35 protein-coding genes and 1 pseudogene (1 of these 36 only partly in view) are annotated in these 50,149 nt (G+C 58.3%); 13 read left to right on the top strand and 23 right to left on the bottom strand.

Features of this window, described 5'->3' with window-relative positions; genetic code table 11:
* Window positions 1-182: 182 nt before the first annotated feature.
* The gene (locus tag OWK27_RS20665) at window positions 183-1,103 is read right to left on the bottom strand and encodes a LysR substrate-binding domain-containing protein (RefSeq protein ID WP_252004320.1); all 921 of its coding nucleotides are present in this window, start codon (window positions 1,101-1,103) and stop codon (window positions 183-185) included.
* Window positions 1,104-1,318: 215 nt separating this feature from the next.
* On the opposite strand from OWK27_RS20665, the gene OWK27_RS20660 reads away from it, so the two are divergent.
* The 5 genes from OWK27_RS20660 (at window position 1,319) to OWK27_RS20640 (ending at window position 6,101) form a co-directional block, all read left to right on the top strand.
* Window positions 1,319-2,650 (top strand): MFS transporter, encoded by a 1,332-nt coding sequence (locus OWK27_RS20660; protein ID WP_252004322.1) that lies wholly within the window; start codon window positions 1,319-1,321, stop codon window positions 2,648-2,650.
* Between the two features lie 36 nt (window positions 2,651-2,686).
* A complete protein-coding gene (locus OWK27_RS20655) occupies window positions 2,687-3,436 on the top strand; it encodes an SDR family NAD(P)-dependent oxidoreductase (protein WP_267591118.1) in 750 nt (249 codons plus the stop codon).
* A 12-nt stretch (window positions 3,437-3,448) separates the two neighbouring features.
* Window positions 3,449-4,294: a transketolase gene (locus OWK27_RS20650; RefSeq protein WP_176611180.1), complete on the top strand. Its 846-nt coding sequence runs from the start codon at window positions 3,449-3,451 to the stop codon at window positions 4,292-4,294.
* Window positions 4,294-5,292 carry a transketolase family protein gene (locus tag OWK27_RS20645; RefSeq protein ID WP_148421407.1) on the top strand — a complete coding sequence of 333 codons (999 nt, stop codon included), beginning with the start codon at window positions 4,294-4,296 and terminating at the stop codon, window positions 5,290-5,292. Before OWK27_RS20650 ends, OWK27_RS20645 begins: the two co-directional genes overlap by 1 nt.
* Window positions 5,293-5,366: 74 nt before the next feature.
* Window positions 5,367-6,101, top strand: coding sequence for a class I SAM-dependent methyltransferase (locus OWK27_RS20640; protein WP_176609668.1), 735 nt, complete (start codon window positions 5,367-5,369; stop codon window positions 6,099-6,101).
* On the opposite strand, the gene OWK27_RS20635 is transcribed toward OWK27_RS20640, so the two are convergent.
* Window positions 6,095-6,697 (bottom strand): short chain dehydrogenase, encoded by a 603-nt coding sequence (locus tag OWK27_RS20635; RefSeq protein ID WP_193356673.1) that lies wholly within the window; start codon window positions 6,695-6,697, stop codon window positions 6,095-6,097. The genes OWK27_RS20640 and OWK27_RS20635 overlap by 7 nt on opposite strands.
* 98 nt (window positions 6,698-6,795) lie before the next feature.
* Between OWK27_RS20635 and OWK27_RS20630 the strand changes: the two genes are divergently transcribed.
* The 3 genes and pseudogenes from OWK27_RS20630 to OWK27_RS20620 form a co-directional block, all read left to right on the top strand.
* Window positions 6,796-7,683: a LysR family transcriptional regulator gene (locus OWK27_RS20630; protein ID WP_176609670.1), complete on the top strand. Its 888-nt coding sequence runs from the start codon at window positions 6,796-6,798 to the stop codon at window positions 7,681-7,683.
* 20 nt (window positions 7,684-7,703) lie between these two features.
* Complete coding sequence (locus OWK27_RS20625; protein ID WP_267591117.1) at window positions 7,704-8,885, top strand: PLP-dependent aminotransferase family protein; 1,182 nt, start codon at window positions 7,704-7,706, stop codon at window positions 8,883-8,885.
* A 193-nt stretch (window positions 8,886-9,078) separates the two neighbouring features.
* A pseudogene (locus tag OWK27_RS20620) lies at window positions 9,079-9,365 on the top strand (serine hydrolase); the annotation flags it as partial.
* A 42-nt stretch (window positions 9,366-9,407) separates the two neighbouring features.
* Here the strand turns inward: OWK27_RS20620 and OWK27_RS20615 are convergent.
* The 11 genes from OWK27_RS20615 to OWK27_RS20565 form a co-directional block, all read right to left on the bottom strand.
* Window positions 9,408-9,821 (bottom strand): hypothetical protein, encoded by a 414-nt coding sequence (locus tag OWK27_RS20615; protein WP_193356672.1) that lies wholly within the window; start codon window positions 9,819-9,821, stop codon window positions 9,408-9,410.
* Window positions 9,802-11,256 (bottom strand): PAAR domain-containing protein, encoded by a 1,455-nt coding sequence (locus OWK27_RS20610; protein WP_267591116.1) that lies wholly within the window; start codon window positions 11,254-11,256, stop codon window positions 9,802-9,804. The genes OWK27_RS20615 and OWK27_RS20610 overlap by 20 nt, the downstream gene beginning before the upstream one ends.
* 21 nt (window positions 11,257-11,277) lie before the next feature.
* Window positions 11,278-11,955, bottom strand: coding sequence for a hypothetical protein (locus OWK27_RS20605; RefSeq protein ID WP_267591115.1), 678 nt, complete (start codon window positions 11,953-11,955; stop codon window positions 11,278-11,280).
* Window positions 11,956-12,465: 510 nt separating this feature from the next.
* The gene (locus tag OWK27_RS20600; RefSeq protein WP_242171329.1) at window positions 12,466-12,900 is read right to left on the bottom strand and encodes a tyrosine-type recombinase/integrase; all 435 of its coding nucleotides are present in this window, start codon (window positions 12,898-12,900) and stop codon (window positions 12,466-12,468) included.
* A gap of 24 nt (window positions 12,901-12,924) precedes the next feature.
* Entirely contained in the window at window positions 12,925-13,179 is a 255-nt protein-coding gene (locus OWK27_RS20595) for a hypothetical protein (RefSeq protein ID WP_242171337.1), read from the bottom strand.
* Window positions 13,180-13,476, bottom strand: a complete 297-nt coding sequence (locus OWK27_RS20590) for an Arm DNA-binding domain-containing protein (RefSeq protein ID WP_242171341.1) — start codon at window positions 13,474-13,476, stop codon at window positions 13,180-13,182.
* A 206-nt stretch (window positions 13,477-13,682) separates the two neighbouring features.
* Window positions 13,683-14,882 (bottom strand): HlyD family efflux transporter periplasmic adaptor subunit, encoded by a 1,200-nt coding sequence (locus OWK27_RS20585; protein ID WP_267591114.1) that lies wholly within the window; start codon window positions 14,880-14,882, stop codon window positions 13,683-13,685.
* Window positions 14,863-17,055 carry a type I secretion system permease/ATPase gene (locus tag OWK27_RS20580; protein WP_148421425.1) on the bottom strand — a complete coding sequence of 731 codons (2,193 nt, stop codon included), beginning with the start codon at window positions 17,053-17,055 and terminating at the stop codon, window positions 14,863-14,865. The genes OWK27_RS20585 and OWK27_RS20580 overlap by 20 nt, the downstream gene beginning before the upstream one ends.
* Window positions 17,052-18,455 carry a TolC family outer membrane protein gene (locus OWK27_RS20575; RefSeq protein ID WP_148421427.1) on the bottom strand — a complete coding sequence of 468 codons (1,404 nt, stop codon included), beginning with the start codon at window positions 18,453-18,455 and terminating at the stop codon, window positions 17,052-17,054. Before OWK27_RS20575 ends, OWK27_RS20580 begins: the two co-directional genes overlap by 4 nt.
* 80 nt (window positions 18,456-18,535) lie before the next feature.
* Window positions 18,536-29,716 (bottom strand): BapA/Bap/LapF family large adhesin, encoded by an 11,181-nt coding sequence (locus OWK27_RS20570; protein WP_267591113.1) that lies wholly within the window; start codon window positions 29,714-29,716, stop codon window positions 18,536-18,538.
* 894 nt (window positions 29,717-30,610) lie between these two features.
* Window positions 30,611-31,528 carry a LysR family transcriptional regulator gene (locus OWK27_RS20565; protein ID WP_267591112.1) on the bottom strand — a complete coding sequence of 306 codons (918 nt, stop codon included), beginning with the start codon at window positions 31,526-31,528 and terminating at the stop codon, window positions 30,611-30,613.
* Between the two features lie 98 nt (window positions 31,529-31,626).
* Here OWK27_RS20565 and OWK27_RS20560 point away from each other — a divergent pair, with 98 nt between their 5' ends.
* The gene (locus OWK27_RS20560; protein ID WP_267591111.1) at window positions 31,627-32,349 is read left to right on the top strand and encodes an SDR family oxidoreductase; all 723 of its coding nucleotides are present in this window, start codon (window positions 31,627-31,629) and stop codon (window positions 32,347-32,349) included.
* Between the two features lie 39 nt (window positions 32,350-32,388).
* Here OWK27_RS20560 and OWK27_RS20555 read toward each other — a convergent pair whose 3' ends face one another.
* From OWK27_RS20555 to OWK27_RS20545, 3 genes are all read right to left on the bottom strand, one after another.
* Window positions 32,389-33,135, bottom strand: coding sequence for an SDR family oxidoreductase (locus tag OWK27_RS20555; protein WP_176678690.1), 747 nt, complete (start codon window positions 33,133-33,135; stop codon window positions 32,389-32,391).
* A 101-nt stretch (window positions 33,136-33,236) separates the two neighbouring features.
* Window positions 33,237-34,118: a helix-turn-helix domain-containing protein gene (locus OWK27_RS20550; RefSeq protein WP_267591110.1), complete on the bottom strand. Its 882-nt coding sequence runs from the start codon at window positions 34,116-34,118 to the stop codon at window positions 33,237-33,239.
* An 18-nt stretch (window positions 34,119-34,136) separates the two neighbouring features.
* Window positions 34,137-34,742, bottom strand: a complete 606-nt coding sequence (locus OWK27_RS20545; RefSeq protein ID WP_267591109.1) for an NADPH-dependent F420 reductase — start codon at window positions 34,740-34,742, stop codon at window positions 34,137-34,139.
* A 108-nt stretch (window positions 34,743-34,850) separates the two neighbouring features.
* Here OWK27_RS20545 and OWK27_RS20540 point away from each other — a divergent pair, with 108 nt between their 5' ends.
* Window positions 34,851-35,774: a LysR family transcriptional regulator gene (locus OWK27_RS20540; protein WP_267591108.1), complete on the top strand. Its 924-nt coding sequence runs from the start codon at window positions 34,851-34,853 to the stop codon at window positions 35,772-35,774.
* A 45-nt stretch (window positions 35,775-35,819) separates the two neighbouring features.
* Here OWK27_RS20540 and OWK27_RS20535 read toward each other — a convergent pair whose 3' ends face one another.
* Genes OWK27_RS20535 through OWK27_RS20505 form a run of 7 tightly spaced genes read right to left on the bottom strand, consistent with a single transcriptional unit; the run spans window position 35,820 to window position 47,185 of the window.
* Window positions 35,820-38,021, bottom strand: coding sequence for a glycoside hydrolase family 2 protein (locus OWK27_RS20535; protein ID WP_267591107.1), 2,202 nt, complete (start codon window positions 38,019-38,021; stop codon window positions 35,820-35,822).
* Window positions 38,011-40,686, bottom strand: a complete 2,676-nt coding sequence (locus tag OWK27_RS20530) for a hybrid sensor histidine kinase/response regulator (RefSeq protein WP_267591106.1) — start codon at window positions 40,684-40,686, stop codon at window positions 38,011-38,013. Before OWK27_RS20530 ends, OWK27_RS20535 begins: the two co-directional genes overlap by 11 nt.
* 2 nt (window positions 40,687-40,688) lie before the next feature.
* Window positions 40,689-41,123: a globin gene (locus OWK27_RS20525; protein WP_176609685.1), complete on the bottom strand. Its 435-nt coding sequence runs from the start codon at window positions 41,121-41,123 to the stop codon at window positions 40,689-40,691.
* Window positions 41,120-42,514: a DUF3131 domain-containing protein gene (locus OWK27_RS20520; protein WP_267591105.1), complete on the bottom strand. Its 1,395-nt coding sequence runs from the start codon at window positions 42,512-42,514 to the stop codon at window positions 41,120-41,122. The genes OWK27_RS20525 and OWK27_RS20520 overlap by 4 nt, the downstream gene beginning before the upstream one ends.
* On the bottom strand, window positions 42,499-44,046 hold the full coding sequence (locus tag OWK27_RS20515; RefSeq protein WP_267591104.1) for a DUF3131 domain-containing protein: 1,548 nt from the start codon (window positions 44,044-44,046) through the stop codon (window positions 42,499-42,501). The genes OWK27_RS20520 and OWK27_RS20515 overlap by 16 nt, the downstream gene beginning before the upstream one ends.
* On the bottom strand, window positions 44,043-45,374 hold the full coding sequence (locus OWK27_RS20510) for a DUF3131 domain-containing protein (protein WP_148421447.1): 1,332 nt from the start codon (window positions 45,372-45,374) through the stop codon (window positions 44,043-44,045). The genes OWK27_RS20515 and OWK27_RS20510 overlap by 4 nt, the downstream gene beginning before the upstream one ends.
* Complete coding sequence (locus OWK27_RS20505) at window positions 45,371-47,185, bottom strand: glycosyltransferase (RefSeq protein WP_148421449.1); 1,815 nt, start codon at window positions 47,183-47,185, stop codon at window positions 45,371-45,373. The genes OWK27_RS20510 and OWK27_RS20505 overlap by 4 nt, the downstream gene beginning before the upstream one ends.
* A 285-nt stretch (window positions 47,186-47,470) precedes the next feature.
* Here OWK27_RS20505 and opgC point away from each other — a divergent pair, with 285 nt between their 5' ends.
* The 3 genes in view from opgC to OWK27_RS20490 are tightly spaced (at most 10 nt apart) and all read left to right on the top strand, a layout consistent with a single transcriptional unit that may run on beyond the window.
* Complete coding sequence (opgC, locus tag OWK27_RS20500; protein ID WP_267591103.1) at window positions 47,471-48,688, top strand: OpgC domain-containing protein; 1,218 nt, start codon at window positions 47,471-47,473, stop codon at window positions 48,686-48,688.
* 10 nt (window positions 48,689-48,698) lie between these two features.
* Window positions 48,699-49,598 carry a hypothetical protein gene (locus OWK27_RS20495; protein ID WP_267591102.1) on the top strand — a complete coding sequence of 300 codons (900 nt, stop codon included), beginning with the start codon at window positions 48,699-48,701 and terminating at the stop codon, window positions 49,596-49,598.
* Window positions 49,599-49,606: 8 nt separating this feature from the next.
* A protein-coding gene (locus OWK27_RS20490) for a PP2C family protein-serine/threonine phosphatase (protein ID WP_267591101.1) crosses the window boundary here: on the top strand, window positions 49,607-50,149 show its start. It continues 672 nt past the right edge of the window; 543 of the gene's 1,215 nt are visible here — the first part of the coding sequence; the start codon lies at window positions 49,607-49,609; the stop codon falls past the right edge of the window.

Genomic DNA, 50,149 nt, shown 5'->3' with positions numbered 1-50,149 from the left:
CCGGGAAAGTAAGACGCCTGAATATAGTTAACGAGATGAAAAAGCTGGGAAAAGAGTACAGTAATATGGTCATGGTGGTATGACCATATTACTGGGGATCCCTCAGCCCTGTGGGAGAGGGGTGGGGTGAGGGCATCAGGCCGCACTTTTGCAGGTCGGGTAAGGCGTAGCCGCCACCCGACCTACAGGTGATACCCCGACAGCCGCAGCTCCCGGTCAATCCACTCGACAAACTGCTGGATCTTCCACGCGCGTTCATGCATGTGCGGCATCACCAGATGGTGCGCGTTAATGGCGATCCCCATCTCGTCCGGCAGCACCTGCACCAGCGAACCATCCTTCAGGTGATCGGTTGCCATCATTTTGCTCTCCAGAATAAACCCCAGCCCCATGCGCGCCGCTTCAAAGCTCATATAGGAGCGGTCGAAGCTCAGGCTGAAGCTGAGCCAGGGACTGTCGATATTGTGCCAGGCAAACCATTTTTCCCAGTTTACCAGGGTACTGGTGGACGAGATGAGCGACTGCTGCAGCAGATCGGCGGGCGTACTGAGGGGATGTTTCTCCGCGTAGTCCGGCGAGGCCAGCACCACCAGCGAGTCGTTTTTAATGGTCATCACCCGGTAAGCATCCCAGTCAGGAATGCCGTGGCGGATATCAATGTCGATATTGTCTCTGGCGAACTGCAGGTTTTCATAGGAGCAGGTGAGATTGATGGTGATATCGGGATATTCGGCGCGGAACTTGCCCAGGCGGCGCAACAGCCATGACAGCCCGAAGGTGGGGGAGGAGTGCACGCGAAGCACGGCGTTATCTTTCTCTTTGACGATCCGATCGGTGGCGCGCCCGATGGCGCTCATCGCCGCCGAGACCTCCCGCAGATATTTTTCTCCCGTCGGGGTGAGCTGAACCCCTTTGCCGCTGCGGATGAACAATTTCTTGCCCATCCACGACTCCAGCGACGCGATCTGATGGCTGACCGCAGACGGGGTGACGTTGAGCTGCTCCGCCGCCTGATGAATGCTCAATGCGTTTGCAACGGCAATGAACGCCTGCAAATTTCTGAGCGAGGGCAACGATAACGTCTGGCGATCCTGCGCGGGCATAGCCTGCTCCTGTCATGTTTAATGATAAAAAACATAACATTGAGAAGACGTGCGGGCAATTTTATGCCGATGTTATTTTTTTGAGCTGTATCGCGAATCAAATTTATCTCAGCAATAAATGAGGTTTATTGAATGGTGTTTCATTTATGAGCCGATATATTGACGTTGAACGCAAAACTAAAACGACTCACGTTGTTCGAATAATGAGGTAAGTTATGTCTCGTATAGAACAAGCTGTCCCCTACATAAATGCTAAAAAAACCAATTACCGCTTCGTTGTGCTGGCATTAATTTTTATTGTTTATGCCATTAACTATGCCGACCGAACAAATATTGGTGCGGTCCTGCCGTTTATCATTGATGAATTTCATATTAATAATTTCGAAGCCGGTGCCATCGCCAGCATGTTCTTTTTGGGATACGCCCTGAGCCAAATTCCGGCGGGCTTTTTTATCGCCAAAAAGGGTATTCGCGGCATGGTGGCGTTGTCGATATTCGGCTTCTCGGCGTTTACCTGGCTGATGGGCACGGCAACCTCGGTGCTTGGGCTGAAGTTTATTCGTCTGGGGCTGGGGTTAACGGAGGGGCCTTGCCCCGTCGGGCTGGCCTCCACCATCAATAACTGGTTTCCACCAAAGGAGAAGGCCACCGCCACCGGCGTCTACATCGCGGCCACCATGTTCGCGCCCATCCTCGTGCCGCCGCTGGCGGTGTGGATCGCCATGACCTGGGGCTGGCGCTGGGTCTTTTTCTCCTTCGCGATCCCCGGCCTGGTCATTGCCGTGGTCTGGTATCTGCTGGTGCGCACCAGGCCGTCCGAGAGCGCATTCGTGTCTAAAGCGGAGCTGGAGACCATTACCGCCGGGCAGCAGACGCCGGACGCCAGACGGGAAAATATCGTGATTTCACCGAGGTTTGCGCGTCTCGATCGCCTGATTCGCGTGCGGGAATTAGACCCGGTGAGCACGGTAAAAGGCCTGTTTACCTCGAAGAATATACTCGGCGACTGTCTGGCCTATTTCATGATGGTGAGCGTGCTGTACGGCCTGCTGACGTGGATCCCGCTCTATCTGGTAAAAGAGAAAGGCTTTACGTTTATGAGCATGGGGCTGGTCGCCAGCATGCCGTGCATCGGCGGCTTTATCGGGGCGATTTTTGGCGGTTACGTATCCGACAAACTGCTCGGCCGCCGGCGTAAGCCGACCATGATGTTTACCGCCATCAGCACCGTTTTAATGATGGTCATCATGCTGAATATTCCGCAAAGCACCGTTGCGGTTTGCGTCGGGCTATTTTTTGTAGGCCTCTGTCTGAATATCGGCTGGCCTGCTTTTACGGCCTACGGCATGGCCGTCGCGGACGGTAAAACCTATCCGATTGCCGCGTCTATTATCAATAGCGGCGGTAATCTCGGCGGATTTGTTTCCCCGATGCTGGCAGGTTATCTGCTGGATAAAACAGGCAGCTTTAATTCTGTGTTTATTTATTTCGGTATTTGCGCGGCCATTGGCTTAATTATGATTATGCTGCTGGAAGAGCCGAAATAAGCCATTAAATCCCTCTTGTCAGAATGGAGTAAATATATGCTACTGAAAGATAAAGTCGCCGTCATTACCGGCGCGGCTTCCGTACGCGGTTTGGGTTTCGCCACGGCTAAATTATATGCTGAGCAGGGCGCGAAGGTGGTGATTATTGATTTAGATGCCGAAGCCAGCCGGGCAGCGGCGGCGAATCTGGGCGACGAACATCTGGGTCTCGCGGCGAACGTCAGCAATGAATTACAGGTTAACGCCGCCATTGAGCAGGTGCTGGGCAAATACGGGCGCATCGATATTCTGGTGAATAACGCCGGCATTACCCAGCCCATCAGGCTGATGGATATTAAGCGCGAAAATTACGATGCGGTGCTGGACGTGAGCCTGCGCGGCACGCTGCTGATGTCCCAGGCGGTAATCCCGACGATGCGCGCGCAGAAGTCGGGCAGCATCGTCTGCATTTCTTCGGTATCGGCCCAGCGCGGCGGCGGCATCTTTGGCGGCCCCCACTACAGCGCCGCGAAAGCGGGTGTGCTGGGCCTGGCGAAAGCGATGGCCCGCGAGCTGGGGCCGGATAACGTGCGCGTAAACTGCATCACGCCCGGGCTTATCCAGACGGACATCACCGCAGGCAAGCTGAGCGATGAGATGAAAGCGTCCATCCTGGCGGGCATTCCGCTTAACCGCCTCGGCGACGCGCAGGATATTGCCCGCGCCGCGCTCTTCCTCGGCAGCGAACTCTCGTCTTACTCCACCGGCATCACGCTCGACGTGAACGGCGGCATGCTGATCCATTAAGGAGACACGATGATGACGGATACCACAGTTCAGCAGGTTGCCGCGGCGGCCTGGCGCATTCGCCGCTACGCGCTGCGCATGGGCGAAGTGCAGGGCCAGGGCTACATCGGGCAGGCGCTGGGCTATGCCGACGTGCTGGCCACCGCGTTTGCCCACGGTATGAACCTCAGGCCGGGCGAGCCGGAGTGGGAGGGTCGTGACCGCTTTCTGCTCTCCCATGGCCACTACGCCATTGCCTGTTATGCCGCGCTGATCGAAGCGGGAATTATTTCGGAAGAGGAACTCGAAACCTACGGTTCGGACGACAGCCGCCTGCCGATGTCCGGCATGGCAACCTACACGCCGGGCATGGAGATCTCCGGCGGTTCGCTGGGGCAGGGGCTAAGCATCGGCGTCGGCATGGCGCTGGGGCTGAAGCACAGGCAGAGCGCGGCATGGGTCGTTAACTCCATGTCGGACGGTGAGCTTGATGAAGGATCAACCTGGGAAGCGGCGATGTCGGCGGCGCACCATGGCCTGTCGAACCTGATCGTGCTGGTGGACATTAACCGCCAGCAGGCCGACGGCAATTCGCACGCGATCCTCGGCTTTGAGCCGCTGGAGGACAAGTGGACCTCGTTCGGCTGGTACGTGCAGCGGGTAAACGGCAACGACGTTCCTGCGCTGGTTGCGGCCTTCGATAACGCTAAGCGCTACCCGGAAAACCAGCCGCGCGTCATTTTGTGCGACACCCTGATGGGCAAGGGCGTGCCGTTCCTCGAACAGCGTGACAAGAACCATTTTATTCGCGTGGATGCTGACGAGTGGCAAAAGGCACTCGCCGTGCTGGATGCCAACAAACCTGAAGGAGTGCTGTAATGAGCCAGACTACGGAGAAAAAACCGCGTTTAACCACGTCGGCCATGATTGCCTCTATCGCGGAAGAAGGCCAGGAGACGCGCGCCGCGCCGTTTGGCCACGCGCTGGTAAAGCTGGCGGAACAGCGCCCGGAGGTGGTCGGCATGACGGCGGATCTGTCCAAATACACCGATCTGCATATCTTTGCCCAGGCCTACCCAAATCGATTCTTCCAGATGGGTATGGCAGAGCAGCTGCTGATGGGGGCGGCGGGCGGCATGGCGAAAGAGGGCTTTATTCCTTTTGCCACCACCTACGCCGTCTTCGCCACCCGCCGCGCCTACGACTTTATCCATCAGGTGATTGCCGAAGAGCACCTCAACGTGAAGATCTGCGCGGCGCTGCCGGGGCTGACCACCGGCTACGGCCCGAGCCATCAGGCAACGGAAGATATTGCGATTATGCGCGGTATTCCGGGGATGACGATTCTCGATCCCTGTGACGCGATAGACACCGAGCAGGCGGTGCCGGCGATGGCGGCGCACGATGGCCCGGTCTATATGCGCCTGCTGCGCGGTAAGGTGCCGGTGGTGCTGGATCGGTACGACTACCAGTTTAAAATAGGTAAAGCCGCGCTGCTGGAAGAGGGGAGCGATGTCCTGATCATCGCCTCAGGGCTGATGACCATGCGCGCGCTGGAGGCGGCGAAGCAGCTGCGTAAGGATAACGTCAGCGTGGCGGTACTGCACTCGCCCACGATTAAGCCGCTGGATGAGGAGACCATTCTGGCACAGGCCGCGAAGCCGGGACGGCTGGTGATAGTGGCGGAAAACCACAGCAGCGTTGGCGGGCTGTGTGAGGCCGTCGCGTCGCTGTTAATGCGCAACCGCGTGAACGTGGATTTCGATACCGTCGCACTGCCGGACGCGTTCCTTGATGCGGGGGCGCTGCCAACCCTGCACGACCGCTACGGGATCTCAACCACCGCTATGGTGGAGAAAATCCGACGCAGGCTTTGATTTATCAGACGGATACGTTGTCAACGGGCGAGGGGTGTTTTACCCTCGCCCCAGTTGCGATAAAGGAGTCCGTCATGGCACAGAACATTTACGACAATCCGGCATTTTTCGAAGGCTACGCTCAGCTGCCGCGCTCGGTGCAGGGTCTGGACGGCGCGCCGGAGTGGCCCGCGCTGAAAAACATGCTGCCGGATTTACACGGCAAATCGGTCATCGATCTCGGCTGTGGCTACGGCTGGTTCTGCCGCGCGGCGCGTGAGCTGGGTGCTTCTGCGGTAACCGGCGTTGATATCTCCGAAAAGATGCTCGCCCGCGCTGCCGGGCTGACCCACGATGGCGGGATTGTTTATCAGCGTAGCGATCTGGAATCGCTGACGCTCAACGAAAACAGCTTCGATCTGGTCTATAGCTCTCTGGCGCTGCACTATCTGCCGGAGCTGGACACCCTCTTTGCTAAGGTTCAGGGCGCGCTCAAGCCCGGCGGCAGTCTGGTCTTCTCCATGGAGCACCCGATTTATACCTGCGCCACCCGTCAGGGCTGGCTGACCGACGACAGCGGCGAGCGCTTCTGGGGCGTGAACCACTATCAGGACGAGGGACGGCGCGTCAGCAACTGGCTTGCAGACGGGGTTATCAAGTATCACCGCACGCTGGGCACCACGCTTAACGCGCTGATTAAGGCGGGATTAACGATAGGCGAAGTCAACGAGTGGGGGCCAACGCAGGCGCAAATTGAGGCCTGGCCCGCGCTGGCTGAAGAGGCTGAACGTCCGATGCTGGTGCTGATCTCCGCCCGTAAGGCTCAGTAACCCACCTTATACACCCGCCCGGTCTGCACCCCTTCCACGCTGCGGCGGTAGGCCTGCGCCACGCTCGCGGCGGGGACGCTTTCAAAGCCCGGGAAGAATCCGTCATACGCTTCGGCGGATTCGGTCAGCACCGTCGGGCTTATCAGGTTGATGCGGATCCCGCGCGGCAGTTCGCAGGCGGCGGCGCGCACAAACCCTTCCAGGGCAGCGTTTACCGTGGCGGCATTAACCCCCTGGGCAATCGGCTCGTCCGCCACAATCCCGCTAATCAGCGTGATCGAGCCGCCCTCGTTCAGATAATGCTGGCCGGTCAGCGCCAGGCGAACCTGCCCCAGCAGCTTATCCTGCAATCCCTGACTGAAATCGCTGTCCTTCATGGTCGCGAGCGGGCCGAAGTGCACCCCTCCGCTGGCGGAGACGATGGCGTCCACCGGGCCGATACTGTCGAACAGCGCCTGCACGCTCTCCTGAGAGGTGATATCCACCTGATGCTCGCCCTGCGTGCGCCCCACGCGGATCGTCTCGTGGCGAAGGCTTAACGCTTCCGTTACGGCACGACCGACGGTACCGCTGGCTCCAATAATGACGATTTTCATAGCAGACTCCTTTTAGGTGTGAGCCTTCATTCTTTACTAAAGAAAAAGTCAGATAAACTGGGCTAAAGTTAGATGATTGCTAACCAGAGGTTTGGAATATGGATAAGCTTCGCGGCATGGAGACGTTTATCGCAGTGGTGGAAAGCGGGAGCTTCACCGGCGCGGCGGCACGGCTGGAGGTGTCGGCGGTGATGGTCGGGAAGTACATTGCGCAGCTGGAAGCGCAGCTCGGCACGCGGCTGCTGGAGCGAAATACCCGCCGCCAGAGCCTGACGGATGCCGGGCGCGTCTATTTTGAAGAGGCAAGGCGGGTGCTGGAGCAGGTCTCGGCTGCCGAAAGCGCCGTGGAGCGGCTGCGCGCCACGCCTGCCGGAACCCTGCGCGTTACGGCACCCACGTCGTTTGGCGGCTGCGTTATCGCGCCCCTGACCGCCTCGTTTCTGCAGCGTTACCCGGCGGTGCGCATCGAGCTGGATCTCACCAACCGGATGGTGGATCTGGTGGAGGAGGGGGTCGATCTGGCCATTCGCATTGGGGACATTCGCAATGACGATCTGGTGGCGAAATACCTGTGCCCCTACAGCATGGTGATTTGCGCGTCGCCGGACTATCTGGCGCGTCACGGTACGCCGCAAACGCCCGCCGATCTGGTGGATCATCTCTGCCTTTCCCACACGGTATGGACCGCGCGCAATGAATGGCGGCTGCCGGGCGTGGAAGGGGAGGTGCGCTGGAAGCGCGATGCCGTCTTAAGGTGCAACGACGGCTACGGCTTACGCATGGCGGCGCGCGCCGGGGCGGGGCTGCTGCTGCAACCGGAGGTGCTGGTGGCGGAGGAGCTGGCAAGCGGCAGGCTGGTTCGGGTGATGGAGCCGTTTACGCCCGCGCCGAGGCCGGTGCATTTACTGTGGCGTCAGGATTTGCGTCCCCTTCCGAAGCTAACGGAATTTATTGCTCATATTCTGCTAAGATTGGGCACAATATAAAAAAAGAAGGTAATCAAAGCATGTCTGCAAACAAACTCGCCAGCAGCGCGCAGGGCCTGCAATCCTCTGCCATCCGTGAATTATTAAAGCATAGCAAAATGGCGGGCGTGATTTCGCTCGGTGGCGGTATTCCCAATCCCGATCTGTTCGATCGCGAAGGGCTGAAAATCGCCGCGGATGCTGTGTTATCCCAGCATTTTGGCGAGGCGTTCCAGTATGGCCTGACGGAAGGCGTACCGGGGCTGCGCGAAGAAATTCAGCGCATCTGCGAGGGGCGCGGCATTGCCTGTAAAGCCGATGACGTGGTCATTACGTCCGGCTCACAGCAATCTCTTGACGTGCTGGCGCGTGCGTTAATTAACCCAGGCGATACCGTTGTCGTCGAGCGTCCAACCTATCTCGCCGCGCTGCAGGTCTTTGGCCTGGCGCAGGCGAATTTTGAATCCGTTGGTACCGACGGCGACGGCATGAAGGTGGACGAGCTCGAAGCGCTGGTGGCGGCCAAAACCATCAAAGCGGTTTATATCGTACCCACCTTCGGTAACCCTGGCGGGGTGACGCTCTCCGAAGCGCGGCGCAAGCAGCTGGTTGGATTATCGAAGCGCTATGATTTTGTGATTATCGAAGACGATCCCTACAGCGAAATTAATTACACCGACGACGTGTTCCGCCCGCTGATTGCCCATGCGAAAGATATCGGCAATGAAGATAACGTGGTGTACACCTCGACCTTCTCGAAAATCCTTGCCCCGGGTACCCGCGTGGGCTGGGTGCTGGTGCCGGAGTGGCTGAAGCGCGCGGTGGTGAACCTCAAGCAAACCACCGATCTGCACACCAGCACGCTGTCGCAGCTGATGACGTACGAGTACCTGAAAACCGGTCGTCTGGCGGGACAGATTCAGACGATCCGCGAGGCCTATCGCCAGAAGTACCAGACCTTTGCCGGCGAACTGGAGGCGGAGCTGGGCGATGTGATGACGTTCCACAAGCCGAAAGGCGGCATGTTCCTGTGGGCAAAAATGAACAACGGTATGAATACGACGAAATGGCTGGAAACAACCCTGAGCAACGGGGTGGTGTTCGTGCCGGGTGAGTTCTTCTACTGCAACGAGCCGGATCGCGCGACGCTGCGTATGTCGTTTGTCACGCCAACGGATGAACAGCTGAAGGAAGCGGTTCGACGTTTGAAAAAATCGCTGTAACAGAATGCGCATAGCGGCATCTGCCGCTATGCGCGGTTCGCCTGCTGGATGAACTTATTGCGTTGCGTGGGCAAGCGCGCGGTCAGAGGGATCGCCGCCAGTCGTCCGCGTGACTTCATGAATGCTACAAATTTTCCCCTCGCGCAGTGCGGCAAACATATACACCTCTAACTCCGCCTGGCGACCTTCTGGCTCGTCAGAAGACGTTACGTTTGGCCTGGCTGGCGCGTCAATGCTACTGCCTCGATGACGCCAACGTTCGGTATGCTGGCAAGCCCTCTGACATACGGCCATACAGGATGGACAGGTACACTGACAGCTATAGATCCGGTTAACAATATGGCTATCGTTATACTCGGTAACAGGCCACATTCACCAGTAGCGAATCCTGCTGTGTATCTTAATGTATTTGTCAGTGGTTTATTGCCAGCGGCAACATATGGATGGATTGTTGATCAGGTATATGGGGCGCTGAAATAATCCCGAAAAACAATTAAAAGGGACTCTATTGAGTCCCTTTTTTTAATTATAAATTGCATGTAAAGTAAAACCTACTATCATTGCTGGTATGGAAATAATCCATAATACTGCTTCTATTTTAAAACCAATAGTCAATTTTTTTGGCAAACTATTAATGTAATCATATTGCTCTTTTGTCATATCATGATTAGAAATTTTATTATATGGTAACATTAATGTTTCCATAATAAATCCGATCTTTGCAAAATATGCACCTGGCGTTGCTATTAAACTTGCCTCTTTTGCTAATGCTGCTGTTATTGGCAATCGTGAATATTTGTCAGTATAAAGCGAAACGATTTTCCTGTAGGCTATCTTATTAATAAATGAAATTATCATGATTAATAACATGCCAAACATAGAAAATGCCACTAGAAAAACAATAAAATGTGGATTGTTATTTAAAAAGTTTTTCATAAAGAATTTCCCCTCCAAAAGATTTACCTAAATCTTCAGCTCCTCCTTCAACTAGTTTAGCTGCTCCCATCGAAGCTCCAACCCCTGTAATTAAACATAGGCCAGCGCCTACTGCACCTACCTCAGAAGTTGCTATCCCCAAGATCCACATACAAGCTCCGCGGGCAGCCCATCCACTTGCACCACCAACAGCAGCACTTCCAATTTGCTTAAACCCAAATTTACTATATTCAGTAATAGCTGCTTTACGACATTCACTCTCACGCCCCTTAGAACATGCATCATAGACATTTGAAGTGTAACTTGCAAAATCTAAACCTATTCCTACATAGCCAACAGTTTTCATTATCTTCATAAGTTTGGCTGATTTTTCAATATATGACGCATATCCTTCTATGTTATCAACGCCTGTTCTATCCCAGCGGTGCATTATAGAGCTAGTTGATAAGCCTAATGCTCTTTTAATACTCTGATATTCACCTAAATTTAACTGTGATTTGGAAAATTTAGTTAAAACCAGATCTAGTTGTTTGAACAATCTTGCTCGTTGACCAAAAAACTCTTGACCTGAAATAACACCGTTATTGCGGTTGTAAGTATTTTTATATAAATCCTCAATTTCTACTAAAATTCTTTTGATTTCTTCGTAATAACTTTTTCCTATTTCACTGATATAGCCTAATCCATCGCCAGCTTTACCTAAATTATCGGCAAAAAGCTGATATGAAAATGCATCTACAGCCCCTCTATTATCATGCAATAACTTTGCTTCCTGAACAGTCAAAGGTTCTAATGCAGCATCAATTCTGTCTCTTGCTCGCTGTAGCGTCTCAACCTGTTCTGGTTCCTGCTTTTCAGGATCGACCACGATTAATATTGAGCCAGGCTTTTTCTTCATTTCTGGATTCAGTTGAGAATAGAGTTCTCGTGCTCCCGCTGGCGGCGTAGTGAAAAGATACGGTTCATAAGATGAGGGAGTCGCGCCATAGGGCAGTACGCAAAACCCTGCGTCTGCGGGTTCACGCTCCTCCTGCCGTACTGTAGGCGCTTCAGCAGGTTCTGTAACTGGGGCAACAGGTTTTGGTGCTGGTGATGATTTTGAGTGTACCGGGGAAGTGAGCCGGGTAGCACTCACAGAACTTTTAATAGCTTCAGATTCAAATCCGTAAATGCAATCACTAAAAGAGTTTATAAAATAGCATTTGCAGGGACACGTTCCCTTGCTATGTGCAGTTCCGGCTGCCTGAACACCATATATAAAATAATTGGGGATACCTCCTGCGATATGATAAACTTTTTTATCCGCACCACAAATATACTTATCACCCTTCCGTGCTGTAGCCTGGCCATGTATAGAATGAGTATCACATCCTTCTATAATACTACCACCACAAGTGGTTTTATCACCACGCACTAAAAAATATCCAGTACCCATAATGCTCTCACTTAATTAAAGTTAAATTTGCTGGATTATTGAAAATCCATTTTTTTTCCAAGTGGTAATATATTGACAATCGTCTATGCTGTTAGATTCCGATAAATTTAAATTATTATATGCAATTAAGGCTTGCTCCATAATGATTTTACTATTCGAGCTTGAGTGCAATTCAGTATAATCTTTGAAATTTGCAAATCTTGCTTTCCAGTATTTTTCAAAGTAGTCAACGACGCTTGAAGGTATTCTTAATATCGCATGGCCTTCTCCATTTGCTACAGCATTGGTATTATAGGTTATCGGAATTGTAACCTGTGCGAGGTGATAACCCGAATAAAGTAATTGATTATCTTTATTTGCCCAAAAACCTGCACTAAGTAATATATTATAATCATCAGTGTTTTTAACTCTCTGATTATGAATCATCATTTCTTTAATATTCAACTCATTCAAAGAATAAACCAACCATTTTTCTCTGAATGTTTTATCCAGATGAATGCTGTATATTGCCGCTTCTATTCTGGAACAAAACACCATGATCCCTTCCAATCCTTCATGGTATTTCCTCCAGAGAGGCTCTAACATTTGTTCTTGTTTATTTGTATTTCTGTTATATAAATCAACAACACGTCCAAGGACCCATAATTTATGTTGGCATATATATTGATGGATGGTTTTATCTTCCTGAAAAAAATACATGCGTGATTCATCTCCTTTCATTAAAAGCTGAGCGTCACACATTTCCATTATTTAATAATGTGGTAACGATCACACTAACAATAAAAAAAGCTTGGATTTTTTCATTAAAATTCAGGCCATAAATTGGTGTTCCATTAATAATCATCACGCAAATGATTCAGAGAGATTTTTGGTTCTCGACTATCTTTTCAATTTCTCTAAGCCCGTCAACTGATAATAATAAACTTATAGCCATTACCCATTTTTCAGTTGTTTCGCGTTTCTCAATGAGATAATCATATTAATAATAATGTTCTTTACTGATTTTTTTTGTTTACATACTGGTTTACAATGTCACGTTCCTTTTCAGTAAAATGCAGCATGCCAGACAGAGTTTTAAATGTACGGCGTAAATCTCGCATCGTGAATGGTTTGTCAAAATGCCTTCTGGTAAAATCATTAATATGCTTATTCCATGCATTACTATTAAGGCCAACTGTTGGCTTTTCAATACTGATAACGGAACTTCCCTTAATTTTTGTTGTATATCTTCAGTTGTTCTTCATAGTTAACATTAGGAAACAAGTAATCACTTTCTGGATATCGCGACGCTTGTTCGTCCAGAATTTGTTTTGCTTTGTCACATACAAATATAATTGTTCCGAACCCTGTTTTTGAGAGTTCTTTAGCCAGAACAATTTTATTTTGTTCCAGGTTAAACCTGCTTTTTTGTAAGTGACATAACTCAAATGGACGCTGCCCACATGTATAGATACCCAGCTCAATTAAAGCATGCACATCCGTTGGCAGTACGTATTTTTCATTTGCAAGTAGGGTTAACAAATTTTGCAATTCTTTAAAATCGAGATAACGCTCTCCGGGTGTTCCCGCTTTGAAATTATGAACATTCCGGACAGGATTTTGAGAAATCTGAAACTGCATCCCGTTAGAAACTGAATCGCTCATGGGATCGTTATCAGCTACAACACCCTACTCATACAGCGCATGAAGTTTATTTCTTACTTCCTTTGCTCTGAACATAAAATCTTGCTTTGTCCAGTGCTGTATGCAGCGTGTGATCTGCACAGATGTAATTTCATTTGCTATTTCGTCGCCAGTAAACAGCTTTAGTTTGATTAACTGTTCTAAGGGTGCGCCATACTGACCGATTGTACTGCGATGGCCTGAGCGCGATTTAAACGCAATGAAAGCGCTGAACAGTTCGCGCAGTGCTCCGGTGCGCATTTATTTACCCATTGCGTCAGAACGCGCCTGGTGCGCCATACCTGCCAGTTCAGCATAACGTTGTGTCGCCTGTTCGAGCGTGAAATGAGGCCAGTCTCCCAGGGTTTTAAACTTACGTTTGCCGCCAGCCTGAAAACGATAAACGAAAGATTTACGTCCTGAAGGGAAAATTTTGATACCTAACCGTCCGGCTCCCCTTGTACCGTCGTCACGGAAAACATAGTAAGCTGAATTTTTTGCGCGTAGTCCGCCGATCGCACTATCATTTAACCGTATCGTTGCTTTCTCCTTTTGCATAAGTGGTGCATACAATTTGCATAACAGCGGGTGTTGTTGTGGGTACTGTTACGTTGAAATCGTATGCATTCACTTGGAATTGCACAACTGTTAAATTTACTTGTTAATCATTAACTTATAATGATTTTGCGATTAAATTATGGTCGGTGATTTTGAATATTCCTCTCCCACAGGGAGAGGGAGCGTAGCCGCCACCCGGTGTTTGACTACCGCTCTCTCAGCGCCTCCTTCGCCCTGTTAAACGGCTTAATCAGATAGTCCAGCACCGTTTTCTCCCCGGTCTTAATATCTACCGTCGCGATCATCCCCGGGACAATCGAGAAGTGCCTGCCGGCCTTGTTCACCAGATAATCCTGGCTGGTACGAATAAACACCCGATAATAGAACACCTCGGGCTTGGCTTCGTCCTGAATGGTGTCCGGCGAAATGGTCTCCACCACCCCGTGCAGCCCGCCGTAAATGGCGTAATCGTAGGCGGTGATCTTCACCAGCGCCTCCTGATTAGGATGGATAAAGGCGATATCGCGCGGCGAAAGGCGGGTTTCAATCAGCAGGTGATCGTCCACCGGCACAATCTCCATCAGCTCGCCGTTAGGCGGGATTACGCCGCCGATGGTGGTGACTTTGATGTTTTTCACGATCCCGCGCACCGGGGATTTCACCGTCAGGCGGGTGACGGAATCCTCGCGGCCTTTCAGGATCGCCGACACCATATCCACCTCGGCGTTGGCCTTCGACAGCGCTTCCCGGGCCTGCACGTAATACTGGGAACGCACGTCGGTGAGCTTCAGCTCCAGGTCGCTTTTCTGGCGCTGCAGGCGCAGCACTTCCACGTGGCTGGCAGCCCCGGTTTTCACCAGCCGCTGGGTGATCGCCAGCTCCTTATTGGCGAGCGCCAGGGCGGAGCGCAGCTCACGCTGCGTGTCCTCCAGCTGCGCGCGCCGCGAGTTGTAGAGCCGCGTTTCGGCGGCGGTCAGGTCGGTCCATTTCTCCAGCGAAGGCGGGAACTTCAGCGGCAGATCGTTCACCTCAGCGTACAGACGGGCGCTGGAGGCCAGCGACGCGCGGTAGCGCGCCGCGCTTTCGCCAACGTTGGATTCCGAGCGGGTTGGATCAAGCCGCGCCAGCACCTGTCCGGCCTGCACCTGATCGCCTTCGTGCACGTTCAGCTCGGTGAGGATCCCCCCGTCCAGGGACTGCAGCACCTGCTCGCGCGAGCTGGGGATCACTTTACCGGTCCCGGTTGAGACTTCGTCCAGCACCCCGAACCACGCCCAGACGCCCAGCGCCACAAACATCAGCAGGGAGAAAAAAACAATGCGCCGGGCGCCCGTATACCCGCTTTCGGAGTCGAGCGCGTTATCCAGATCGTCCACTGCGGCAACGTCACGCTGACTGATTTTCATTTTTCCACTCCCGTCCGGTTGCCTGCTGCTGTTGCTGCATTCGGCTGTTGTTCAGCGCCTGCGCTTTTGGCGCATCCATCACCAGCATCCCGTCTTTGAGCACGACCACGCGCTCTACCAGATCCAGCACCGGCACGCGGTGGGTTGCAACCACCAGCGTGCGGTTGCCGAGCCAGGCTCCGAGACGCTGAATAAACTCCCGCTCGGTGTGTTCATCCAGGGAGGCGGTCGGTTCATCCATCAGCACGATATTCGGATCGCGCAGCAGCATTCGCGCCAGCAGAATGGACTGCCGCTGTCCGCCGGACAGCCCCACGCCGTTCTCCATAATCGGGTAATCCAGCCCCTTCGGCAGCTTCTGTACAAAGCTGGCCGCGCCGCACATCTCCAGCACCTCGAAGATCTCTTCATCGGTGGCGCGCGGCATCCCGAGCGTGATGTTCTCGCGCAGGGTGCCGTAAAACAGCCGCGCGTTCTGGGTCATAAAGCCGACGTTTCGCCGCACGTCCGCCACGTCCAGATGCGGCAGGCTGAGGTTATCCAGCCGCAGCTCGCCGCCGGCCAGATCCATGCCGCCCGCCATCGCCTGGAGCAGGGTGGATTTGCCCGCGCCGTTACGCCCGAGGATCGCCACTTTCTCGCCCGGCCTGATCTCCAGGCGGTTAATGCGCAGCGCCATACGCGGATCTTCAGGGTGATAGCGGAACTGCGCCTGCTCGAAAAGATAGTGGCCGCGCAGCACGTCCTGACGGATCGGCGTCTCTTCGCGCTGGTTCTCCGTCGGCAGCTGCATAATGCTATCCAGCCCCTCTTTGGCAGCCTTGACCTGCTGCCAGCGGGCCAGCACGCCGCACAGCGTCGCCATCGGGGCGATCATTCGCGAGGCCAGCATCGAGGCGGCCACCACCGAACCGGTGGTTAAGGTCCCGTCGATGACCATCGGGGCACCTACCACGATCACCCCGGCGTAGACCAGGCTCTGAATCGTCATCCCCCAGCTGATCAGGTTCTGCGTCAGCTCGCGGGTGCGCAGGCCGGATTCCGCGGTGATCTGGATATAGCTGTTCCACTGCTGCAAAAAGCGGTTTTCCGCCTGCATCAGCTTGATGTCCTCCAGCCCCTGCACGCTCTCCACCAGCACCGCGTTGCGCAGGGTCGATTCATGCGCCGACTGCTTCGCCAGCTCCGCCAGCTTCTTCTGCAGCAGCAGGCCGGGCAGGACCATGATCACCGCCGCCACCGGGGCGATCCACGCCAGCTGCGGCGCGATGATCGCAAGCACTATCACAAACAGGATAAAGAACGGCAGATCGACGATGGTGGAGATGGTGGAGGAGGTGACCATCTCGCGGATCTGCTCCAGCTCGCGCAGCTGGGAGATAAAGCTGCCGGTGGATCGCGGAATGGCGCTGTGGCGCAGCCGTAGCGCATGGCCGAACACGCGATCCGACACGCGCAGATCCGAGCGTTTGCCCAGCAGATCCATAATGTGCCCGCGCGCGACGCGCAGCACAAAGCCAAACAGCGTGGCGATCAGCACCCCGATGGTCAGCACGTAGAGCGTCGGGTAGGACTGGGCGGGGATCACCCGGTCATATACCTGCATGGAAAACACAATTCCCGAAAGGGAAAGCACGTTGATAAACAGCGCCGCCAGCATTACCCAGCTGTAGGGGCGCAGGTCGCGCATCACCAGCCGGTAGAGCCAGTCCGGGCGGTATTTTGAGATGTAGGCATCCACGCGGCTGTCCTTCAGCGCCGCCAGCGGCCGCAGGGCAATAACGTGGCGGATGGCGGGCAACATCGCGCTCATCGACAGGCGGTTGGTGTGCATTTTGTCGTCGAAGAAGCTGACCTCAAGCGTGTCTTCGCCGTCGAAATTATCGATCACGCCGATCTTTCCGTCGCTCAGCTCCACCACCACCGGCAGCCGCCAGCTGTTAATAGACTGCTGATCGGCCGTCAGCAGCTGAAACGTCAGCCCGGCTTCGCGGGCGAGCTGGGTCAGCGCGGGGACCATCGGTTTGCCCTTCAGCCACGGCGCGCCCGCGATCAGCGAGCCCGGCGAGCAGGCAACGCGATAGCGTGTCGCCACGTAGCCAAACGCCTGCGCCCACTGCTCCAGCGCCTCATCCGTCATGTTTTCACCCTGCGGGATATCGCGTTGCTTCATGGCTGGATCTCCACGGTCTGGATGGTGCGGTTTTCAAGATCGAACGCGTGACGCAGACGCCCGGTCTGGTAGAGGCAGTTCAGCTGAAGCTGATGCAGCTGTCCGGCGGTTTGCTGCTGGGTGAAGCGCGCCTGATAAACCTCCTGCTCGGCGTTGAGCACGTCGAGCAGCGGACGGGAGCCGAGATCGAGATACTGCTGCTGATACAGCTCGCGGGTGCGGGCGCTGAGCGCTTCCTGACGTCCCTGGATCTGTAGCGTGCTCATCAGGCTCATCACCTGGCTGCGCGCCTCAAGCAGCTTTTGCCGCACGTCGAGACGCGTGCGCTGGATGGCGGACTGGGCCGATTCAACCGCGTGTCCGGCAGCGTTGCGCCGGGCGGTGAGGCCGCCGCCCTGATAGAGCGGCATCTGCACTTTTACCCACGCGGAGTACTGGGTGCGGTCCCGCGTTTCGTTGCCGGAGTAGCGGTCGTTAAGATAGTGGCGGACTTCCGGCTCCAGCGAGACGGTAGGGGTCATCTGCGCGTTGGCATAGTCGAGATTGGCCTGCGCGACGTTGGCCTGCGCCCAGGCCGCTAAAACCGAGGGCACCAGGCGATCGTCCGGCTCGGCGATATCGCAGCTGCGGGCCAGGCTTTGCGGAAATTCATTGCTGACCGCGTTCAGGCTGTCCCAGCCCAGCATGCTCATCAGCGTGGCGCGAGAGCTGTCGAGGCTGGCCTGATACTGCATCAGCTGCGCGCGCGCGCCTTCGATACGGGCATCGGTCTGCACGACGTCCGAGAGCGACGTGGCCCCTTCGTCATTGCGCAGCTTCGTCAGCGAGCCGATGGAGGTCAGGGCATCCAGCTGCTCTTTGGCGGTACCCACCATCTGCTGCCAGGTCTGAACCTGCACCATGGCGATGGCGGTATCGTGGGCGATGGTGTCGATGCTCACCAGCACGTTGGCCTGCTGCTGGGCGACGCCCGCGTTTTCGGCGCGCACCTGGCTTGCGACTTTGCCGAAGTCGTAGAGCATTTGCGAAAGGGAAAGCACCAGCGACGGGGTAAAGCCGTTGTCGTCACCGTCGTGGGTATAGCCGTTATCCATGCCGGCGTTAATCTGCGGATAGTATTTCGATTTAGCGACGTCCACGTTTTCGCTCTGTTGATAGAGTTTGCCGACGGCTTCACTGATGGCAGGATGCCAGCTCACGGCGCGGTTAACGGCGTCGTCCAGCCGTAGCGTGCCGGGGGCGGCTTTGCTGGCAACGGGCGCCACGCGGCCATTTAACGAGGGGAGTTCCTGCGTTTCGCTTAATTGTCCGGTATTAATCATCGCCGCAGGATTTGCCGCGATAGCGGGCACAGATATCAGGCAGCACGAGAGCCACCAGTAAGGCATCTTCTTTCCCATGTCTTGTCCCTAATAAAAGAGTACTGCTTTATTGTTTATGCCCGGGCGCTGCGCGCCCGGGTCATTTACTGCACGTGCTATCAGGTAATGATGTGTTGTTGGTTAACAAGCTCGTCGTAGGTGGTCTGAACGTTATCAAGCGTAACGAGCGTAGATTTAGTGTAGGCGGCTCCCGTGCCGTCACGGTCGATGGAGATCACAGTATTGCCACCGCTTTGTGAAACAGAGACATAGTTCCCAAGCGTCGACGCGCTACCGTTCCAGCCCACCAGCAGATCGCCAATGTCGATCTTGTCTCCCTGCGCCAGGGAGAAGTTCGTCCAGTGGTCGCCTCCGGCGCTGGTGATGTTGCCCCCCGTCGCGTTACCCGCCGTATTGTTCAACACCTGATAAATCAGGGTGTCGCCGTAGGCCGTGCCGCTAATCAGATCGTTATGCTCCGAACTGACAAATTTCGGCGCCATGTTGATGGTCAGCGACGCGGTATCTTTGGTGCCGTTGGCGTCGGTCAGGGTGTAGTTAAAGACCTCCTTGCTGGTGATGGACGAGAACGATACCCCCGGGTTGAGCGTGTAGGTGTAACTGCCGTCGGCGGCAATCGCCAGCGTGCCGTAGTGGCCCGTGATGTTGACCTGCGTGCTGCCGCTGTACGGATCGAGCGTTGTGGTAACGCCGTCGTAGCCGGTAATGCTCACGCGGGTATCCACCGAGTGCAGCTGGTCCATCGCGCCCGCGGAGCCGGTACCGTCAAAGATATTGCCGTCAACGGTGTGGGTGCCCGTGGCGTCGAACTGCGACAGCGAATAGCTGGTGCCGGTCACGCTTGGGGTGATGGTGATATTTCCTGCCGCCAGCGGCCCCATTTTGCCGGTGTAGTTCAGGGTATAGGTTCCCGCTTCCAGGTCGAGACCCGTCAGGTTGATGGTGGCCCTGCCGCCCAGCAGCAGCCCGCCGTTGAACGAGCCGTTTCGGATGGTGGTGGTGCCGTTGGTCAGCGTCCAGTCAACCGTTAATCCGCCAAGCGACAGCAGCGAGGCGACGTTAAACGTCAGAACCACGTTGTGCAGCGCGGTATTGGCATCCACCACAAAGGTACCGGTGCCGCTACCCTGCGTTGAGGAGAGCAGCGCGGCGTTCCAGCTCGCCGACCCCACCGTGGTATCCGAGTACGCGGCGGTGCGGTGCACCGAGTTCACGTCCATCACCGAGCTGACATCGTTCACCGCGTCCATTGGGCGCGCGGTTGGGGTGATGTTCAGCGATGCCGTGTCTTTCGAACCGTCAGGCGCGGTGATGGTGTAGACGAAGGTATCCGGCGTGCTGATTTGGTCAGCGCCGACGCCGCTCTTCAGGGTATAGGTGTACTCCCCGGCGGCGTTGATGCTCAGCGTACCGTACTCGCCGGTAATCTGCGTCAGGCCGCTGCCGTTCACCGCCACGCCGTTAACCTGCGTGACCAGGGTGCCTGCTGGCGCAACATCATCCGACAGCACGTCCCCGGTGGTGGTCTCGCTCACGCTTGCCACGCTGTAGACATGATCCTGCAGCACGTTGAGCGTGTAGGCCGTCAGCGCGGTGATCCCCGCCGCCGTATTCAGCAGGAACAGGTACTCGCCCGCCGGCAGATTCAGCGTCAGCTGCGGTGAGGTCCCGCCCAGCAGCGGCGCGCGCAGCCAGCCCGGTTCAACGCGCATCTGCTCGAAGGTCTGCGTCGCATTGTTGAACTTATAGATGTAGAGGTCGAACACCGAGGCCAGCGCCACGCCGCCAACGGACGCCTGAACGGTCATGGTGCGGGTGGTGCCTTCCTCGACGGTGTAGATGATCGGGTTAGCCAGATCGTCCAGCAGGTTCAGCCCGAGCGTATTGCCAAGGTTGATGCCCACCAGGGTAAATCCGCCCTGCGAGGACGCGCCGTTGTTGATGGCCTCCACGGTGGTATCGAAGGTCAGCGAGGCGGTATCGTCCACGGCCACGATGCTGCTGCTGGTGGTTCCGTCGCCCAAGGAGAGCACCAGATTTGCCGAGGCGCTGGTGCCGTTATGGGTGATGGTGTAGGTGAAGTTCTCCGTGCGGCCAATGACCGCGGCGCTGGTGTTGGTCAGGTTGTAGGTATAGCTGCCGTCCAGGTTGATGGTCAGCGTACCGTACAGCCCCTGAATCACCGTGCCGTCAGCCGTGACGCTGGTGGTGGTGCCCTGGGCGTTGGTGACCGCGGTGACGGTGGTGCCCGCCGGGGCATTGTCGCTGCCTGCGGTCGGATCCACGTCGGTGATCACGTTACCGGCAAGGCTGGTATCGCCGGACACGGTGCCCGCGCTGGTCTCCTTCACCGCCACGTCGAGGCTGGTGTAGGAGCCGGTTGCCAGCAGGTTGGTGTTATAGCTGAGAACGCGATACTGGCCGTTCGCCAGCCCGGCCAGGTTCAGCGATACGCCCGTGGCGCCGAGGGTCAGCAGGTCAGCGAACTGCGGCTGCCCGGTATCGACCACGGTGGTCCAGGTATTGTTGGCGGCGTCGAAGCGCTGCACCACCAGCTCAAGGGTATTGAGCAGGGAGAGCACGGCACCCGTGGCGTTGGCGTTCACGGCAATATCCGCGCTGCCGCCGCTGCCAACGGTGAAACCAACCTGCGCGGTGTCGTTGCCGAGCAGCGTCAGCACGTTACCCACCGCACCCACCAGCAGGAAACCGTAGTCGCTGTACTGCGAATTGGTCACCGTGGCGGTGGTGGTGAGCGCCAGCTCTTCGACGTTGGTGCTGGCCGACAGCGGCACGATCGGCGCCAGGGCTGAGCCCGGCAGCGAGACGTTGCCTGCCGGATCGGTAGCGGTGATCTGCAGCGTCTGACCTTCCGTCTGTTTATTGAGGAAGGTGTAGCTCCAGGTACCGTTGCCGTCCGCCGTGGCGGTGACCGTTGAATTGTCCGCCAGGCGGATGGTGACGGTGCTGCCCGCTTCGGCGCTGCCGGTCAGGACGCTGCCGTCCGCGTTGAAGGTCCCGGTCGGGGCCGCTGGCGCAGTGAGATCGACAATGACGGTGGTCGGGGTTGAGATCGGGCTGGTGCCTGAACCGTTGCCCGCCGTGGCGGTGAAGGCATGCGGGCCTTCACTCAGCGCTGGCGTGGTGAAGCTCCAGCTACCGTTGACGTCCGCGGTGACCGTACCCATCACTACCCCGTTGTTGTACAGGGTGATGGTCGCGTTCGGCTGCGCCGTGCCGCTCAGGGTTGGCGTAGTGTCGTCGGTGGTTTTACCGTTGGTCAGGTTGCCGGTAACCGTGCCGACGTTATCGTTGATGGTGGCGATAACCGGGGCGTCCGGGATGGTCGTGATCGGCGCAATCACCGAGGTCGTTACGCCCGCGTTCCCGGCCTTATCCGTCGCATAGACAATCAGCGACTCCCCGCCGTTTTGCGGCGGATTGATGGTGGCGCTGAAGCTTCCGCTACCGTCCGCGACGGCCGTACCGAGCACCGTTCCGGTGCTGGTGGTGATGGTGACGGTACTGCCAGCTTCCGCCGTACCGGTAACCAGCGTACCGTTGGCGATCACCGCCAGACCGGCTGGCGCAGGTGGTGGCGTCAGGTCGACGTTCAGCGTAATAACCGGCGACGGCGCGCTGGTATTGCCCGCGGCGTCGGTGGCGGTCACGGTGAGGTTATGTGGTCCTTGGGCCAGTACCGTGGTCTGCGGCAGCGTCCAGCTGCCGTTGGCGTCGGCGGTCACCGTTCCAATCAGCGTCGTGCCGTCGTAAATGCGCACGGTGGAATTGGCTTCCGCCGTACCGTTTAGCGTCGGACGCGCGTCGTTGGTTGGGTTGGTGCCGGTTACCGGGCCGGTGATGCTGCCCACATCATCCACAATCGAGGTGATGGCCGGTGCGACAGGAGCCGTGGCGTCCACGTTGATGGTGTACCCCCCGGTCTGCGCGCTGGCGTTGCCCACCGCGTCGGTGGCGGAGAAGGTCAGGTTATGCGGACCGTCAGCCAGCGGCGTCGACGGCGTGAACGTCCACGCGCCGCCGGTGGCGACAGCGGTGCCAATCTGTACGCCATTGTCAAAGATGGTTATCGTCGCCCCGGCTTCCGCCGTGCCGGTCAGCGTTGGTCGGGCATCGTTGGTTAATCCGCCGCTGGCGATCGGCGTTGCGTTATTACCGACGTCATCGGTAATGCTGATCAGCACCGGCAGCGCAGGCGGCGCGGTATCAACGGTCAGGCTGAAGCTGGCGGACGGATCGCTGGTGTTGCCCGCCTGGTCCGTTACTTCTGCGGTAAAGGTGTGTGGCCCGTCGCCCAGCGGCGCGGTGATATCGACGGTCCAGTTGCCGTTGGCATCGGCCGTACCGGTGCCTACCAGCGTGGTGCCCTCATAGATATTCACCGTTGCCAGCGGTTCGCTGGTTCCCACCAGTCGAGGCTGGGTATCGTTCGTGGCCTGCCCGGCACCGATCGCTCCCGTGACGGTACCGACATCGTCAATTGCCTGGGTGATAACAGGCGCGACGGGCGCGGCGGTATCCACAACCAGCGTGAAGCCCGGTGAGGCAGGGCTGACGTTGCCCGCGGCGTCGGTTGCCGTGGCGGTCCAGGTGTGGCTGCCGTTTGCCAGCGTGCCGGGGGTAAAGCTCCAGACGCCGTTTGCGTCCGCCACGGCGGTACCCACTTCACGACCGCTTTCATAAATGGTGATGGTCGCGTTGGCCGCCGCGGTGCCGTTCAGCGTTGGCGTGGTGTCGTCCGTGCTCTGCCCGGAGGCGACCGGGCCCAGCACGGTACCGACATCGTCGGTGGCCGGGGTAAAGGCCGGCGCCTCGGGCACTGACGTATCCACCGTCAGGTTGAACGCTGGCGATGTTGGCCCGGTATTGCCTGCAGCATCGGTGGCGTTAAAGGTAATGGCGTGCGGCCCTTCGCCCAGTTCGGTGGTCGGCGTAAAGGTCCAGGTGCCCTGGGCGTTGACCACCGCCGTGCCGATTTCCACATCATCGACAATCACGTGTACCGTTGAGCCCACTTCGCCGGTGCCGGTGAAGGTAGGACGGGTATCGTTCGTGGAGCCGTCGGTGACGATGGTTCCGGTACCCGGCGCGGCGTCGTCAATCACCGAGGCCACGGCCGGTGCCGCCGGGCCGGTGGTATCGACCGTAAAGGCGAATACCGGCGAGTTGGCAGACACGTTTCCAACGTCATCGCTGGCGTTGACGCGCAGGCTGTAAGTCCCGTCCGGGAGGATCGGATCCGGCGTAAAGGTCCAGTTGCCGCTGCCGTCAACCGTGGCGGTACCAATCTCCACGCCGTTGTTCAGCACGTGAATGGTGGTACCCGCCTGGCCGGTACCGCTGAGGGTTGGCGTGGCGTCATTGGTGACCTGTCCGGCGGTAAGCGGGCCGGTTACGCCACCCGGGGCGTTGTCGCTGACCGTAGCGATCGTCGGCACTTGTGGCGCGGTAAGATCGATTTCGACGCTCCAGGCGTTGGACGGCTGGCTGACGTTGCCCTGCGGATCGGTCGCTCTGACGGTAAAGCTATGCGTTCCTTCGCCGAGTGCGGTTTCTGGGGTAAATGTCCAGGCCCCGGTTCCGTCCGCTGCCACGGTGCCAATCTGCGTGGTGCCGTCAAAAATGGCGACGACGCTGTTCGGCTCTGCGGTACCGGTCAGGGTTGGCGTGGCGTCGTTGGTCGGATCGCCGCTTGGGACAGGCGTTGCGGCATTGCCGGCGTTATCCGTCACGCTGGCGATCACCGGCGTGGTGGAAACGGTATCGACGACGATGGTGATGCCCGCCGACGCTGCGCTCTCGTTGCCGGCCGGATCGGTGGCCGTCACGGTGAGCGTGTGGCTGCCGTCATCCAGCGCTGGCGGCGTATAGCTCCAGGTGCCGGTCGGCCCTACGAGGACGGTGCCCAGCGGGTTGCCGTTGCTGTATACCGTAATGGTGTCCCCGGCGGTGCCCGTGCCGGTAAGGGTAGGGCGATTGTCGTTGGTGCTCTGCCCGTCGCCGACCGGACCGGTGACGGGACCGACGTCATCGGTCACCGCGCCGATGGCTGGCGCGGTTGGATCGGTGAGGTCGACGGTGACGGAGGCGACCGGCGAGCGGCCGCTGGTGGCGCCGGTGGTGATATTCGTGGCGGTCACTTCAAAGGTGTGTGAGCCTTCCGCGAGCGGCAGCAGCGGCGTGTAGCTCCAGTTACCGTCTGCATCCGCAACAACGCTGGTCAGCGGAACCAGCACCCCATCCTGATAAATGGCGATGACGCTACCCGGATCGGCGGTGCCGGTAAGGATTGGCTGGGTATCGTTAGTGGTTTTGTCCTTCACATTCCCAGTGACCGGATCGACGTCGTCGTTGATCGCCGTAATCACCGGCACCGCTGGCAGAATAAGCGGGGAGTCCGGTACGTCAAAGGTGGTTGTCGGGCCTTCATTGCCTGCCGCGTCCGTGGCGGTGATCTCAAGTGTGGTCGTATCCAGCTGGGCCGGGGAGAGGGCGATGGAGAAGTTACCTCCCGTCGCGACCCCGGTCCCGATGATATTGCCGTTAGCGTCACGAACCGTCACCGTCACGCCATCTTCCGCCTCACCGGTCAGCGGCGTGCCCTGCGCGGCAATGGCGATGTTCTCTGGCGCTGCCGGAGCCTGGGTATCCACCGTCACGCTGAGATCGCCGGAGCTGGCGGAAGTATTCCCCGCCGCGTCGCTCGCGGCAACCGAGAAGGTGTGCGCCCCGTCCGCCAGCGCGGGGTCTGCGGTCCAGGACCATGTCCCGTCCGGCTGAACCACCACGACAACCGGCGACGGTGCGCCGTCCACGGAAACCGTTACGGTTGATCCCGGCTCGCCAATCCCGGTAAGGGTAGGCGTGCCGTCGCGGGTATAGAGAACGTTATCCGTCAGCTGGCTGTCGGCCACCGCGTCAATTTGCGGCACGGTCGGTGCCTGCGTATCGACCGTCACCGTAAAGAGCGGGCTGGTTGGGCTGAGGTTGCCCGCACCGTCTACCGCCGCCACGGTGATGTTCAGCGGGCCGTCGGTCTGCGCTGATAAGGTGTAAGTCCATGCACCATCAACGATCGGAACGCGCGCCACCTCCACGCCGTTGTTGTAGACGATTACCGTCTCACCGCTGGTGCCGGTGCCGCCCATGGTCGGCGTGGTGTCGCTGATGGAGCCGCCGTTCTGCGCGCCGCCGATGGCGCTGATGGTCGGGGTATCCGCCGCGACGGTATCCACCGTAATCGAAATGCCTGCCGATGGAGCCGATTCGTTACCCGCCTCATCGGTAGCGGTGGCCGTGTATTCGTGCGTCCCTTCACCAACGTTGGCGTCAGGACGCCAGGTCCAGTTGCCGTTACCGTCTACAGTAACGCTGCCTACGGCCTGCGGCTCGCCGGTGCCCACCTGGTCATAGATGGTGATCACGTCGTTCGGCGTGCCGGTGCCGCTAAGGACCGGACGCGGATCGTTGGTGGAGCCGCCATCGGCCACCGGGCCGGTGATCTGGCTCACGCTGTCCGTCACTACCGGAACGCCCGGTGCGGCAGGCGCGTCGCTGTCAATGGTGATGGTTACCGGCGTGGACGGGGCGCTTTCGTTACCCGCGCTGTCCTGATTGGTCACCGTCAGGGAGAGATCGTAGGTGCCGTCAGGGAGCGGATCGTCCGGCGTCCAGCTCCAGTTCCCGTCGGCATCGATCTCTGCTTCACCAATTTTGGTGCCGCCATCGTAAATGTTCACCGTATCCCCCGGCGTACCCGAGCCGCTCAGGGTCGGCGTGGTGTCGCGGGTGGTTTCACCCGGGTTCAGGGCCGTGCCTGGGGAGCTGCCGTCCGGGTTAACGGTGATGTCAGGAATGCCCGGCGTCGCGGGCGCGGTGGTGTCAATCGCCAGCTCAAACGGTGGAGATATGGTGGTGTTTCCCGCCGCATCGGTGGCGTGAACCGTCAGCGAATGCGGGCCGTCCGTCAGCGGCGTGGTGGGCGTAAAGCTCCAGCCGCCGCTGCCGTCAAGCACGGCCGTGCCGAGCAGGGTTGTACCGTCGTAAATAGTGATGGTGGTGCCTTCCGGCGCGGTGCCCTGCAGCTGCGGCAGGGTGTCGTCGGTGGTGTCTCCGCTGTTGAGCGGAAGCTGCACGGGACCGACGTTGTCGGAGACGGCACCAATCGTGGCTGCCGGCGGCGGGGTGGTGTCAACGGTAAGGGTAAAGCCTCCGGACGATGCGCTGGCGTTGCCTGCCGCATCGCTCGCGATGACGGTGAAGGTGTGCTGACCGTCTTCTAATGGCTCGTCTGGGGTGAAGGTCCATGCCCCGGCGCTGTTAACGGAAGCGGTACCGATATCCTGTCCGTCCAGGCGGATCGTCACGGTGGTGCCCGGCTCGCCGGTTCCGCTCAGGGTTGGGAGCGTGTCGTTGGTGGTGCCATTGGTGTCCAGCGGCCCGGTGCGGTCCGGCACGTCATCAATGACCTGGGTAATTGCCGGGACGGCCGGAGCGGAGGTATCCACCGTGATGCTCCAGGTGTTTGACGTCCCGCTGAGGTTATTGTTGGCGTCAACCGCCGTCGCCGTCAGAACGTGCCCGCCGTCGGGAAGATCCGCTTCCAGCGTGATGGACCACTGGCCGTCAGGCCCAACCACCGCGGTGCCAATCTCAGCGGTGCCGCTGTAGAGGGTGATCGTGGTGCCGGGCTCGCCCGTTCCGTTAATGGTTGGGGTTTTGTCGTTGGTGAGACCGTTCTGGCTGACGGAGCCGGTGACGCCGGGCGCATCATCCACCACGCCGGTGATAACCGGGGTTTGTGCCGCGGTGATATCCGGCGCGTCAAACGGCGCGGTCGGGCCGGTGTTGCCTGCGGCGTCAGTGGCATCCGCGGTCAGCGCTTCGCCGTTGGCTTTCGGCGGGATCAGGTCAACGCTGAAATTACCCTCATCGTCCGCGACCGCTTCACCGACCTTCACGCCGTTTTCACGGATGGTGACGGTGCTGCCCGGCTCGGCGGTACCGGTTACCGTCGTGCCGTCTGGAGAAATCACCACGTTTTCCGGAGCCAGCGGATCGGTGGTATCCGGCGCGTCGGCATAGCCAGACGGGCTGGTGTTGCCGCTGCCGTCGGTAGCCGTCACCTCAAGGGCTTCGCCGTTGGTCTGCGGTGGGGAAATCGGGATGGTGAAGGTGCCGTCCGGCCCCGCGGTGGCTTCGCCGATGATGGTACCGTCCGGCGCCCTGATCGTAATGGTGCTGTTTGGCTCGGCGGTGCCGCTGACGCTTCCACCGTTTTCTGCCACCACAAGGTTGCCCGGCGCGGCAGGCGCGGTGATATCCGCCGCGTTAACCACTGCCGGCTGGCTCTGGTTGCCTGCGGCATCGGACGCGACCACGGAAATAATCTCGCCGTTGGTTTGCGCAGGGTTCAGGTTGGCGACGTAGTTGCCGTTGCTGTCGGCGGTAGCTTCGCCGATTTTCAGCCCACTGTTGTTGGTGATAACGATTTTACTGCCCGGCTCGGCGGTACCGGTGATTTGCGTGCCTGCGGAATTGATCGTCGCTGCGGGCAGCGGAGGCGGCGTGAGATCGACGGTGAAGTTGAGCGGCTGAGACATGCCGCTCTGGTTTCCTGCCGCATCGGTTTCGCGCAGGGTGATCGAGTGTGGCCCCTCCGCCAGCGGAGCGGCTGGCGTGATGCTCCACGTGCCGTCAGGCAGAACGGTGGTGCTGCCGATGGCAACGCCGTTATCGTAAATCGTGATGGTGCTGCCGGGTTCCCCTCTGCCCGTCAGCCGGGGCTGCGACTCGTCGGTAAACTGCCCGGCGGTAATCGCGCCTTTCAGCCCCCCGGTATCGTCGTTAACGATAAATCCTGTCGGCGCTGCCGGAGTGGTGACGTCCACCGTCACGGTAAAGGCCGGAGAAGCCGGACCGGTGTTTCCGGCCACGTCGGTGGCGCGCACGGTCAGCTGGTGGCTGCCTTCGCTCAGGTTCACCGACGGCGTAAAGCTCCAGCTTCCGTTGCTGCCGACGACAGCCGTACCAATGGCAACGCCGTTGTCATAGATGGTGATCGTAGAGCCGGCTTCTGCCGTGCCAGTAAGCTGTGGACGCGGGTCGTTGGTGGTGCTTCCGCTCCCGAGCGTGCCGGTATTGGGCGCAACATCATCGGTAATGCCGGTGATAGCCGGGGCGCCCGGCGCGACCGTATCAACCACGAAGGTCACCGCCGTGGACGGCGAGCTGATATTGCCTGCGGCATCGGTTGCGGTGGTGGTAATCGAGTGGCTGCCTTCAGCCAGGTTGGTTGCTGGGGTAAAGCTCCATTTCCCGCTGGCGTCGGCCGTGACGGTGCCGATCGGTTTGCCGTTGTCGTAGAAGGTAATGACGGTACCGGCTTCACTGATACCGCTGAACGTCGGGCGTGCATCGTCGGTACGCTGTCCGTTGCTCAGCGGGCCCGCTTCGGTACCCACGCTGTCGGTAACGGTGACGATCTCCGGCGCATCCGGTGCGGTCAGATCCGGCGCGGTCACCTGACCTCCCTGGCTGGCGTTTCCGGACGGATCGGTGGCGATGGCGGTAATCTTTTCGCCGTTGGTGAGCGGCGTACCGAGCTCAATGGTAAATTTCCCGTCGCTGCCCGCCTTGCCTGTCCCGACCGTGTTGCCATCGGCATCCTTCAGCGTGATGGTACTGCCAGGCTCGGCGCTGCCGGTAACGGTTTTGCCGTCCGGGGAGAATTGCAGGTTGGTTGGCGCGTCCGGTGGCGTGGTGTCAGGTTCGGTAGGGTTGCCCGGACCCGGATTGCCGGGGTTCGGGTTATCGTCATCGTCGTCCCCGCCGCCTCCGCCGCCGGAGCCTGCCGCAATGGCGATCCCGCCTGCGGCGGCCAGGCCGCCCAGCACCCATGGCCATACGGCTGCGCCGCCCGCGTCGCTCCCGGATGCCGCCAGCAACGCGTCCGTGGAGGCGATGGATTCATAGGTAGCGGCACCGGTTGGATCGTCAATCCACCACAGCGCACCGTCGCTTTCCTGGAGCACCAGCTGGCTCACGCCCTGCGCATCCGTGACGAAAAAATTCTTCAGGGTGATCACTTCGCCCGATTGCAGGGTAATCACCAGATCGTTTCCGCTGCGGGAGTAATCTGCGATGTCGGCTCGATCCACGTTAAGCTTAACGATTGAGGAATTATCGAGTGTTATCTGTGTCCCTTCCGTGGTCGTTTCCACGCCAGTTAATTTAGATATAACAGATATTTGGCTCATACAGTTATTACTCCAGCAGAGTTATTGGTTACGGCGTGTCAATTAAGGCCATCGTTTCTGAAGGGATGAGCGCGCTCCCGGCGAAAATACTGTTAAATAAACAGGATTTACCGTTACTTTCTTTAGCGCGAACGATGCCCGCCAGTATTAAAAGTGGCAACATCAGGGCGAAGCTAATTATTTACTCAAGAAACTGTTGTTTATTTATATATTTGCGATGTGTAAGCCTTATTATTTGTGCAGGTATGGGTTTATTTCGTTATGAAAATGATATAGCTATAAATGTCTGAATAAGCAAATTAAGTAACCGTAAACCCTGCGCTGCGATTGCAGGGGGAATTAATCAATAGCATGAATATATTTCGTTAGCTAAAAGGGCGCGGCGTAAAAGGGGTTTTGCGTAAGAGGTGCAACCTTTAAAACGGTGCTGGCGTGGCGAAAATATTATGAAAAATGTGCGGTAAATATATAATTCAGGTTAGGGTTAATGAGTGCTTAATAGCGATTTAAGTTAGGGTAAAATATCTACTGTATGATATATTATAAACGTTCTCATTTATAAAATATATTTTTACACGCGGGTAAAATTCTGCTACTCAAAAATAAATTATTTCTTTATCACATTTAACAAATAAAAGGCCGCAGGCGTGGCCTTTATGAAGTATCAGGTCTTAACCGAAAGGGATGATGCCGATTTCAATGAGGGCGGCTAATGTCAAAAGAATAAAGAGGATAACGACTATGGGTCTGTACATTTTTAAGGTTCCATCCTTGAGTGAAGTCCTGGCCATCGCGTCCGTTTTCATTTTCCACGGTAACGACGTGCTGTCGTTGATGCTCATCAAAGGGAGGCGGTAGATTAGGGAAAATCTGCATGCCGGGGTGCGATCCGTCCTACCGCAGAGCAGGGGGCGCGGCAGGGGCCTGTCGCCACTGGCGGATGTGCTCGATCAGGGCCCTGAGCTTGGGGGCCATATTGTGACGCTGGGGGAAATAGAGATAAAAGCCGGGAAAAGAGGGAAGGTACGCATCCAGCAGGGAAACCAGCTGTCCTGATTCGAGATACGGCGTGAAGGTGTCCTCCGTGGCAAAGGTTATGCCGCCGCCGGCCAGCGCGAGGCTGAGCATAAGGCGCAGATCGTTAGTGGCGATCTGCGGCTCAATCGCCACATCGAACGGCACGCCAGCCTCCTCAAACTCCCAGCGATAGGGGGCAACGTCCGGGGAAGGGCGCCACCCGATGCACCGGTGCGCAACCAGCTCGCGGGGGTGTTCGGGCGCGCCGCGCGTCGCCAGATAGGAGGGGGAGGCCACCACCCGTTCACGCTGCTGCCCCGTTAGGGGAACGGCAATCATGTCTTTTTCAATCACCTCGCCCAGCCTCACCCCGGCGTCGTATCCCGCCGCCACGATATCGAACTCCTCGTCCGACACGAAGATATCAAGCGAGACCTCAGGATGCGCTGCCGCAAACGATGCGAGCAGCGGGCCGGAAAGAAACGCTTCCGCAATTGAGGTGACCGCGATCCTGAGCTGACCGCGCGGCGTGCTGTCCGACACCGCATCGTCATAGGCCGCCTCAATATTGGCGATGGGCCCCTGCAGCGCGTTACGCAGCCGTTCGCCCGCTTCGGTGAGGCTTACCGAGCGCGTTGTGCGCATCACCAGCAGGGTTTGAAGCCCGTCTTCAAGACGTCTGATTCCCTGGCTGACGGCGGAGCGGGTGATGCCCAGCCGCCCGGCGGCAGCGCTGAAGCTGCGCTCCTCGGCGACCGCCAGAAAAAGCGGTAATAAATTCAGATCGATTTTCATTGTTTAATATCGCTAACCAGTGAGTCCAGTAAAGGCAGGATACAAGAAACAATGGTGCGTATCTATTATCACTCTGAACTCAACTGAAGGAGCACACCATGAACAAAGTCATCTTAATTACCGGTGCATCAAGCGGTATCGGAGAAGGTATTGCCAGAGAGCTGGGCAAGGCGGGCGCGAAGGTTTTTCTGGGAGCGCGCAGGCTGGATCGCATTCGCGCCCTGGCCGATGAAATCCGCAGCGCAGGAGGGGAGGCAGAGGCTCAGGTATTGGACGTGACCAGCCGCCAGTCGATGGCCGCCTTCGTTCAGGCAGCACGGGAAAAGTGGGGCCGCATTGACGTGCTTATTAACAACGCGGGCATTATGCCTCTTTCCCCGCTCGCGGCGGGCAAGCAGGATGAGTGGGAGCGCACCATTGACGTGAATATCAAGGGCGTGCTGTGGGGAATTGGCGCGGTGCTGCCGATTATGGAAGCCCAGAACGCGGGGCAGATTATCAATATCGGCTCGATTGGCGCCTTGTCCGTCGTGCCCACGGCCGCCGTTTACTGCGCGACCAAATTTGCGGTGCGGGCCATTTCCGATGGTTTACGCCAGGAAAGCTCGAACATCCGCGTGACCTGCGTCAACCCTGGGGTGGTGGAAAGTGAACTGGCCTCAACCATTACGCACGCGGAAACCATGGCGGCGATGGATGCGTACCGCGCGATTGCCCTTAAGCCGGCTGATATCGCCCGCGCCGTGCGCCATATCATCGAGGCGCCTGAGAGCGTTGATACAACCGAAATCACCATCAGACCTACGGCATCGGCGAACTAGCGCAGCGGGTCAGGCGCCAGCCTGACCCGCTTTACCCTCTTACCACGGCTGTTCGGTTGGCATAATAAACAGCTCCGCCACGTCCACATGTTCCGGTGCCTGCAGCACGTAAAGAATTGAGTCGGCGATATCGTCGGCCTTCAGGAACGTCATCTTCTCCTTCAGCTGTTCCATCTGCGCGCGATAGTTTTCATCGCTGATATGCTCGAACAGTTCACTTTCCACGGCACCTGGCTGGAGCGAGGTGACGCGAATGTTGAACTGGGGCGCCAGCTCCATTCGCAAAATATCCGAGAAGGCGGCAACCGCGTGCTTCGTCGCGCAGTATACGCCAAGCCCGGGGAAGGTTTTGCGCCCGGCGATCGACGAGGTATTGATGATATGCCCAGACCGCTGCGACTGCATTACCGGCAGCACGGCCGCCACGGTGTTAAACAGCCCTTTTACGTTTACGTCGACCATACGGTGCCACTCGTCAACCCGGAGGCTGGCGATATCCGAAATCGGCATCAGCCCGGCGTTATTAAAGGCGATATCAATATGGCCATAGCGCTTGTGCAGTGCCGCCACCCCTTCATTCACCGAGGCCGGGTCAGTGACGTCCATGACCAGCGCCATGGCTTCGCCGCCGGCAGCCTCAATTTCAGACGCCAGCGCCTGAAGGCGATCCAGACGGCGGGCGGCGAGACCAACCCTGACGCCCTGTTCCGCTAATTTTTTGGCCGTGGAGGCCCCGATTCCGCTTGATGCACCGGTGATGAGCGCGACTTTACCTTTGAGTTCCATAAACGATCCTCTTAAGAGTTAATTTCAACGCTTCAGAAAGAACGTCTGAAGCACGGGTCAATAATGGCTCTTTCGGGCGGTCGCTTCGCGCGGGCTTTTGCTCAAACTGTCGGGCTTTTGCTGCGAACGGCATCGCGGCGATAGTGGGAGGGCGTCACGCCGTTATGCCTGAGGAATACGGCAGCAAAGTGGCTGGGGCTGGTGTAACCGACGTTCAGCGCAATATTGATAATGGAATCATCGCTTTCCGACAGCATGCGACGCGCCTCCTCCATGCGTAGCCGGATAAAATAGTGGGAAGGTGAAAGCCCGGTAGACTGTTTGAAGGCGCGGCTGAAGTGGTATTCGCTAAGCTCGGTCAGCGTCGCCAGCCGTGCCAGGTCAAACGGCTGGGCCAGCCCTTCGCGCATTGCCGTGAAGACCCGGTGCAGCTTAAACGCCTGCAGGCCCCCGCGGTGTCGTTTCGTACGCGTGCCGTAGGTGCGGATCAGGTGTACCGCCAGTGCCTGCGCGATGCCCTGGATAAACGGGCCGCTGGGGGGATTTTGCAGATACAGCTCCTGGCGTATCTGCTCCAGCAGGGCGGATAGCGTTTCGTCGCGCGCGCCGGAGACTTCCCGCAGCTCGTATTCCTGCATCATGGCCACTCCCATATAAACATGCATAACGACGAACGGCGCGTCTGGCCCGGCGCGCCACCGCATTTCAGTGGGAGAGGCCGCCGTCGTGAGAAAGAAATCCCCTGCGCTAACGCGGTTAGATAGCCACGGTTCACCGGGGGAACGCTCCTCCACGACGGCCTGGCCGGAGAGGATCCAGACGATAAAAGGCTCCGGCACCGCCGGAATAATGACGTTTTCCTGCTCGTGCCTGCGCGCCAGAATTTGCACGAATACGTCCCGGGAGGATTGCGCCCGATGTTCCCTGAGCAGCCTGCCGGGAAGGTATTCTTCAAACGTCTCTGCGGAAGTACGCTGCGTCATCTTTATCGTTGCCCTTTGCTATGCCAGTTGAACCAGGTTTACCGCCGGAAGAGGCCCTCCGGGGAACTGTTGAAGCGTACCGCCAACCTCCAGGCTGCCTAAATCGATAGTTGCGAAACCCAGCTGCCCGGCCAGCGCGCTGACCTCCGCCTTCGCATCAGCATGGTCTCCGGAGATAAAGACGACGCGACGCCCGCCCGCCTGCGCCGGATCCTGAGCCAGCACCCCGGCAAGCAGGGTGTTGAAGGCTTTGACTACGCGCGCCCCCGGAGCCCAGCGGGTGACGACCTGACTTGAGTTTTCCCCGCCCAGCTCAGCCAGCCTGTAGCCAGGCAAAAGCACCGGGTTAGTGGCGTCAATCAGGATACGCCCCGCCCAGCTGATGCCGCTTAACGCGGCTTCGGTTTTGTCCCAGTTGGTGCTGACAAAAACGATATCGGCTTCGGCGGCCTGCCGGACGGTGCCGGCGCGTGCCCCGCGGCCCAGTCTCTCAACCACGTCGGCCAGGCTTTCCGGTCCGCGGCTGTTGCTAAGAATAACGTTTATCCCCGCGTTAACCAGCTGCCCCGCAAAAGCTTGCCCGATAGCGCCAGCGCCGATAATACCTACAGTTGTTGTTTTCATGCTGAATTTCCTTCAATGAAGAGTAGTGAACGTGCAGAGAGAGTAGTAATCTTTGACCTATCTGAATAGCCTATATAATTAGATGGAATCCATCTGCCGGAGCGATACATGCTGGACGGTATGTCTGTTGATCAGCTGCGCACCTTTATTGCCGCGGCTGATGAGGGGAGTTTTTCCGCCGCCGGGCGCAGGCTGCGGCGCGCGCAGTCGGTCGTCAGCGCGACGCTGGCGAACCTTGAGGCGCAGGTCGGGTTTCCGTTATTCGATCGCTCCGGGCGTTATCCGAAGCTGACGGAGGCGGGCGTCGCCATGCTGGAAGCGGCACGCCTGGCCGCGGCCGGGATGGACGCGTTTAAGGCGAAGGCGCGCACCCTGGCAGAGGGGCTGGAGCCTGAGCTGGCGGTATCCGTCGATGTGATGTTTCCCGTTGCCCGGCTCATCGCTGCGGTGCAGGCGTTTCATCAGGCATTTCCCGACACGCCGCTGCGTTTGTACGTGGAGGCGCTGGGGGCGGTGCTCCAGCCTTTGCTGGACGGCCACTGCCGGGTGGCGATAACCGGCTCGCTGCCGCACCTCCCGGCGGGTTGCACCGCTGAATTTCTTCTCAGCGTGCCCGCGGTGGCCGTTGTCTCCCCGGGGCACCCGCTGGCTGACGCGTCTGGCCCGATCCTGCGCTCGCTTTTACAGGAGCACGTCCAGCTTGTGCTGGCCGATCGCTCCTCTCTCACCGCGGGCCGGAGCTTTGGCGTTATGTCGTCAAGGACATGGCATTTGGCGGATATGGGCGCGAAGCACGCCTTCCTGCGCGCCGGGCTTGGCTGGGGCTATATGCCGCTGCCGATGGTTGAGGAGGATCTCGCGGCGGGAAAACTGGTCACGCTGAACGTGCAGATGCAGCCCGACGTCGGGCCCGGTTTTTCCATGCAGGCGGTGCACCTGGAAGAACGTCCGCCGGGCCCGGCCGGACGCTGGTTCGTTAACGCGCTGAAAATGCAGGCCGGCATGCCGGGGGTAAACAGCAGCGACGGTTAGCCAGCGCAGGCAAGCGGAGCCCTTCTGGTGCAGCGCGTGTTCAGCTTATTGCGCTGAAGGGCCTTCTACCTTCTCCAGGCGCAGGTTGCTCCCCACGGTTTTACCGGCTCGATCCGCAATGTCATACTCAATGGTAACGTTATGCCTGCTGCCCGGCGTGACGGCGATCTCCTTTACCCTGCTGCCCGAATCCGGGGGAAGCGTAAGGGTCGTTGTGCCTTTAGCCAGCACCCGACCATTTTGCTTCACCTGCCACTTCAGACGACACGCCTCACAGGCGGACCAGGTGTCATTGATTGCCCACAGGCGAACCGTGGCTTCGCTTCCCTCACGCCACACCGCCGTCACGGGTTCAATCGACGGCAGAATGGGCTGATAGGCTTTTTGCAGCGCGTAGTAACCCGGTTTAGGCTTACGCAGATAATCCACGACGCCCCAGTTGATGGAGGGCCAGGTTTCAACAAACATAAAGTGGAAGAGGGCGGTAACCGGCTGATAGCGCTGCCGACGATAGCTCTCCGCCGCCATTGCCACCAGCTCCGCCTGGTAACGCTGGGTGTTGGCAATCATCTCCTGAATGGTATTGCCCCGCGGAATATTGGCAAATTTGAAGGTCTGGAAGGGCTGGAAGTTATGGTATTTCCAGTGCGTCCAGCCGGGATCGTCGGCGGCGGTGCTTTTCGGCCACATCAGGCGGGCGGGGATGATGGTTTTCAGCGTTGAGAATCGCGGTAGCGCCTGAGCGCCAAATTCCGTGACGATCGCGGTTTTGGCGGGGCCAAGGAGATCGCGCATCGTGCCAAAGTACCATCCGGCCCAGTAGTGTTCTTCCACCGCGGAAAAACGATGCACAATGCGCGAGGTGTCTTGCGCAAGCGCGTCTCCCACGCGTTTCGTCAGCGTCTGGTTCAGGGTTTTGTTCCAGTCGGGGAAGCGTTTTTCCATCCACGGTGAATTCCACGGCGGCTCGTTATGACCGCCCCAGACGATAATGGCCGGAGAGTTGCCAAACTGTTCGACCATCTCGCGGGTCTGCCGCGCGGCATTGTCCGCAAAGGCGTCGCTGTTATCGTAACCCCATTGCAGGGGGACATCCTGCCAGATCATCAGCCCCATTTCGTCAGCCACATCGTAAAGCGCCCGGCCTGCCACGTGCGCGTGAACGCGTATCGCGTTGGCGTTCATCGCCTGCACCAGCCTGAAGTCGCGGCGATATTTCTTGCGCGTCATGGTGCTGAGCCAGGGGGAGCCGATGTAATTACTTCCCTTGATAAACAGGCGCCTGTCATTGATCAGCCAGCCCCTGTTGTCTGGCTGCGCCTCCATCTTGCGCAGGCCGGTACGGGTCACCGCGGTATCCATCACCCCCTGCTCATCCACCAGGGTTGCACGCACCCGGTAGAGATTTGGCCTGCCATAGCCCACAGGCCACCAGAGCTTCGCGTCTTTCACTGGCAGCGTGACGCTGAGGGAGCGCGGCTTACCGTCCGTTTTCGCAATCTGTACCGGAAACGCCCGTTCCGTGCGAGCGCCGGAGAAATTATCAGGCGTCGCTGACAGGCGCAGGGTGACGGGACCGGCAGACAATGCCCGATAGCGGATCTCGGCGTGCAGAGCGGGTTTTCCCAGCCCCTCGCGCCAGTCCGGACGCAGGATCACCTGATCGATAGTCACGCCGCGACTCAGGTGTAGCTTCACCGGTGCCCAGATCCCACCGGAGTTGGCGTCCTGGCCATTCTCTGCCCAGGCCCCGCCCGGGCGAGTGTCGTGCTGGTTAAGCACGCCTTTGAACAGCGTTTTATGCAGCGGCCAGATTTTTTTCGGATCTTCCCAGGGGCTGTCCACCCGCACGGCGAGCCTGTTGTGTCGCTGTAAAGCATCGCTTATGTCTACGGAGAAGCGCTGAAAATATCCCTCGTGACGGGCAAGAAGCCTGTCGTTGAGCGTGACGTCGGCAAAGTAGTCCACGCCATCAAAGACCAGGGTAGCCATGGTATCGGGCGCGCGCCGGGGCAGGGTAAATTCGTGCCGATACCAGAGGGCACCCTGATGATCGTATCCGGCGCTGTACCAGTTGGCCGGGACCCGAATTTCTCGCCAGCCGCGGTCAGGCGCACTGGCGCCGTCAAAGGTGCTGAGGCTGGCGTCATGCACGCGCCACGTTCCGGCCAGTGACCAGGTAATCGGCTGGCTGGCCTGGGCCAGCAGGGGGCTCAACGCCAGCAGCAGAAGAAGCCTAGGGATCATGTTTAACCTCCTGCGCTCTGCGCCGCAGCCAGGCCGCAGAGCGTCTGGCCTCCTCGATAAGATCGCCATGTAAAGCGCGCAGCCCGGTCTGGGTCTGCGAGAGCGCCTTACCCTCAATCTGCTGAAGCACGTCGGACAGAGCGCTGAAGCCGAGGGTGACTGCTTCGCCGCGAAGCTTGTGAGCGGCCCGCCGCACGGCCTCGCGATCATCATGCTCAATGTTCAACGCTATGGCCGCCACCGCCTCGTCAAGGCCGCTGCCGAACAGCGCCAGCAGCTCATTGACCAGCCCGGGATCGTCCGCGCACTGTTTTAACAGGTGCGTCTCGTCCGGTAGCCCCTTTTCTTCGCCGGGGATAACGCGGGCTATCTCCTCCGTAAGCGCCTCCTGACTTACCGGCTTGGCAATATAGCCGTCGAATCCCATTGCCAGACAGCGCTCCTTGTCGCCCTGCATGGCGTGGGCGGTCATCGCAATGGCGGGCTGATGGTCGCGCCCCTGCGCGCGCGCGGCTTCCCGAATCAGGCGAATGGCGGTTTCCCCGTCCATTTCCGGCATTTGCAGATCGATAAGCAGCAGGTCCCAGGGCTGTTCGCGCCAGCGTTCAAGGGCCTCGCGGCCATTGTTTACCACCTCACACCGGTGGCCGAGCCGTTCAAGCAGGCGTCTGGCGACCTTCTGATTCACCAGGTTATCTTCGGCCAGCAGGATATGCAGACCGGCCTGCGCCGTAACGGGCGCAGGAGCGGGCGCAGCGGCGGGGGACGCAGGCGGGGCAGGCGCAAGGACGCTGGCGATGGTCTGACAGAGCTCACGCTGGGCGACCGGCTTATGCAGATAGCGGGCGATACCGATGCGCTTCAGCATGCTGGCGTCGAAATGGCGGCTCATGGAGCTGAGCATAATGATGTGGCTTTGCTCGGCCTGTGGCATAACGGAAAGCTCAAGGGCCAGCGACACGCCGTCCATGTCCGGCATCTGGGCATCAAGCAGGATCAGCGGCCAGCTCCCCCCTTTTGCGGCCAGGCTTAAGGCCTCCCCGGCGTTGTCAACGCAGGTCGGCGTCAGGCCCATCTGACGAAGCATGGTGTCAAGGAGGCGCAGGTTCGTGCTGTTGTCGTCCACGACCAGGACCGCTTCGCCGTTGAAGCGTACTAAGGGCGCGCCCGCGGCTGGCGGGGCCTGCTGGCTCTCCAGGGGCAGGATAAAGGCAAACTCGCTGCCTGCGCCCGGCTCGCTCTGCACCGTCAGCTCGCCGCCCATCAGTTTCACCAGGCGCGCGGAGATGGTCAGCCCCAGGCCGGTGCCGCCGTAGCGGCGGGTAGTGGAGCTGTCGGCCTGGCTGAAAGCCTCGAAGATGGCCTGTTGTTTCCCGGCAGGGATGCCAATGCCGCTGTCGCGAATGCGAAACCGCCACTCTTTTTCGCTTTCCGCAGGCTCTATCGCCAGCAAAACCTCGCCCTGATGGGTGAACTTAAGGGCGTTGCCCAGCAGGTTGGTGAGGATTTGACGCAGCCGGGGGCCGTCGGCTATCAGCACGTCCGGCACCGCCGGAGCGATATCGACCAGCAGCTCGATGCCCTTTTCGCTGGCGGCGGGCATGTGCGGGCGGATCAGCGACTGCACGAAGGGGCGGATCTCCAGCGGCTCGGTATCGACGGTCATCTTGCCCGACTCAATGCGGGAAAAATCGAGGATGTCGTTGATGATGTGCAGCAGCGACTGGGCTGAACTCATTACCAGCGTCAGGTATTCCCGCTGCTCGGGATTGAGCTGCGTGTCCAGACAGAGCTGAGTCATGCCGAGAATACCGTTCATCGGGGTGCGAATTTCGTGGCTCATGTTGGCGAGAAAGGCACTTTTCGCCTCGTTGGCCTCCCGGGCCACTTTTGCCGCTTCAATGGCCAGCAGCTCGGCCTCCTTGCGGCGAGTGATGTCCTGCAGAGTGCCGATCACCCGTTCGGCCTGCTGCTGCATACTGAGCGTAACCACCTGCCCCGAGATCAGCATCCAGCGCCAGCCCTGGGTCGCGTGCTGCACGCGAATTTCACATTCGAATACCGGCATATGCTCCTGCTTAGAGGTAATCATCGCGTTGCGCAGGACGGCGCGATCCTCTTCATGGACCAGGTTAAGTAAAAAGCGCAGCGGGTAGTGCAGTTGCGTGCGCGACTGACCCACCATCGCCAGCAGCGTATCGTTAACCTCCAGGCTGTCGTGAGAGACCTGCCAGTTCCAGATGCCGATCTGAATAGACTCTGCGGTCAGTAAAAAATCATCGTGCAGCTGGTGGCGCGAGCGCTGGGCGTCGTCAAGCTCGGTAATATCGGTATGCAGGCTGAGGATGCCGCCATCGGCAAGACGCTGATGCTGCACGTAGAGCCGCCGGTTTCCCGACTGGCGCACCTCGCGATGGCTTAACTGACGGCAGTTGCGAACGATCGCTTCCCGCAGGGTCCGGCGGCGGGTGGGGCCAATGTTGTAGCCTGCATCAATAAATTTCTCCGCCAGGCTCTCAAGGGTGGCGCCGGCGCTCAGCCAGGGGGCGATCACCGGGTAAAAGCGCGTTATCTGGTCGTTCCAGGCCAGCAGACGCTCGGCGGGATCGTAAATCATCACCCCCACGGGCAGCGCGTTGAGATCGAAACGGGATGTGGCTCGCATGGTTACTCACCTCTGGCCTGATAGTGCAGCTCCGCCTGGCGGCGCAGATACTCCAGCCCGGGCGCAATCGCCATCGCCCAGGCCGTGAGGATCTCCTCATCGCAAAGGGGATCGCAGGCGCGCACGGTCCTGAGCATTGCCTCCCGCCAGAGGCCGAAAAATCGCGGCGGCAGGCGCAGCCCTTCATCGCTCTGCTCCCGCGCAAGGCGTTCCAGAAAATCTGGCACAAAGAGCGCACCGTCAACGGCAAGCATGGCGAAAAAGCTCTTGAAGATCATCTGCTGGCCATCCCGGCCCTGTCCCCCGGCAAAGTGCTGCTCCGTTTCGGGGGACATATGGATAAAAGTCTCCCAGAACGCCTCAAAAAAGTGCCGTTTATCATTCTCCGGCAGGACGCGGTTCAGGCTGGCGTCAAAGAGATCGCGATAAAATTTCATGGTGCGGCCCTCGCGCCACGTTCACCAGGCAGGCAGAGGCCGGGCGGGTTAAAGGGATCCGACGTGCGGCGGGCAAAATAGCCGTCGTTTTCCACAAGGCCGTTTTCAAACAGCGGCCCGGCGTTGTGTTTGTACAGCAGCGCTTCCAGCACCATGGCGTTGGTCGAGAGGGTGAGCGTCGGGTTGATGTCGCCGGTTGCCTCAACGCGGCCCTCAAACCAGCCCTGATTCGGGTTATTCAGGTGTCGGGTTACGGCCATCAGGGCGTCGGTGTATTCGGTCTCCCACAGCGTCCAGAGCACAAAGACCGCTTTCGTCGTCACCTGCGCCAGCCGGGGATAGCTTTTACCGTCATCGCCCAACGTATTCCAGGCGTAGCCATTCCCCCAGACGGCGTCCTCGACGCGCCAGGGCGCCCGGGAGAGGTAAAAATCAGCGCGGGCGGTGAGCACGCCGTCGCGCTCCCAGCGCGTTTTCTGGCTGAGCCATACCCCTTCGGCCCGGGCGCGCAGCGTTTTTTGAATATCGGAGGCCACCCCGGGCGGCTGCCAGCCAAACTCCAGGCCCGGGAGCATGGCGGGGAGGGTAGAGAGCAGCGACGGCTGCCAGGTCGTTCTTGGATCGCGCGCGTCAACCGCGAGGCTGCGCTGGTAGAGGATGACGTTCTGAGAAGGCGGAGAAAATGCCTTACCCGATGAAAATCCCCACAGCCGAAACGCGCTGGCAGCATATTCGCTTTCACCCAGCCGCAGTTCATCGCGCACCACAGGCTGCCCGTTCTGCACCGACGCAGACCACAGCTCCCCGTCCTTATCCATCACCGGACAGAAGTTCCAGCGCAGGATGATTTTATCCAGATATTCGCGATACTCGGGCGCCCGCTCGGCAGCGAGCCGCAGGGCCAGCATCAGCCTCGCCATATCTTTCGCCGACCATCCGCGCTGCGCCGGTTTTCCCGTGAAGTCGATGGGCGAGGCCGTTCGGCTGGAATAGAGCCTGCCGGGGGTGCGGGTTTCGGTCAGCGTCAGGCGATTAAGTGTTCCGAGCAGCTGCGTCAGCCGGGCATCGAACTCGTCCGCCCGGATCAGATCCAGCTCGCGGGCAGCCAGCAGGGCGATTAGCGTATCGCCCATTTGCCACAGCGTAACGCGCGGCTGCTTATCGCTGCCGTTAACCAGCCCCGTCTGTGGCTGGGTGTTATTCTCGAAATAGCGCCAGGCGATACGCGCCCACTCCCGCTCCTGCGGGGTCAGGTTGCTGATGCGCGCGGTGGTGTGCCACCCACCTTTGGTCAGCCAGCGCCACCCTGCGCCCTCCCGGCCGAACAGGGCGAAGGCGATAATAAGCATGAGGACGGCGGCGGCCAGCCAGCGGGCTAAGGTCTTAAGCATTGTGCGGTCACCGGCGGCAGTTTCACAGGCTCGTCCGTATTACAGGTGGCGCATTGACAGGCCTGACAGGCGGGTTTGGCGCGCAGGGTAGTCCCGGTCTGTTCACACCAGGTCTTCACCGCTGGCGTACCGTTCAGGAATGGACGATTGCGCGAGGCATTATTTGGCTCAAAGAGATCCACCAGCTTTTTTTCCCACAGGGAGGGGGCAAAGTTGCGGTCTTTGGGGTTATCGCTGTTGAACTGCAGCAGCTTGCCCTCTTTTTTGAACAGCAAGGCTTCCAGCATGATGCCGTTGTTATTGGCGGTGAACTCTTTGATGGGGCCGTCGCCGTTTTCGTACAGCCCTTCATAGTACCCTTTGTCCGCCTCGTTGGCGTTTTCAATGGCGTCCAGCAGGCGGTCGGTATAGGGCGAGTTCCAGAGCACCCACATCCCGAGCGCCGCCTTCAGCGAGACGGCGGCCGTGTTGGGAACGTATAGCCCCTTATCGGTGATGGTGTTCCAGTTGAAGCCGTCGCTGAATACGGTGTCGTAGACGAAGTAGGGGGACTTATCGAGTTGATGCTCAGAGCGAGCGGATAAGATACCGGTGATGGCGTAGCGATTCTCCTGAGCCTGATAAACCCTGTCGGCGAAGTTTTTCATCCACGGATGGGAGTAGTCGCGCGGACTGTTTTCCCTGTCCGTCGGCTTGTCGAAACCAAATTCCAGGCCGTAAAGCACATAGGATTCGGTTACGACGTAATTATGCTGGTTGGTAAGGCGCGGATCGCGCGAGTCGTAGGGCACCATTACGCAGTAGATCTCCGCCAGCTCGTAGGGCTGAGGCTGGCTGGACTGACAGGTTCCAAAGCCCCACAGCGCAAAGCCCGCGGCACCATACTCTTCGTAGCCCAGCCGCCCCTCCTGCACGTACTTCGGCTGGCCGTTTTCCAGGTAGGCCCCGTACATCATTCCGCAGGGGTTAATAACGTTGGTGAAATTCCACCCCAGCATCACGTTATCAATGCTGTTGCCGTATTCCGGATAGCGCTCCTTAATGACCTTCAGCCAGATCAGCATCCTGCCGATGTCCAGCGCCGAGAAGCCAATCTCGCCAGGCTTGTTCTGGTAGTTAACCTTCTGGGCGGTGATGGTGTTATAGGCTTTATTGGGCAGCTCGTTGCGGAACAAATCCAGTTTGTTCAGGGTGGCGAGTAATTTCAGCATTCTGCGATCGAATTCAGCTTTATCAATAATGCCCAGCTCCCTTGCGGCCGTCATCGCGGCCATATAGGAGGCGCTGTCCCACATGGTGGTTGAGGGAAATTTATTGACCGCATTCACCAGGCCGGTAGTGGGCTGGTAGTTAGCCACGAAATATTGCCAGGCGTTTTTGGCAATGGTCATCTCCCGGGGCGTGAGGTCGCCGCTGCGCGGAGGGTAGTCCGAGGCGGGAAGCCCGGTCGCCGCCTGTGCCGCAGCGAGTGAGAGCCAGCACGCCACAAGCCCGGCCAGAAGAGGAAAAAAGAGTATTGATTTCAGCTTCATGGCTTCGCTCCTGCTGAAGAGGTTGGGGGAGTGGCGGGGCCAGGGCAGGCCAGACAAAGCATCTGACCGTGGGCAATGTACGCCAGGCTTTCGAGGACGACGGCATTGGTATCGGCGTCAACGATATCGTTGACGCTGCTGTTAAGGTTAAGCCCGCGCTGCCAGCCCTTGCCCGGTACCTGTAGCTTCTGCACCTGCTGGCGCAGCGCTTCGCTCCAGCCGTTGCGGAACAGGGCGTACCAGGCAAAGGCAGTGCGGGTCGAGGTAATCGCCGTTTGCTCCGGCGTGGCGTCAAGCAGGGCGCTGTTTTGCAGCGGCTGGCGATCCGGCAGATCGTTGACGTAATCCGGCGCGGGCTCGGCGTAATCGGTGCTGATCGGGGGCTTGCGGACCCGCAGGCTATGACGGCGCTGCTGGATCTGCATAATGCGCCACGTGATTTCTGCGCTCTGAGCATCAAAGCCCAGCTCGAGGCCCGTTAATAAATAGGGAAGGCTGATAAGCGAAGGCTGACGACCCCACGGCGTGCGCAGCCCTTCGTCGGGCACCATTATTCCGTCGATGTCGATCATCTGCTGCCCTTCTGGCGGGTTCGTTACCGCCAGTCCCGCCGCGCTGTCGATCAGCCGAAGCGTATGGCTTGCATAAAGACGGTAGCCGAAGCTGTTTCGCGGCTCGTCCGTCGCCAGCGCCCAGTGGTGTAGCGGGACCGCGGCCTGGCTGGTGGTGCTGTTGGCAATCAGGGCGCCTGTCTTCCAGCGATCGAGCAGACTGCGCACGGCGCCAGCATGCTGAGGATAGCGCCACAGCAGCGTTTGCAGGGCGTTTAGCAGGCGGCCCATGCCGATCGCCGAGGCGTCCGGTTTGCCCAGGGCTTCCAGCGTGTCGGCATGATAATAGGCGGCGGGCAGCCCCTGGGGATTGAGTGGAAGGCTGGCGAGGGCGGCCAGCGCGGCCGCGATGCGTTCATCGAATTCGTCGGGAGTAAGAATGTTGAGCTGCCTGGCGGCCGCAACGGCAAAAAGATAGCTGCCGGTGCTCCACAGGCTGAGCCAGGGTTCGCCGTCGTGCGCGTTGGCCAGGCCATTCGGCTGCGTGTTGTTCACATAATACTGCCAGGCCACCCGCGCCCAGATCGCTTCTTCGAATGTCAGTTCACGCGGAGCGGGCAAGGGCGGGAAATCGTTACTCAGCGACATCCCCGCGCTGCTCTCAACGCGTGTCGGCATCTGTTTTTCAACCCAGACGACAATAGCGAATCCCAGCAGAAAGCCGAGCAGGATAGTGAGGTAGCTGCGGGCTGACAAAAGCGCGTCGCGTTTTCTCATTCGCTCACCTCCTCTTCCGCCGGGGTCCACATGGCGGCGAAGATCAGCGGCAGCATGGCGGCAATATTAACTGCGCCCCAGAAGATGTTGATGACGTAGCCGGACGGATCGTCAACCTGCCCGCGTGCGACCTGAAAACCGCCCCAAATCAGCCCGGCCAGGGTGAGCACGACGATGGCGATCTGCGGTTTTACCAGATAAAGAAAGCGCCCCGTCTGCCGCTCTTTAGGGGTGACGTGGAATTTGATTTGCTCTCCGCGCAGGACCGTGTCGAGGGCGCGCAGGTTCATGGAGAAGAAAGAGAGATACGATGCTCTGCCATCCCAGGCTGATATTCCCCAGGTGCCGAACATAAACGCCAGCTCCGACACAATAAAAAAGGGCAAAAAATGCAGGTAGAAGGGTTCAGACCACGCTGATACAGGCGGAATACCGGTAAACAGGTAAATAATGGGCGATATCAGGAAGATAGTGTTCCACACGCAGGCCAGATAGGACCAGAAGGTGGTGGCGTACATCAGGGTTTGCGGCAAAGAGAGCTTAAAACGGCGGCGGCTGAAAATATTGTCGTGGAACAGAATATCCAGTGAACCCGCAGCGTATTTGAAGCGCTGGATCATCCACGTCAGCATGTCCTGCGGAGAGAGCATTTTCGATTCGATCCGCGGGTGCATTACCGAGCGCCAGCGGCGGGCCGCATCGCCGTGGAGCAGGATGGAGGTATAAATATCTTCCGATACGTGAAACTTATAGGGCGTAAGTTCTGTGTCGAAGGCCACGTGAGGGCGCATGGCGTCCTGAAGGGTTTCGCGCATGACCGGATCGCGTATATCCCGCGTGTGGCGATCGATCTCTTCTTCAACCGTCCAGACGTAGCTGCGCAGCGCCGCCTGCATTACCGCTTCGCGCCTGTGGACAGAGGCCGCACCGCAGCAGAAGGCGGCGTTGGCCCAGTTTCGCCGGCGCAGGATCACGTCATAAAACATGCGCGGATCGTTAAAAAAGGGATCGCGACCAACGGTTACTGGCCCGATAAGCTTCTGTGCGAGCCATCCCAGCCCGTATCCCGTTTTGCCCGCTTTTCGCCCAAGCCAGCGCGCGAGGTTTTCCCCCTCCGGCAGGTCGAAGAACCACTGCGGCGTCTGGACCCAGGCGACGTCAGGGTCGCGAAAGTAGCCCAGCGTGTGGCTGAGCAGGGTTGGGAAAACCCGGGTATCGGCATCGCAAATGATCAGGAAATCGCCGTCGGTTTGCTCAAGCCCGTTTCGCAAATTGCCGGCCTTGAAGCCAATATTGGTCTGCCGGGAGATGTAGTTGGCGCCTTCCCGATCGCAGACGGCTTTCATCTCCGGGCGTCGGCCGTCATCGAGCACGTGCACCCTGTAGTCCAGCGGGAAGGGGTAATCCATCTTCATGGCGTCCCGAATAGACAGCCTGACCAGCTCCACATCTTCCGAATAGGTTGCGATAAAGAGATCGACCTTTATCGGTCTCGCTGCTTCCGCGTCTTCGGGGCGCAGGCAATCATTGATCTCAGCGGGGGGCGGGGTTTGCGGCGGATCCTCTTCTTTCCACAGGTTAATTGTGAAAAGCACGGTGCCGATCCAGGCCAGGGTTTCAGCCAGCACCAGCGGAATGGCATACCACAGCGCGTCGGTATTTAAGGAGGCTGTCCAGCGCCAGTAAAGATAATTAGCGCCTAAAATCAGCGCGGCAACCGCCAGTACCTGCCATGTGAGCATTACCCAGCGCGGTGTCTTAAGCGGTTCAGGCGGCTGGCGATGTTCAAAACGGGAAAAATAAAAATCCATAGAGAAGGATATCCTGATTCCACGATAGCGATTAATAAGAGACCCGTTGCCGACAGGGAGCGAAAAACAAAAAATAACGTCCGCTAAAACAAAAAGTAAAGTAAGTGTAGATGGTGGAAAAAATAATTCCAGAGGTGTGAAAAAAGCGATCTTTTACGCATGCTTAAATAAACGTTAACTACGCTTAATAATATCGTAAGCGTTTTCAAAAATTGCCAGATGCATTTCTTTACGCTATCTAAATAAAATACAAGAAACTTTTTAGCATGGAGAACGCGACGCCCCATGAGCCAGATTGCGCCTGTGCTTATAAAGAAAGATATCGAAAAAACAACGACCTGGCGTTACATTCTGTCGGGTAAACGTGATTTACGTATTGATTTTATGCGCGGTATCGCGTTAGTGATGATGGTGGTAGCGCACACGGAGGTGATGTCGATATTTAATATATTTACCTGGGAAAGGTTTGGCCTGACAACCGGTGCCGAAGGTTTTGTCATTCTTTCCGGATTTATGCTGGGAATGTTAAACCGCGCCAGATTGCAAAAAGCGGTATTGTTGACTATATCCTGGGGGCTTTATCTGCGCGCGTGGAAAATATATCGCGTAAATATCATCATTATTCTTTCATTTTTGCTGTTAGGGTATCTGCCGTTTATTAACGTCTATGAGGTTACCCATTTTACCGATCGTTACTCGGGTACAGCCTGGTCACTGTATCCGGTGACGCCGCAAATTAAGGAAACCTGGTTTAACATTGTCCTCTACCTGCAAATTGGCCCTCATCAAACGCAAATCCTGGGTCTCTATATTTTTCTTCTGCTGTTAAGCCCGCTGTTTTTGGGAATGCTTCAGAGAGGGTACGTCTACTGGCTGCTGGGCCTGTCGTTGCTCGTCTACGGCTGCTGGCAGGTGTGGCCGGTGCGGGTGACGCCGTCTCAGTTTGAATTCGCATTTCCGCTGCTCGCCTGGCAGTTTATTTTTGTGCTGGGAATGTGCAGCGGCTGGTACAAAGAGGAGTTGATCTCCTTTGCCCGCACGCCCGCCGGTAAGGCGGTGCTCGTGGCGCTGGTGATGATTGCGCTGGTTCTTGGCTTTATTGCCCAGAACCATACCAACCCGTTTATGCCGCCCGCGCTGCTAATGCACAGCCTTTCGCCGGAGGACTTTAACGCGTTTTACCATACCTGGGCGGCAAAAAATGGCCTGGGACCCGTCAGGGTACTTAACGATATCTGCCTGATGGTGACGGTCTATCTGCTGCTGACCTGGTGCTGGCAGCCCCTGTATCGCCTCGCGGGCTGGTTTCTTATCCCGCTGGGCCAGCATTCGCTTTATACCTTTATTTTGCACGTCTACGTCGTGTTCCTGGTAAGCCAGTTCGTCACGTTCGATCTGTGGCGCCAGGCCTGGGTTGTGAACACCTTCATTCACGCGGCGACGCTGGGCGTGCTGTGGCTGATGGCGAAATATAACGTCGCCGCGCGCTGGATACCTAACTAAGGAAGGGCAGATGCGGGATAAATTGTTGCTGACCTGCGCGCTGTTGTGCGTTGCCGCTGGCGCAGAGTCGGCGCCGAAGGACGATGCGCAAGCGCTACACGATAAAAACGACGAGCCGGTGCAGATGGGCGTGTTTACCAGCCGGTGGGGGCGCCTGTTCTCCGGGAATGAGGACGTCTTCTCTGGCGCGCTGAGCTTTAGTTCCGGCCTGAAAGAGCAGTGGATGACCATCCCTAACAGTTCCGACAGCGCAGAGCAGAAACGAAAATACAATCAGACGCTCAATCTCAGCCTGCAGTACTCACCCTACAGTTACTGGTTTGCGAACGTGACGTCGCGGTTGCCGGTGACGGACACCAGCCGCTATACGGCCGATTTTCGCTACAGCTTTGGCTATGACGACTGGCATGCCAACACGGTGAGCCTGGTTTACAGCAATTACGGGGATAACCGCTTCTGGACGTCAGGTACCCGTCGTCACACCTATTTTGAGCAGGGGGCCGTGACCCTGGCGTATAAATTTTCCCTGCCGAAGCCCGTGGAGAATACCCTCCTGATCAACAAGGGCGACTCCATCATTTGCCAGGTGGGCTACAGCTGGGTTCCGCGCTATTACGATCTAGACAGCAACGATATCCGCAAAAACAAGAACGTGGTGCTGAGCGGGTGTGGTTATACCTTTAAGCAGCACTTCTTCGTGCGCGCCACGGCGTTCTGGTTCCCGGACAGCAGCCAGCAACAGCCCTGGAACGGTGACTACAGCTATAGTTTTGGCTACGCGGGCTATACGCCAGGTTCATTCTCAGTTCAGTATGCAAACTACTCCGGCACACGTTATCCCGGCCACCAGAGCGGCAGCGGCAAATTCCGGGAAGGCACCATCAGCGTCATCTGGTTCTTACCGCTTTAGGAGGGCGTATGGTGTCGCAGCACGTCCTGATTGTAGAAGATTCACTGGTGTATCGTCGCCTGCTTAGCCGAATGCTGACGCAGTGGGGGTATACCGTCAGCGAGGCGGAGAATGGCGTCGCCGCGCTTGAGATCCTTGAAAGCCAGCCCGTCAGCCTGGTGATTAGCGACTGGGAGATGCCGGAGATGGATGGCCTGACGCTGTGTCGGGAGATCCGTCGCCGCCAGTTCGGGCATTATGTGTACTTAATTTTGCTTACGGCCCGCGAGGAGCCGGGCGATCTGACGGTGGGGTTTGATGCCGGTGCGGATGATTTCCTCAGCAAGCCGGTTGAGCAGAGTGAGCTGCGGGCGAGACTGCACGCGGGAGCCCGCGTGCTGTCTCTGGAAGCCACTCTCGCTGCGCGCAACGCCCGTCTCAGCGAGGCCTTAAGGCAGATAGAGCAGGACCTCGAGGTGGCGGCGCGCATCCAGCAGTCGGTTCTGCCTGCGCATCAGCTGCGCTACCGGGATTACTTTGCCGACTGGATTTTTTTGCCGTCAGCCTGGGTA

The sequence above is a fragment of the Enterobacter cloacae complex sp. 2022EL-00788 genome (assembly GCF_026627565.1).
Taxonomy (GTDB): domain Bacteria; phylum Pseudomonadota; class Gammaproteobacteria; order Enterobacterales; family Enterobacteriaceae; genus Enterobacter; species Enterobacter pasteurii.
Note: the sequence above shows the minus strand (reverse complement) of the source record. Positions and strands in the feature narration are given on the sequence as shown.

Excerpts from the sequence above, each read along its gene's own strand:
- OWK27_RS20640 (WP_176609668.1), top strand. The coding sequence starts at position 5,367 with ATGGCACAGAACATTTACGACAATCCGGCATTTTTCGAAGGCTACGCT.
- opgC (WP_267591103.1), top strand. The coding sequence starts at position 47,471 with ATGAGCCAGATTGCGCCTGTGCTTATAAAGAAAGATATCGAAAAAACA.
- OWK27_RS20605 (WP_267591115.1), bottom strand. The coding sequence starts at position 11,955 with ATGTATTTTTTTCAGGAAGATAAAACCATCCATCAATATATATGCCAA.
- OWK27_RS20540 (WP_267591108.1), top strand. The coding sequence starts at position 34,851 with ATGCTGGACGGTATGTCTGTTGATCAGCTGCGCACCTTTATTGCCGCG.
- OWK27_RS20655 (WP_267591118.1), top strand. The coding sequence starts at position 2,687 with ATGCTACTGAAAGATAAAGTCGCCGTCATTACCGGCGCGGCTTCCGTA.
- OWK27_RS20535 (WP_267591107.1), bottom strand. The coding sequence starts at position 38,021 with ATGATCCCTAGGCTTCTTCTGCTGCTGGCGTTGAGCCCCCTGCTGGCC.
- OWK27_RS20525 (WP_176609685.1), bottom strand. The coding sequence starts at position 41,123 with ATGAAATTTTATCGCGATCTCTTTGACGCCAGCCTGAACCGCGTCCTG.
- OWK27_RS20650 (WP_176611180.1), top strand. The coding sequence starts at position 3,449 with ATGACGGATACCACAGTTCAGCAGGTTGCCGCGGCGGCCTGGCGCATT.
- OWK27_RS20560 (WP_267591111.1), top strand. The coding sequence starts at position 31,627 with ATGAACAAAGTCATCTTAATTACCGGTGCATCAAGCGGTATCGGAGAA.
- OWK27_RS20615 (WP_193356672.1), bottom strand. The coding sequence starts at position 9,821 with ATGAAAAACTTTTTAAATAACAATCCACATTTTATTGTTTTTCTAGTG.
- OWK27_RS20635 (WP_193356673.1), bottom strand. The coding sequence starts at position 6,697 with ATGAAAATCGTCATTATTGGAGCCAGCGGTACCGTCGGTCGTGCCGTA.
- OWK27_RS20520 (WP_267591105.1), bottom strand. The coding sequence starts at position 42,514 with ATGCTTAAGACCTTAGCCCGCTGGCTGGCCGCCGCCGTCCTCATGCTT.
- OWK27_RS20495 (WP_267591102.1), top strand. The coding sequence starts at position 48,699 with ATGCGGGATAAATTGTTGCTGACCTGCGCGCTGTTGTGCGTTGCCGCT.
- OWK27_RS20665 (WP_252004320.1), bottom strand. The coding sequence starts at position 1,103 with ATGCCCGCGCAGGATCGCCAGACGTTATCGTTGCCCTCGCTCAGAAAT.
- OWK27_RS20565 (WP_267591112.1), bottom strand. The coding sequence starts at position 31,528 with ATGAAAATCGATCTGAATTTATTACCGCTTTTTCTGGCGGTCGCCGAG.
- OWK27_RS20510 (WP_148421447.1), bottom strand. The coding sequence starts at position 45,374 with ATGAGAAAACGCGACGCGCTTTTGTCAGCCCGCAGCTACCTCACTATC.
- OWK27_RS20625 (WP_267591117.1), top strand. The coding sequence starts at position 7,704 with ATGTCTGCAAACAAACTCGCCAGCAGCGCGCAGGGCCTGCAATCCTCT.
- OWK27_RS20645 (WP_148421407.1), top strand. The coding sequence starts at position 4,294 with ATGAGCCAGACTACGGAGAAAAAACCGCGTTTAACCACGTCGGCCATG.
- OWK27_RS20585 (WP_267591114.1), bottom strand. The coding sequence starts at position 14,882 with ATGAAAATCAGTCAGCGTGACGTTGCCGCAGTGGACGATCTGGATAAC.
- OWK27_RS20545 (WP_267591109.1), bottom strand. The coding sequence starts at position 34,742 with ATGAAAACAACAACTGTAGGTATTATCGGCGCTGGCGCTATCGGGCAA.
- OWK27_RS20570 (WP_267591113.1), bottom strand. The coding sequence starts at position 29,716 with ATGAGCCAAATATCTGTTATATCTAAATTAACTGGCGTGGAAACGACC.
- OWK27_RS20550 (WP_267591110.1), bottom strand. The coding sequence starts at position 34,118 with ATGACGCAGCGTACTTCCGCAGAGACGTTTGAAGAATACCTTCCCGGC.
- OWK27_RS20580 (WP_148421425.1), bottom strand. The coding sequence starts at position 17,055 with ATGAAGCAACGCGATATCCCGCAGGGTGAAAACATGACGGATGAGGCG.
- OWK27_RS20555 (WP_176678690.1), bottom strand. The coding sequence starts at position 33,135 with ATGGAACTCAAAGGTAAAGTCGCGCTCATCACCGGTGCATCAAGCGGA.
- OWK27_RS20660 (WP_252004322.1), top strand. The coding sequence starts at position 1,319 with ATGTCTCGTATAGAACAAGCTGTCCCCTACATAAATGCTAAAAAAACC.
- OWK27_RS20505 (WP_148421449.1), bottom strand. The coding sequence starts at position 47,185 with ATGGATTTTTATTTTTCCCGTTTTGAACATCGCCAGCCGCCTGAACCG.
- OWK27_RS20515 (WP_267591104.1), bottom strand. The coding sequence starts at position 44,046 with ATGAAGCTGAAATCAATACTCTTTTTTCCTCTTCTGGCCGGGCTTGTG.
- OWK27_RS20575 (WP_148421427.1), bottom strand. The coding sequence starts at position 18,455 with ATGGGAAAGAAGATGCCTTACTGGTGGCTCTCGTGCTGCCTGATATCT.
- OWK27_RS20630 (WP_176609670.1), top strand. The coding sequence starts at position 6,796 with ATGGATAAGCTTCGCGGCATGGAGACGTTTATCGCAGTGGTGGAAAGC.
- OWK27_RS20530 (WP_267591106.1), bottom strand. The coding sequence starts at position 40,686 with ATGCGAGCCACATCCCGTTTCGATCTCAACGCGCTGCCCGTGGGGGTG.
- OWK27_RS20610 (WP_267591116.1), bottom strand. The coding sequence starts at position 11,256 with ATGGGTACTGGATATTTTTTAGTGCGTGGTGATAAAACCACTTGTGGT.
- OWK27_RS20595 (WP_242171337.1), bottom strand. The coding sequence starts at position 13,179 with ATGCGCACCGGAGCACTGCGCGAACTGTTCAGCGCTTTCATTGCGTTT.
- OWK27_RS20590 (WP_242171341.1), bottom strand. The coding sequence starts at position 13,476 with ATGCAAAAGGAGAAAGCAACGATACGGTTAAATGATAGTGCGATCGGC.
- OWK27_RS20600 (WP_242171329.1), bottom strand. The coding sequence starts at position 12,900 with ATGAGCGATTCAGTTTCTAACGGGATGCAGTTTCAGATTTCTCAAAAT.